This is a genomic window from Aggregatilinea sp., from assembly GCF_036822615.1.
In the GTDB taxonomy this organism is placed as follows: Bacteria; Chloroflexota; Anaerolineae; order Aggregatilineales; family Aggregatilineaceae; genus Aggregatilinea.
This window is the reverse complement of the sequence record NZ_DAISHJ010000011.1, coordinates 4,888-62,558: the sequence shown is the minus strand read 5'-3', so window position 1 is coordinate 62,558 and position 57,671 is coordinate 4,888. Positions and strand designations below refer to the sequence as shown.

Annotated in this window: 46 protein-coding genes (1 of these 46 running past the window's edge); 30 read left to right on the top strand and 16 right to left on the bottom strand. The window is 62.2% G+C overall.

The features are described 5' to 3' along the window. On the bottom strand, positions 1–389 hold the 5' portion of the coding sequence (locus V7116_RS05940) for an NB-ARC domain-containing protein (protein WP_324390973.1). Its footprint begins 1,942 nt before the window's first position; the window shows 389 of its 2,331 coding nt (coding positions 1–389); it begins with the start codon at positions 387–389; its stop codon lies off the left edge, out of view. A gap of 368 nt (positions 390–757) precedes the next feature. Here V7116_RS05940 and V7116_RS05935 point away from each other — a divergent pair, with 368 nt between their 5' ends. The 6 genes from V7116_RS05935 (at position 758) to V7116_RS05910 (ending at position 9,226) form a co-directional block, all read left to right on the top strand. Then, positions 758–2,440, top strand: a complete 1,683-nt coding sequence (locus tag V7116_RS05935; protein ID WP_324390972.1) for a peptide ABC transporter substrate-binding protein — start codon at positions 758–760, stop codon at positions 2,438–2,440. Between the two features lie 76 nt (positions 2,441–2,516). Beyond that, positions 2,517–3,530 (top strand): ABC transporter permease, encoded by a 1,014-nt coding sequence (locus V7116_RS05930; protein WP_324390971.1) that lies wholly within the window; start codon positions 2,517–2,519, stop codon positions 3,528–3,530. A gap of 23 nt (positions 3,531–3,553) precedes the next feature. Beyond that, the gene (locus V7116_RS05925) at positions 3,554–4,609 is read left to right on the top strand and encodes an ABC transporter permease (RefSeq protein ID WP_324390970.1); all 1,056 of its coding nucleotides are present in this window, start codon (positions 3,554–3,556) and stop codon (positions 4,607–4,609) included. Between the two features lie 45 nt (positions 4,610–4,654). Continuing rightward, complete coding sequence (locus V7116_RS05920; protein ID WP_324390969.1) at positions 4,655–5,560, top strand: glycyl-radical enzyme activating protein; 906 nt, start codon at positions 4,655–4,657, stop codon at positions 5,558–5,560. Positions 5,561–5,570: 10 nt separating this feature from the next. Then, a complete protein-coding gene (gene hypD / locus V7116_RS05915; protein WP_324390968.1) occupies positions 5,571–7,931 on the top strand; it encodes a trans-4-hydroxy-L-proline dehydratase in 2,361 nt (786 codons plus the stop codon). 8 nt (positions 7,932–7,939) lie between these two features. Beyond that, positions 7,940–9,226: an aminopeptidase P N-terminal domain-containing protein gene (locus V7116_RS05910; protein WP_324390967.1), complete on the top strand. Its 1,287-nt coding sequence runs from the start codon at positions 7,940–7,942 to the stop codon at positions 9,224–9,226. A gap of 16 nt (positions 9,227–9,242) precedes the next feature. On the opposite strand, the gene V7116_RS05905 is transcribed toward V7116_RS05910, so the two are convergent. From V7116_RS05905 to V7116_RS05880, 6 genes are all read right to left on the bottom strand, one after another. Continuing rightward, positions 9,243–10,052: an arylamine N-acetyltransferase family protein gene (locus tag V7116_RS05905; protein ID WP_324390966.1), complete on the bottom strand. Its 810-nt coding sequence runs from the start codon at positions 10,050–10,052 to the stop codon at positions 9,243–9,245. A gap of 43 nt (positions 10,053–10,095) precedes the next feature. After that, on the bottom strand, positions 10,096–11,940 hold the full coding sequence (locus tag V7116_RS05900) for an ABC transporter ATP-binding protein (RefSeq protein WP_324390965.1): 1,845 nt from the start codon (positions 11,938–11,940) through the stop codon (positions 10,096–10,098). Beyond that, complete coding sequence (locus V7116_RS05895; protein ID WP_324390964.1) at positions 11,927–13,687, bottom strand: ABC transporter ATP-binding protein; 1,761 nt, start codon at positions 13,685–13,687, stop codon at positions 11,927–11,929. The genes V7116_RS05900 and V7116_RS05895 overlap by 14 nt, the downstream gene beginning before the upstream one ends. A gap of 254 nt (positions 13,688–13,941) precedes the next feature. Further along, positions 13,942–14,853 (bottom strand): universal stress protein, encoded by a 912-nt coding sequence (locus V7116_RS05890; protein ID WP_324390963.1) that lies wholly within the window; start codon positions 14,851–14,853, stop codon positions 13,942–13,944. A 4-nt stretch (positions 14,854–14,857) separates the two neighbouring features. After that, the gene (locus V7116_RS05885; protein ID WP_324390962.1) at positions 14,858–16,159 is read right to left on the bottom strand and encodes an Nramp family divalent metal transporter; all 1,302 of its coding nucleotides are present in this window, start codon (positions 16,157–16,159) and stop codon (positions 14,858–14,860) included. A 182-nt stretch (positions 16,160–16,341) separates the two neighbouring features. Further along, a complete protein-coding gene (locus V7116_RS05880; RefSeq protein WP_324390961.1) occupies positions 16,342–18,162 on the bottom strand; it encodes a DUF7933 domain-containing protein in 1,821 nt (606 codons plus the stop codon). A gap of 476 nt (positions 18,163–18,638) precedes the next feature. On the opposite strand from V7116_RS05880, the gene V7116_RS05875 reads away from it, so the two are divergent. From V7116_RS05875 to V7116_RS05810, 14 genes are all read left to right on the top strand, one after another. Further along, positions 18,639–19,994 (top strand): MFS transporter, encoded by a 1,356-nt coding sequence (locus V7116_RS05875; RefSeq protein WP_324390960.1) that lies wholly within the window; start codon positions 18,639–18,641, stop codon positions 19,992–19,994. Positions 19,995–20,077: 83 nt separating this feature from the next. After that, entirely contained in the window at positions 20,078–21,115 is a 1,038-nt protein-coding gene (locus tag V7116_RS05870; RefSeq protein ID WP_324390959.1) for a GNAT family N-acetyltransferase, read from the top strand. A 15-nt stretch (positions 21,116–21,130) separates the two neighbouring features. Beyond that, positions 21,131–22,513, top strand: coding sequence for a glycosyltransferase family 87 protein (locus tag V7116_RS05865; RefSeq protein WP_324390958.1), 1,383 nt, complete (start codon positions 21,131–21,133; stop codon positions 22,511–22,513). A 258-nt stretch (positions 22,514–22,771) separates the two neighbouring features. Further along, positions 22,772–23,710: a hypothetical protein gene (locus V7116_RS05860; protein WP_324390957.1), complete on the top strand. Its 939-nt coding sequence runs from the start codon at positions 22,772–22,774 to the stop codon at positions 23,708–23,710. Between the two features lie 7 nt (positions 23,711–23,717). Beyond that, positions 23,718–25,193 (top strand): prenyltransferase/squalene oxidase repeat-containing protein, encoded by a 1,476-nt coding sequence (locus V7116_RS05855; RefSeq protein ID WP_324390956.1) that lies wholly within the window; start codon positions 23,718–23,720, stop codon positions 25,191–25,193. Positions 25,194–25,202: 9 nt separating this feature from the next. Beyond that, positions 25,203–26,897, top strand: coding sequence for a sensor histidine kinase (locus V7116_RS05850; RefSeq protein WP_324390955.1), 1,695 nt, complete (start codon positions 25,203–25,205; stop codon positions 26,895–26,897). Between the two features lies 1 nt (position 26,898). Continuing rightward, positions 26,899–27,297, top strand: coding sequence for a response regulator (locus V7116_RS05845; protein WP_324390954.1), 399 nt, complete (start codon positions 26,899–26,901; stop codon positions 27,295–27,297). Positions 27,298–27,492: 195 nt separating this feature from the next. Further along, positions 27,493–28,710 (top strand): MFS transporter, encoded by a 1,218-nt coding sequence (locus V7116_RS05840; protein ID WP_324390953.1) that lies wholly within the window; start codon positions 27,493–27,495, stop codon positions 28,708–28,710. A gap of 7 nt (positions 28,711–28,717) precedes the next feature. Beyond that, complete coding sequence (locus V7116_RS05835) at positions 28,718–30,181, top strand: M20/M25/M40 family metallo-hydrolase (protein WP_324390952.1); 1,464 nt, start codon at positions 28,718–28,720, stop codon at positions 30,179–30,181. A gap of 214 nt (positions 30,182–30,395) precedes the next feature. Beyond that, positions 30,396–31,463, top strand: coding sequence for a 4Fe-4S dicluster domain-containing protein (locus V7116_RS05830; RefSeq protein ID WP_324390951.1), 1,068 nt, complete (start codon positions 30,396–30,398; stop codon positions 31,461–31,463). A 9-nt stretch (positions 31,464–31,472) separates the two neighbouring features. Continuing rightward, positions 31,473–32,351, top strand: coding sequence for an FAD/NAD(P)-binding protein (locus V7116_RS05825; protein WP_324390950.1), 879 nt, complete (start codon positions 31,473–31,475; stop codon positions 32,349–32,351). Next, positions 32,351–33,202, top strand: coding sequence for a hypothetical protein (locus tag V7116_RS05820; protein ID WP_324390949.1), 852 nt, complete (start codon positions 32,351–32,353; stop codon positions 33,200–33,202). The genes V7116_RS05825 and V7116_RS05820 overlap by 1 nt, the downstream gene beginning before the upstream one ends. 3 nt (positions 33,203–33,205) lie before the next feature. Next, complete coding sequence (locus V7116_RS05815; protein WP_324390948.1) at positions 33,206–34,516, top strand: Ni/Fe hydrogenase subunit alpha; 1,311 nt, start codon at positions 33,206–33,208, stop codon at positions 34,514–34,516. Between the two features lie 69 nt (positions 34,517–34,585). Then, positions 34,586–35,065, top strand: a complete 480-nt coding sequence (locus V7116_RS05810) for a hydrogenase maturation protease (protein WP_324390947.1) — start codon at positions 34,586–34,588, stop codon at positions 35,063–35,065. 70 nt (positions 35,066–35,135) lie between these two features. On the opposite strand, the gene V7116_RS05805 is transcribed toward V7116_RS05810, so the two are convergent. From V7116_RS05805 to V7116_RS05795, 3 genes are all read right to left on the bottom strand, one after another. Further along, a complete protein-coding gene (locus V7116_RS05805; RefSeq protein ID WP_324390946.1) occupies positions 35,136–37,853 on the bottom strand; it encodes an ABC transporter substrate-binding protein in 2,718 nt (905 codons plus the stop codon). Positions 37,854–37,941: 88 nt separating this feature from the next. After that, positions 37,942–39,663 (bottom strand): sensor histidine kinase, encoded by a 1,722-nt coding sequence (locus V7116_RS05800; RefSeq protein WP_324390945.1) that lies wholly within the window; start codon positions 39,661–39,663, stop codon positions 37,942–37,944. A gap of 133 nt (positions 39,664–39,796) precedes the next feature. Beyond that, positions 39,797–40,510, bottom strand: a complete 714-nt coding sequence (locus V7116_RS05795; RefSeq protein WP_324390944.1) for a response regulator transcription factor — start codon at positions 40,508–40,510, stop codon at positions 39,797–39,799. A gap of 312 nt (positions 40,511–40,822) precedes the next feature. On the opposite strand from V7116_RS05795, the gene V7116_RS05790 reads away from it, so the two are divergent. The 3 genes from V7116_RS05790 to V7116_RS05780 are packed head-to-tail and all read left to right on the top strand — an operon-like array spanning position 40,823 to position 42,476. Beyond that, positions 40,823–41,092 (top strand): DUF2277 domain-containing protein, encoded by a 270-nt coding sequence (locus V7116_RS05790; RefSeq protein ID WP_324390943.1) that lies wholly within the window; start codon positions 40,823–40,825, stop codon positions 41,090–41,092. A 44-nt stretch (positions 41,093–41,136) separates the two neighbouring features. Further along, positions 41,137–41,853: a helix-turn-helix transcriptional regulator gene (locus V7116_RS05785; RefSeq protein WP_324390942.1), complete on the top strand. Its 717-nt coding sequence runs from the start codon at positions 41,137–41,139 to the stop codon at positions 41,851–41,853. Positions 41,854–41,900: 47 nt separating this feature from the next. Further along, a complete protein-coding gene (locus V7116_RS05780) occupies positions 41,901–42,476 on the top strand; it encodes a dihydrofolate reductase family protein (RefSeq protein ID WP_324390941.1) in 576 nt (191 codons plus the stop codon). 105 nt (positions 42,477–42,581) lie between these two features. Here V7116_RS05780 and V7116_RS05775 read toward each other — a convergent pair whose 3' ends face one another. After that, positions 42,582–44,423 (bottom strand): ABC transporter ATP-binding protein, encoded by a 1,842-nt coding sequence (locus V7116_RS05775; RefSeq protein ID WP_324390940.1) that lies wholly within the window; start codon positions 44,421–44,423, stop codon positions 42,582–42,584. A gap of 298 nt (positions 44,424–44,721) precedes the next feature. On the opposite strand from V7116_RS05775, the gene V7116_RS05770 reads away from it, so the two are divergent. Further along, positions 44,722–45,396: a response regulator transcription factor gene (locus tag V7116_RS05770; protein ID WP_324390939.1), complete on the top strand. Its 675-nt coding sequence runs from the start codon at positions 44,722–44,724 to the stop codon at positions 45,394–45,396. Then, on the top strand, positions 45,393–46,466 hold the full coding sequence (locus tag V7116_RS05765) for a sensor histidine kinase (protein ID WP_324390938.1): 1,074 nt from the start codon (positions 45,393–45,395) through the stop codon (positions 46,464–46,466). Before V7116_RS05770 ends, V7116_RS05765 begins: the two co-directional genes overlap by 4 nt. Positions 46,467–46,493: 27 nt before the next feature. Here the strand turns inward: V7116_RS05765 and V7116_RS05760 are convergent, their stop codons facing one another. Together V7116_RS05760 and V7116_RS05755 are read right to left on the bottom strand one after the other, a co-directional pair. Further along, positions 46,494–48,629, bottom strand: a complete 2,136-nt coding sequence (locus tag V7116_RS05760) for a sensor histidine kinase (protein ID WP_324390937.1) — start codon at positions 48,627–48,629, stop codon at positions 46,494–46,496. Continuing rightward, the gene (locus V7116_RS05755) at positions 48,605–49,348 is read right to left on the bottom strand and encodes a response regulator transcription factor (protein ID WP_324390936.1); all 744 of its coding nucleotides are present in this window, start codon (positions 49,346–49,348) and stop codon (positions 48,605–48,607) included. Before V7116_RS05755 ends, V7116_RS05760 begins: the two co-directional genes overlap by 25 nt. Before the next feature lie 146 nt (positions 49,349–49,494). On the opposite strand from V7116_RS05755, the gene V7116_RS05750 reads away from it, so the two are divergent. Together V7116_RS05750 and V7116_RS05745 are read left to right on the top strand one after the other, a co-directional pair. After that, a complete protein-coding gene (locus V7116_RS05750) occupies positions 49,495–51,135 on the top strand; it encodes a DUF4153 domain-containing protein (protein WP_324390935.1) in 1,641 nt (546 codons plus the stop codon). After that, a complete protein-coding gene (locus tag V7116_RS05745) occupies positions 51,132–51,524 on the top strand; it encodes a hypothetical protein (RefSeq protein WP_324390934.1) in 393 nt (130 codons plus the stop codon). The genes V7116_RS05750 and V7116_RS05745 overlap by 4 nt, the downstream gene beginning before the upstream one ends. On the opposite strand, the gene V7116_RS05740 is transcribed toward V7116_RS05745, so the two are convergent. The 3 genes from V7116_RS05740 to V7116_RS05730 form a co-directional block, all read right to left on the bottom strand. Then, positions 51,519–53,084: a serine hydrolase domain-containing protein gene (locus V7116_RS05740; RefSeq protein ID WP_324390933.1), complete on the bottom strand. Its 1,566-nt coding sequence runs from the start codon at positions 53,082–53,084 to the stop codon at positions 51,519–51,521. The two genes, V7116_RS05745 and V7116_RS05740, sit on opposite strands and share 6 nt — an antisense overlap. 61 nt (positions 53,085–53,145) lie before the next feature. Beyond that, on the bottom strand, positions 53,146–54,627 hold the full coding sequence (locus V7116_RS05735; protein WP_324390932.1) for a sensor histidine kinase: 1,482 nt from the start codon (positions 54,625–54,627) through the stop codon (positions 53,146–53,148). A gap of 10 nt (positions 54,628–54,637) precedes the next feature. Then, positions 54,638–55,327, bottom strand: a complete 690-nt coding sequence (locus V7116_RS05730) for a response regulator transcription factor (RefSeq protein ID WP_324390931.1) — start codon at positions 55,325–55,327, stop codon at positions 54,638–54,640. Between the two features lie 219 nt (positions 55,328–55,546). On the opposite strand from V7116_RS05730, the gene V7116_RS05725 reads away from it, so the two are divergent. From V7116_RS05725 to V7116_RS05715, 3 genes are all read left to right on the top strand, one after another. After that, positions 55,547–56,068, top strand: coding sequence for a DUF4405 domain-containing protein (locus V7116_RS05725; RefSeq protein ID WP_324390930.1), 522 nt, complete (start codon positions 55,547–55,549; stop codon positions 56,066–56,068). A gap of 18 nt (positions 56,069–56,086) precedes the next feature. Next, entirely contained in the window at positions 56,087–56,506 is a 420-nt protein-coding gene (locus V7116_RS05720; protein WP_324390929.1) for a hypothetical protein, read from the top strand. A 445-nt stretch (positions 56,507–56,951) separates the two neighbouring features. Further along, on the top strand, positions 56,952–57,671 hold a 720-nt coding region (locus V7116_RS05715), incomplete at its 3' end, for a cache domain-containing protein (protein ID WP_324390928.1).

Sequence of the window (57,671 nt, the reverse complement as noted above, 5' to 3'; positions counted from 1 at the left end):
GCCTTGAGGTCTTCCAGCTCGGTTTCGCGCCCGATCAGCTTACGATGCTGGCGGCGCGGCAGGTTGTGCGTCACGGACGACTTGCTGGCCGCGCCGGGACACAGTTCTTCGATCAGGTCCGGCGTGATCGAATGGGTGACCGGTTTGAGGAAGCGCGTCACCCAGTTGTAATCCATGCGCCCGCGCGTGACACACGCCGACGCGAGCAGGCGGATCGTGCGCGCATCCGTAGGCAGCGACGCGCCCTTGCGCCACTTATAGATGGTCCATACGCTGGTGCCGATTTCGTGCCCAAGTTCTTGCTGTAAAACTGTCAGGTCTTTTTTCTCTAAAGCAGCAATACTTTTGAGTCCCTGAGTCAGTAAATCCCCAAATTCGTTTGCACTCATGTGAGGCCCCGTGTTCACCCATCTCGCGGCTGGTCTGGTTGGTTCCAAGCGGATGTGTAGGCGGTCGTCTTTTTAGCATATCATGCGTCGATGCACGCTACAGCACTGCGCGCGGCAAGTCTCCAAAAACTTGGAGACTCTTGCCAAGCACCATGCGGGGAAATCCAAGTATACTGGCTTTAAGTTATCTCTGGCAGGCGGCGCTCCGGCCTGCCTTCAGCCTGTTTTGAGCTAAAGCCCCGACACCCATGCACTCATAGAAGTCACCAACGGCGGCGAGCACCAACACATCAAAAAACGGAACACCAGCACTAGACTGCAATCTCCTGACCTTTTGGTTCAGATGCGCTTAGTGAAAGGATATCCTTGTGAAAACCGTACGCCGCCTTACCGTGCTCGTGTTGGTCATGGTGCTCGTCTTGCCAACCTTCGCAGGTGTTACCTCTGCGCAAGGCGACGGCAAATCGCTCGTCACGGCCTATGGGGTGGGCGATCCCCACAGCATCGATCCGCAGTTGGGGATCGATCAGCGCGACATGACCCTGATCACCCAGCTTTTCCCAGGCTTGACCTGGCAAAATGAAGAATCCCGCGATGTCGAGCTGGCGATGGCGTCCAGCTACGACGTGTCGGAAGATGGAAAGACGTATACCTTCCACCTGCTGGAGCAGGTCCCGTGGGTGCGCTATAACGCCGACAGCGGCGAAGTCGAAGCCCTGACGGACGACAGCGGCGCGCCGCGCTATGTGACGGCGGCTGACTTCGTCTTCGGTTGGACGCGCGCGCTTGACCCCGTAACGGCAGCCCCCGGCGCGTACATGATGGCTCCTTATATCACGGGTGCAGCCGAATTTAACGCAGGTGAAGGCAGCGCTGACGCGCTCGGCCTCAAGGCAGTGGACGACTATACGTTCGAGGTCACCGCACCGGAAGCGGTCGGATACGTGCTGGGCATCTACGGCCTGGGCACGGCGCGCCCCGTCCCGGCGTGGGCGATTGAGGAAAGCGGCGACGTCTGGACCGAGCCGGAAAACATCGCCACCTATGGCCCGTTCGCGCTCAAGGAATGGTCGCACGACGAGAGCATCACCTTCGTGAAGAATCCGTTCTGGCCGGGGTCCGAAGGCATCGGGCAGGCGAACGTGGACGAACTCACCATCCGTTTCATGGACGAATCGGTGCAGCTTCGTGAATTCGAGGCGGGTGGCATGGACGTGATTTACGCGCCCGCGACCGACCTGGACCGCATTCGCGCCGATTCGACGCTGAGCAGCGAACTATCGATCGTGCCCGACCTGTGCTCGCAGGCGTGGGGCTTCAACACCGAAAAACCGCCGTTCGACAACGTGCACATTCGCCGTGCGTTCAGCTACGCGGTGGACCGCCAGAGCCTGATCGACTTCGTGACCAAGGGCGGCGAGATCCCTGCGCGCTGGTTCACCCCGCCCAGCATTTCGCTGGCCCCAACTCTGGAAGATAACCCTGACCTGGGCATCGCGTTCGATCCCGAGATGGCCCAGCAGGAGCTGGCGCTCGGTCTGGCGGACCTGGGCCTGGAGTCGGCGGACGATCTGCCCGCGATCACGGTGGTGTTCGGCAACACCGAACTGCTCAGCGCCACGGCGCAGGCCCTTCAGGTGATGTGGGAAGAAGCGTTGGGCATTCGCGTCGAACTGTCCGCGCTCGATACGACCACCTACTGGTCCACGTTGGAAGAAGATGCGGGCCAGATCTACCGTGCAGGCTGGTGCCCGGACTACAACGACGCCAATAACTACCTGCGCGATGTGATGCGCTCCGACTCACTCTACAATTACGGCCACTGGAACAGCCCGGAATTCGACCAGATTGTGGACGAAGCCCGGCTGCTGACCGACCCGGAACAGCGCCGCGAGCTGTATGCGCAGGCCGAGCAGTTGATGGTGGTGGACGAAGCCGCGCTTATGCCGCTGTACTGGCCGATCACGGCGATGCTGACCCAGCCCGATGTGACCCGCACCTACGCGACGACGCACATCGAAGCGTACTGGAAGTGGGATCTCAACCAGTAGTCCGACCCTCACACGCGGTCTTTCAGACAGGGGGCGTTCCGCGGAACGCCCCCGTTAAAAGTTTACGGGAGAGGCGATGAGCGAGTTTATCACCCGGCGCGTGCTGTGGATGGTCTTCGTATTGTTTGTCGTGACGGTGATCACCTTTATTCTCATGCACGCCGTACCGGGCGGACCCTTTAGTACTGAAAAAGCGCTTCCCGAAAGCACCATCGAGCAGTTGAATGAAAAGTACAACCTCGACGATCCGCTGGTGATGCAGTACGTCGAGTATATGAAGGACATCCTGATCCCGGTGGTCATGACCGGGCAGCAGCAGAAGTCGCTCGATCACGAATACCTGATCAATATCAGCCTGCCGTTTGACGACAATGCCACGCTGCGATGGGTGAACTTCGGGCCGTCGTACAAGTCCGTCAGCCGCCCGGTGAACGACATCTTCCGGGAGAATCTGCCAATCTCCGCCCAGCTTGGCGTGTTGGGGGTGCTGATCGCGGCGTGCATCGGTATCCCGCTGGGCGTCATCGCCGGTCTCAAGCGCAATACGGTGTACGACTACGCCGGGATGGGCATCGCGGTGCTGGGCGTTTCCGTCCCCGTGATCATTATGGCCCCGGTGCTGCAATATGTATTCGGCGTGCTGCTGGGCTGGCTGCCGGTGACGGGGTGGGGCGAGCCGAAGCAGATGATTCTGCCCACCTTCGCCCTCGGATTCAGCCAGTCGGCGGTGTTGGCGCGCCTGACGCGGGCCAGTATGCTGCAGGTGATGCACGAGGATTACATCCGCACGGCGCGCGCGAAGGGTCTCAGAGAGCGGCGTGTTGTGGTGGTCCACGTGCTGAAAAACAGCATGATCCCCGTGATCACGGTCATCGGGCCGATGCTGGCTTACCTCATGGCCGGGACGTTTGTCGTCGAGACGATTTTTGCGATTCCCGGCATGGGCAAGTTCTTCGTCACCAGCATCACGGGCCGTGACTATCCCGTCATCATGGGCACGATTTTGGTGATGGCGATCTTCCTGGTGCTCGCCAACGTGATCGTTGACGTCGTGTACGCCTGGATCGATCCCCGCATCCGTTTCACATGAGCCACCACACCGGAGACCAAGCTATGGCAACAACTCAGGTTCAAGGCCAGCCGATGGAACCCGTGGCGGCACCCGATAACGTCGTCCAACTGCGCGACTGTGAGCAGGGACGCAGCCTGACGGCGGATGCGCTGCGCCGGTTGGTGCGCAACCGTGCCGCTGTGCTGGGCGCGATCATCATCGTGCTCAACGTCTTTGTGGCGATCTTCGCGCCGTTCTTTGCGCCCAAAGGCTATGATGAGGCCTCCTTCCGCGACAACAACGCGGTACACTCGTGGATGACGCACGTCTTCCCGAACATGAAGCCCGTTTCCGAGGGTGGCTACGTGACGGTCAACGACGACTATTTGCTCGGCGCGGATGCGCTGGGGCGCGACCTGCTCAGCCGGATCATTTACGGGGCGCGGGTATCGCTGGCCGTGGCGTTTATCGGCCCCGCGATCTCGCTGAGCCTGGGCCTGCTGGTCGGCGTGACCGCCGGGTACATGGGCGGCAAGGTCGATAACCTGTTGATGCGGCTCGTGGACATCATGTATGCGTTCCCGACGTACCTGCTGATCATCCTGCTGATGGCGTTTTTCCGGTTCGCCAAACCCGAGTCGGGCACTTTCGCCGGGGCGTTGAGCGATCTCGACGCGGCGCTGGGCGGCATGTTTTTCATCTTCATCGGGATCGGCCTGACGTCGTGGATGGGCACGGCGCGCCTGTCGCGCGGGCTGGTGCTGTGCGTGCGTGAAATGACCTACGTGGAGGCGGCGCGGGCGACCGGCGCGCGCACCGGCTGGATCATCGTGCATCACATTCTGCCCAACATCATCGGGCCGCTGGTGGTCACGGAAACGCTGAACATTCCCAGCTATATCTCCTACGAAGCGTTTTTGAGCTTCATCGGCCTGGGCGTGAATCCCCCCAGACCGAGCTGGGGAGGTATGATTTCCGAGGGGGCGCAGAAGATCCAGACGTATCCCTTCCAGGCGATTTTCCCGGCCCTGGCGCTGTTTATGGTGATGTTTGCCTTTAACTTCCTGGGCGACGGGCTGCGCGACGCGGTCGATCCGCGCCTGCGCGGAGTGGAATAGGAGCCGTATTCGACACGGCCATAGATCGAGAGAGTCAAACCAGGCGTGAGCAGCGGCATCGTTTTCGACATCCAGAAATTTTCGCTTCACGATGGACCCGGTATTCGCACGACGGTTTTTCTAAAGGGCTGCGGGCTACGCTGTTGGTGGTGCCATAACCCCGAAAGCCAGCGTCCCCGGCCCGAACTTCTGCTGCGCGCCGAAGCGTGCATCCGCTGCGGGGCGTGCGTGGTGGAATGCCCGCAGAGCGCGATTACGTGGAACGGCACGGACTTCGTGACCGACCGCGAGATCTGCGCGCGCTGCGGAACATGCACGGCGGCCTGTGTGGCCGACGCCCGCGAGATGGTTGGGCGCGAGATGACGGTCGAGCAGGTTATGGACGACGTACTGCGCGACGTGTTGTTTTATGACCAGTCGGGCGGCGGTGTGACGTTTTCCGGCGGGGAGCCGCTGCTGCAAGACGAGTTCCTGCTGGATTTGCTGCGCGCGTGCAAGGCCCACGACCTGCACACGGTCGTGGATACGTGCGGCTATGCCAGCGCCGAAACGCTCGACCGCGTGCGGCCCTACGTGGACCTGTTCCTCTACGACCTGAAGTCGATGGACGAGCGCCGCCACCGCGAGGTAACTGGTGCGTCCAATGCGCTGGTGCTTGAAAATCTGAAGCGGCTGGCCGAGCACGGGCACGCGGTCGTGCTGCGCGTCCCGATCATCCCCCACGTCAACGACGACGAAGACAACCTACGCCAGCTTGGCACGCTGGCGCGCAGCCTGCCGAACGTCCGGCAGGTTAATATTCTCCCCTATCATAAGCTGGGCGCGGAGAAGTACGACCGCCTGAGCCGGTCGAACCCCATGCCCGAAACGCAAGAACCATCTGCGGACCAGATGGCAGCGATCAAACAATTCCTGGAAACATTCGGTCTCAACGTGACCATAGGAGGATAACCGGATGGCAATGAGCAGCCGAGTTGCCAAGCTGCGGCAGCAAAGCCTGGACGCGGTGCCGACCCTGTCGCCGGAGCGCGCCGAGCTGATGACGTGCTTTTACGAGGAACACACCGGGCGGATGTCCGCCCCGGTCGAGCGGGCGCTGTCGTTCGAATATCTGCTGGCGCATCGCGCACTGTGCATCAACGACGGCGAGCTGATCGTGGGCGAAAAAGGCCCTGCGCCGAAAGCTACGCCGACATATCCCGAACTGTGCTGCCATTCGCTCAAGGACCTGGAAATCCTCGACAGCCGCGAGAAGATCTCGTTCAAGGTCAGCCCCAGTACCTACAAGCTGTACGAGGAACGGTTCATCTCGTTCTGGCAGGGCAAGACCATGCGCGAGCGCATCTTGGGAGAGATGACGCCCGACTGGCTTGACGCTTACAACGCGGGCATCTTCACCGAGTTCATGGAGCAGCGCTCGCCCGGCCATACCGTGCTGGACGACAAAATTTACCACAAGGGCATGCTGGATTTCATCGCGGATATCGACGCCCGCCTGGAATCGCTCGACTTTCTGAACGACGCGGAAGCGTACCACAAGCAGGAGGAGCTTCGCGGAATGCGGATCGCTGCCGGGGCGGTGATCCACTTCGCGGAACGGTACGCGGAACTGGCCCGGCAGATGGCCGCCGCCGCGCCCGACGAGCAGCGCCGCGCGGAACTGGAACGCATCGCAGCGGTATGCGAGCACGTTCCGGCGCACGCCCCGCGCGACTTCTGGGAGGCGCTGCAATACTACTGGTTTGTGCACCTGGGCGTGACAATCGAGCTGAATCCGTGGGACGCGTTCAATCCCGGCAAGCTCGACCAGCACCTGTATCCGTTCTACCGGCAGGGCCTGGAAGACGGCACGCTCACCCGCGAGCAGGCCGAAGAACTGCTGCAGTGTTTCTGGATCAAGTTCAACAACCAGCCCGCGCCGCCGAAGGTGGGCGTGACGGCGGAAGAGAGCAACACCTATACCGATTTCGCGCAGATCAACGTGGGAGGCGTCAGGCCGGACGGCTCCGACGCGGTGAACGACGTCACGTTCTTGATCCTGGACGTGATCGAGGAGATGCGCCTGCTTCAGCCCAGTTCGTCGATCCAGGTGAGCAAAAAGAACCCGGATCGTTTCATCAAGCGGGCGGCGCGCATCATCCGCACCGGGTTCGGCCAGCCGTCGATCTTCAACACCGATGTGGTGGTGCAGGAATTGATCCGCCAGGGCAAGTCGCTGGTGGACGCGCGCTGCGGCGGCACGAGCGGGTGCGTCGAAACCGGCGCATTTGGCAAGGAAAACTATAACCTGTCGGGCTACTTCAACCTGCCCAAAGTGCTCGAAATCACGCTGAACAACGGCATCGATCCGCGCACCGGCAAACAGATCGGGTTGGAGACGGGCGATCCGCGCGCGTTCGCCACGTTCGAGGATCTGTTCGCTGCGTTCGAGCGCCAGTTGAATCACTTCATCGACATTAAGATTCGCGGCAATAACGTGATCGAGCGGTTGTATGCCGAGTTCCTGCCCGCGCCATTCCTGTCCCTGCTGATCGATGACTGCATCGCGCGCGGTAAGGACTATCACGACGGCGGCGCGCGCTACAACGTCACGTACATTCAGGGCGTCGGGCTGGGCACGATCACCGACGCGCTGACGGCGCTCAAGTATCACGTCTTCGACCAGCAAACGCTGACCATGGACGGCATGTTGTCGCTGCTGGCGGACGACTTCGCCGGGCACGAACGCGAACGGCTGACACTGCTCAACAAGACGCCGCGCTATGGCAACGACGACGACTATGCGGACGGCCTGATGGTCCGCACTTTCGACGCCTATTTCAACGCCATCGACGGGCGGCCCAACACGAAGGGCGGCACGTACCACATCGACCTGCTGCCTACCACCTGCCACATCTACTTTGGCTCGGTGTTGGGCGCCACGCCGGACGGTCGCCGCGCGTTTACGCCCGTCTCGGAGGGCATTTCCCCGGTGCAGGGCGCGGACCGCAACGGCCCGACCGCCGTGCTGAAATCCGCCGCCAAGATGGATCACACGCGCACGGGCGGCACGCTGCTCAACCAGAAGTTCACGCCGAGCCTGCTGGCCGACGACGCAGGCCTGGAGGGGTTGGTGCAAGTGGTGCGTACGTACTTCCGGCTGGACGGGCACCATATCCAATTCAACGTGGTGGACGCGGACACGCTGCGCGCGGCGCAGGCCCAGCCCGAGCAGTACCGCGACCTGATCGTGCGCGTGGCGGGATACAGCGATTACTTCTGCGACCTCGGTCAGGCGCTGCAAGATGAAATCATTGCACGCACCGAGCATCAGCGGTTCTAGGAGAGATGATGGCAAGTCAAGAGGAATGGACGGCGCGTTATATCGCCCGGCGGCGGGCGCTGCTGGATCGGATTGGCTCCGGCCTGATCCTGATCGATTCGTCGGGGCTGTCGCCCGATCCGTCGTTGTACGACCGGAACCTGCGCTACCTGACCGGGCTGGCCGATCGTAACGCTTACCTGCTGCTGGCTCCGCAGGGCATCATGGTCGAGCGGCTGGAGACGCGCACCGGGCCGGAACTGATGCGCGGGCGGCGCGTGCACGAGATCCTGTTCGTGGCGGAACCCGGCGCGCGTGAAGCCTTTATGGATGGCGTCAGCGTGTCGCTCGACGCGATCCGCGAGCAGACCGGCGTGGACCGCGTGTACGACCTGGGGCAGCTGGAGCCGATGCTGGCGGTCGTGCTGATGGACCAGGATACGCTGTGGCTGAACTCGCCCTACGCGCCGCGCCTGAACGAGCCGCTCACGTCCTATCTCAGCCTGATCGAGCGCATCCGGCAGCGTTTTTACTGGGTGCAGCTCAAGAATATCGCGTCCCAGATCCACCAGATGCGCTTCGTGAAAGACGCGCTCGAAGTCGAGTGTCTGCGCAGGGCGTTCGAGATCCACACCGAGGTTTTCGAGTCGATCATGCGCGCGCTCAAGCCCGGCACCACGGAGGCGCTGGGACAGGCGATCTTCGATTACGAGGTGTGCGTCAGAGGCGAGCCGGTCACATCGATGGGCAGCGAACATTACGCCAGCAGCGTGATCGTAGGCAGCGGCCCGAATGCGGCCATCCCGCACTACATGGCGAACCAGCGCGTGATCCAGGACGGCGATCTGGTGCTGATCGATTCCGGCGTGAGCTACAACGGCTACTCATCCGACATCACGCGGACGTTCCCGGCCAACGGGCGTTTCACGCCGCGCCAGCGCGCCCTGTACGCGGTTGTGCTGGAAGCCCTCTACGCGGCGATCGACACGATGAAACCCGGCTCGACCATGCTGGAAGCGCATCAGGCCGTGTATGACACGCTCAAGCGCTATGACCTCGCGCAGTACAGCTATGGCAACTGCGGCCACCCGGTTGGCCTGAGCATCCACGATCCGAACGGGCGCTACGCGGACGACCGCGAGCAGCCCTTCGAGCCGGGGGTCGTGGTGGTGATCGAGCCGTTCATCCTGCTGCCCGACGAGGGAATCGGCATTCGCATCGAGGACGGCGTGCTGATCACCGACTCGGGACACGAGATCCTGGCCGGACCTGCGCGCGAAATCGACGCGGTCGAGGCGCTGTGCCGCCGAGACTGATGGCGGCGCGGCTTCCTTACGACTGCTGCTGCAAAAACTCCTGGTGCTTCTGCCACACGATCTGCCATAGCACGGCGAGGTCGTTGTCCGGCAGGTGCAGATCGAACTGATCGCTCAGGACGCGGCGGTACGTCGTTTCATCTTCGATCGTCTCATCCTGCGCGCCCGCTTCGGTGATGGTGCGCAGGATGGCTCCCCGCAGCGTGATCATGCCCGCCGCCGTGAAGCGGTGGCATACCACCACGCGCACGAAACCCGATTCCGGCGACGTTTGCAGTTCGTGGCTTTTGGCGGCGAAGTCGTCCAGCGCGTGTGGTTCCAGCGTAAAGTCATAGCCGGGTCCGCCGTAAACGTGGTTGGTGAAGTGCCAGCGCTCCCCGCCGTTCGCCAGCCCATACGTCAGATACGCCTGCCGGTACTGACCGGGGCGGAGCGGCAGCGGCTCCACGAACCCGTTTCCAAAACCGACGTCCACGAGATAGGGCTGGTCGAGCCGCACCAGCAGGATCAGGTGGTTGTTCTTGGCGCGATCTCCGATGGCTTCCCGGTTGACCGCGCTCGACAGCAGCGTGACGTCGAATCCCAGTTCGCCCAGCGCCCACGCGAACAGCCCGTTCATCTCGTAGCACCAGCCGCCTCGGTGCCGGGTCACGATCTTGTCGAACACGGCGCTTTGATCCAGCACCAGCGATCGGTCCAGGTGGATGTCCAGGTTTTCGTATGCGATCGCCGTCAGATGTGCCCGCTGCAACGCGAACAATGTCTGCGGAGTTGGCTGGCGCTCACCCCGGTAGCCGATGCGTTCCAGGTAGGCGTTGATGTCCACGGCAGTTCCCTTCCTTTATCGGGTGATGGGCGGCTGTCAGCCCTCACGAACTCAACAGGATCTTGTCTGTCGCTTTGAACTGGCTCATGTACAGGCGGTAGTAGAACCCGGCCTGTTCCAGCAGGTCGTGATGCGAGCCGCGCTCGACGATCTCGCCGTCGCGGACGACGAGGATCATGTCCGCGTCGCGGATGGTGCTGAGGCGGTGCGCGATCACGAAACTGGTCCGCCCGTGCATCAGCCGCAGCATGGCTTCCTGGATCTGTACCTCGGTGCGCGTGTCGATGCTGCTCGTCGCTTCGTCCAGGATTAGGATGCCGGGATTCGCCAGGATCGCGCGCGCAATGGCGAGCAGTTGGCGCTGGCCCTGGCTCAGATTTCCGGCGCGTTCGGACAGCACGGTCGCGTAGCCGTGGGGCAGGCGGCGGATGAAGTGATCGGCGTTTGCCATGCGTGCGGCGGCGATCACCTCGTCGTCCGTCGCATCCAGCCGCCCGTAGCGGATGTTGTCCATCACCGGTTCCGAGAACAGGTACGTGTCTTGCAGCACGATGCCCAACTGGCGGCGCAGATCGGACGTTTTTAGGTCGCGGATGTCGACTCCGTCGATCTTGATGCGGCCCTCGTCCACGTCGTAGAAGCGCGACATCACGTTGATGAGCGTCGTTTTTCCGGCGCCGGTCGGTCCGACCAGCGCGATTGTCTGGCCCGGTTCCGCGCGCAGGCTGACGTGTTTCAGGATGGCGATGTCGGGATTGTAGCCGAACGTCACATCTTCGAATTCGACCCGCCCGCGCACCGTTTCGAGCGGGACCGCGCCCGGCTCGTCGGCCAGCTCGGGCGTTTCGTCCAGGATCTCGAAGACGCGCTCCGCCCCGGCCAGCGCCGACTGGATCGTACTGAACAGGTTCGAGACTTCGTTGATGGGGCGGCGAAGCTGCTGGGCATAGGTCAGGAAGCTGGCGATGATGCCGACCGTCGCGTGTCCTTCGATGGCCATCCAACCGCCCGCGCTCGCCACGATCACGAAGCCGAGGTTGTTGATCAGGTTGCCGCCGGGACCGAGCAGACCCGCGTAGGTCTGCGCGCGGATTGAGGCGGCCTGAAGCCGCCGGTTGGCCGACTCGAACTGGTCGATGACTTCCTGCTCGCGGCCATAGGCGCGCACGACCCTGCCGCCGCTGATCGTTTCCTCTACGATGCCGTCCAGGTCGCCCAGCGCGCTCTGCTGGTCGCGGAATCCCTGGCGGCTGTTTTTGGCGACGTAACGCGTCAGCGCCGTGATGCCGGGTAGGATGATCATGCTGAGCAGCGCCAGCGGCACGTTGATCGCCAGCATCAGCGCGACCACGCCGATCAGGGTGAGCAGGCTGGTCAGGAAGCTGATCACGTTTTCGCTGAGCACCGTGTTCACGTTTTCGACGTCGTTGGTCAACCGGCTCATCAGCTCGCCGTGCGGGCGCTGGTCGAAGTAGCGCAGCGACAGGGTTTGCAGCTTGGCGAAGACGTCCTGCCGCAGTTCGCGCACGGTGTGCTGTGCCACGCGCACCATCAGCACGGATTGGACCCACGTCGCCACGGAGAGGCCCAAAAACGCCGCCACCATGATCAGCACGATGCGCGCCAGCCCGCCCCGGTCCCCTTTGAGGATGTAATCGTCGATGGCGACGCCCATCAGGTACGGCCCCAACAGGTTCAGCCCGGTCGAGATCACGACCATCAGGATCACGGCCACCAGGGTCCAGCGCTGCCGCTGGAGGTAATGCCACAGGCGGGTCAGCGTGCCCTGCGTATCTTTTGCGCCGGTGACTGGCCCGCCGTGCCGCACCATCTGGCCGAGTTTGATCTCGGGCTGGGAGCGCTGCTGAGAGGTGTTAGGCGTTGACATGCGTAACCTCGTCGGATGTGACTGTGCCGCCGCCAAGCTGCGACTCGTAAATCTCGCGGTAAACCTCGCTGCTCGCCATCAAATCGTGGTGCGTGCCTTCCGCAACGATGCGGCCATCGTCCAACACCAGGATCTTATCGGCGGTCAGCACGGTACTGATGCGCTGGGCGACGATGAAGCTCGTCCGGCCCCGCATGATCTCGGCCAGCGCCGCCTGGATTTTGCTTTCGGTTTCCACGTCTACGGCGCTGGTGCTGTCGTCCAGGATCAGGATCGTAGGCTTTCGGATCAGCGCTCGTGCAATCGACAGGCGCTGCTTTTGCCCACCGGAGAGGTTCACCCCGCGCTGTCCTAACTGCGTGTCGTACCCTTCCGGCAGGGCGGAGATGAAGTCGTGCGCCTGGGCCGCCTGCGCCGCCGCGATCACGTCTTGCTCGCTGGCATCGAGCCGCCCCTGGCGAATGTTGTCGCGGATGGTGCCCGAAAACAGCACGGCTTCCTGCAGCGCGACGCCGATGTGGGCGCGCAGCTCGGCCTGGGGCACGTCGCGCACGTCTACGCCGTCAATGGTGATGGCCCCCGAATTCACGTCATAGAAGCGCGGGATCAGGTTCGTCAGGCTCGATTTGCCGGATCCCGTCGCGCCCAGCAGGGCGACGGTCTGGCCCGGTTCCGCGACGAAACTGACGTCCTGCAAGATCGGCTCACCGCCGTTGTAGCCAAACGAGACGTGCTCGAACGTGACCCGGCCCTGCGGGGTGAATCCGGCCTGCGCCTCCGGGCGATCCTGAACTTCCGGCTCGCTGGTCAGCACGCCGACCACACGCTTTCCAGACGCCTGCGCCCGCGAAATGCGCATCATGAGCATGCTGACCATCATCAGCGACATAAGCGTCTGGCGCAGGTAGTTCACGAACGCGATGATTTCGCCCGTCGTCATGCTGCCCTGAATGGTCTGGATGCCGCCGAGCCAGATCACGCTGACCACACCGGCATTGATCGCCAGGACCATGAACGGCGCGGTGACCACGCTGAGCTGCATGGCCTGGATCGAGGTGCCCATCAGCGCGTCGTTCGCGCCCCGGAAGCGCTCGTTTTCGTGCTCGCCGCGCACGAACGCTTTGACGACGCGCGCGCCGGATAGATTCTCCTGAATGACCGTGTTGACGCGATCTAGCCGTTCTTGCAGGCGCGTATAGAGCGGGAACGCCCGCCGGATGACGACCACCAGCATCAGGATCAGCAGCGCCATCAGGACGATCAGCAGCAGGGCGAGGCGCGGGCTGGTGATGATCGCCATGATCAGGCTGCCCACGACCAGCAGCGGCGCGCGGACCAGGATGCGCAGGCCCATCAAGACCATTTCCTGCACCTGATTTACGTCGTTGGTCAGCCGCGTGACCAGTTCCGCCGTGCCGAGCTTGTCCAGGTTGCCGAACGAGAGCGTCTGGACTTTGCGATAGGCGGCGATGCGCAAATCCGCGCCGAAGTTCATCGCCGCGCGCACGGCAAACACCGTGCAGCCGATGCCGCCCACCGCGCCGATCGACGTGACGAGGATCATCAGCAGTCCGGTGCGCAGCACCAGGGTGAGATCGCCCTGAGCGATGCCTTGATCGACGATGGTTTGGAGCAGGCGGGGCAGCATCAGGTCGCACACGACTTCCACGACCATCAGCAGCGGCGCGATCACTGCCAGATTCCGGTAGGGCTTGATGTAAATTCCGAGAGGCTTAAATGATTCCATAGGACACTCTGCGTGTAGGACGATGGCTCAATTCGACAGACGATCGCGGAAATGCGCATCGGTCAGTCGAACCAAATTATCCCGCATTTCGCTCAGAAAACAGCGCGAAAAGCCGCGCATTTGGCGCAGGATGCAAAACAGCGGCGGCGCGAGGAAAAACCCGGCTTCCTGAGGTTATACGGCGGGTAAGCCGGGATGTGGCGTAAAAAAGGAGATGCCCTGCTGATTTCGGTGGGGCAAGGTGTCTTTAGCTTCTACGCTGTTGTGCCGCGCGCACAGATCAGCAGGATCGGCGTGCGCGTTTGCCGGGCCAGCTTCGGCGTGATGCTGCCGGCCCAGAACGCTTCGAGGCCCGCTTTGCCATGTGTACCCAGGACGATGACGTCCGCGCCGAACGTTTTGGCCGTGCGTGCGATCACCGCCGAGGGTTCGCCGCGCGCCGTGCTGATGCTCGCGTGCCGCCCGTCGTGCTTGAGCCGGGTTTCGTGCGCCCGCAGATAGTCCTCCGCGCCCTGCTGCTTCAGGTTGAGCATGGCCGCGGCTGCAGAGGGCAGCATACGCGCTGTGGACGCCATCTCCCCGGTGAGCGTGCTCGTTTTGTGAACCGCCGTCACCAACCGGATTTCCGCCGAGCACGCCTGCGCCAGTTCGCTGACGATGGGCAGGCTTGCCTCGTGATCGGGATCGCCGTCCAGCGGCACGAGGATCTTGTGGCACACGAACGGCGGAAACTCGCCCGACTCGGGCGGCTGGATCACCAGCACCGGGCAGGAACATGCGGCGATCACGTGCTGCGCAATGCTGCCGAACAGCCACGAATGCATGCCCATCCGCCCGTGTGTGCACATGATGATCAGGTCCGAATCGGTTTCTTGAACGTGATCGACGATGCTGCGCGCCACGTTGCTTACTTCCGTGGTGTGCACGTGGCGCTCCACGGTCAATGAGAGGGGCAGCATTCGTTCGGCCACGTCAGCTAGATAGGTGCACGCTTCGTCGTTGCTCGTCAGGTGGCGATCGCCGTGGACTTCGCTCGGCGCGTTTTGCTCGATGATGTGGATGAGGGTGATGTCTGCGCCCAGGATCTGTCCCAACATCGCGGCGGCGGGCAGCGCTGCTTCGGCCAGATGCGAGCCGTCGAGTGGAACGAGCAGATGCTTAAACATGGCGCTACCCTCCCCAAAATGTCTGGTAGAGCAAATAGAGATTCAGGAAAATGATGAGGCCCGCGACGAATATCGCCAGCGCGGTCGTGGTGCGCTTGTTCACGAGCACGCCCATAATATCACGCCGCCGGGTGAACATGACCAGCGGCACGACGGCGAACGGCAGGCCAAAACTCAGCACGACCTGGCTGATGACGAGCGTGCGCGTTGGATCGAGGCCCATTGCGATCACGACCAGCGAGGGCAGCATGGTGACCAGCCGCCGGAGCCACGGCGCGACGTGACGGTGGATGTAGCCCTGCATGATCACCTGCCCGGCCATCGTGCCGACCGATGCGGAGGACAGCCCCGACGCCAACAGCGAGATCGCAAAGACCGCGCTCGCCGCCGATCCTAGCAGCGGCTCCAGCGTCGTGTGCGCCTGCTCGATCGTGCCGACGTCGCTCATGCTGCGCGTGTGGAAGGTGGATGCAGCCATGATGAGCATGGCGGCGTTGATCATGCTCGCCAGCCCCATCGCCACCAGCACGTCGATGATCTCGAAGCGGAACAGGCGGCGAAGCTGCACCGGATCTTTGACGACGATCCGGCCCTGGGTCAGCGCGGAATGCAGAATGATCGCGTGGGGCATCACGGTCGCGCCCAGGATGCCGGTCGCCAGCAGAATGCTTTCCGTGCCTGCGAACTGCGGCACGACCGCGTGATGAAACACCTGGCCCCAATCGGGCCTGTCGAGGATCGTCTCGATCACGTAGCTGATGGCCACCGTGCCCACGAGCACGCTGATCACGGCTTCCAGCGGGCGGAACCCGTGCCGCTCCAGACCCAGGATCAGAAATGTGGCGACGGCGGTCATCAGGCCCGCGATCCACAGCGGAATGCCGAACAGCAAGTTGAAGCCCAACGTCGCGCCCAGGAATTCCGCGAGGTCGGTCGCCATCGCCACCACTTCCATCAGCACCCACATCGTGTACACGACGGGGCGGGGGAAGTGCGCCCGGCATAATTCGGCCAGATTCATGTTCGACGCGATGCCGAGTTTGGCCGAGAGCATCTGGAGCAGCATCGCCATCAGGTTGCTGGCGACGATCACCCACAGCAGTATGTAACCGAACTGCGCGCCGCCCTGAATGTTGGTGGCGAAGTTGCCCGGATCGACATACGCCACGCTGGCGATGAATGCAGGCCCCAGGAAGGGGAGGAGGCGCGCCACACGCCCTTTTTGGCTGCGGCCCTCCAGAATTTCAGCGGCGGCTTCGACCGTTCCGACGTCGCCCCGTTTGATATCGCTTACAGACTCTTTCATGCGGTGTCCGATCCGGTGGTTATGATGCGTCTTTCCGGATCGATCATACACCGATGCGCCGCCGACTGGCGTCCGAGTTTCGCAAGAGCGAGGGAGTGGGTCACACGGGGCAGGCAGGTTCGCGGAAACGAAAACGGGGCACCCGTCTGGATGCCCCGCGTGATTCTGCTTGCCGGAGGAACCTAGGGGACGAGCACGACCGTGCCCGCGGCAGGGATCAGACCGCAGGTGTAGCCCAGTTCCGGCGTGGCACTCAACTGGCTGAGCTGGCGCGGCGCGGTGGTCGCGTTCAGGTAGAACAACCGCCCGCTGCCGCTGAGGCACACTTTCACGGATGCCGTGAAGGCCGGAACCGACGTGTTGCCTGCCATCCCGAATACATCAACCGCCTGGATCACGCCCATCTGGATCACAGCCGGATCGCCCACTTCGGCGGGGCCGTTGACGTACGCGCTGTTTTCGGCGAGTACGCGGCAGAAGACGCCGCCGTTCGGCACCGTGCCGGACGGCACATCCGCACGAATGATCGGGTTGGTCGAGCCATCGAGATCCTGGCACAGCGGCGCCTGGGCGCGCGCGTTGTCCTCGGCGCTGTGGTCAGGGTATGTCGTGCTGCTGCTGCCGCTGGAAGTGGTCGGAGCCGCAAGGCTTACCGTGAGCGTCGCAGTATCGGTGCTGTCGTTGGCGGGCAGGCTGCTGCTCGCGCTGGCGAACTGGTTTACATATGTGCCGATCGTCGCGCCCGACACACGCGCGGTGACCGTGCAGCTCGTGCTGTGCGCCACAGCGCCGCCGCTCAGCGACAGGACGCTGCCCGCATCGACCAGTGCTCCACCGCAGTTTCCGGTGGCCGAGCCTGCCGTCAGGGTCAGGCCCGCCGGAAGTGTGTCGCTGAACGTCACAGCGGCGGCGTCACTCGTCGCGCTCAAATTCGAGAGCGTGATCGTGAGGGTGGCTTCCTGTCCCGGCGTGACGGTTGACGGGGTGAACGTCTTGGTGAACATCAGCGTGCCCGATGGCGGTACGTACACCTCGAACGCCCCGATATCACAGTTGGCTCCGGTTGGCTGGGGACGCGAGGTGCCGCGCTGATCGTTGGGCACGGTGCAGGAGGCGGCTGGAATCTGGTCCAGGGCGGCGCTGGTGGCCGTCAAGGCGTGCGTCGGTGTGACGCCGCCGTTATCCCCGAGGGGCGATACGCCCGGCGCGGTATTGACCAGATCCGTTGCCAGGGGTATCAGCATCCCACAGCCATCACCGACGAGGTTATACCCGCCGGAGGTCAGAGTGCCCGTTGCGCCGGTAGCCGGATAGCCCGCGGCCAGACAGTTGACCTCGTTTGAAGTGGCCGGTCCGTAATTATCCGACAGGATCGAGCCGGTGATCGTCGCGCTGCCGCCGTTACCGACTGCGATGCCACCGCTTTCGCGCCCGTAATAGGCGAGATCAGAGAAGTTATTGGTGATGGTGACGTACTGGAAGGATGACGCGCCGGTGATGAACGCGCCGCCGCCGAAGTTTTGCGAGCTGTTTCCTGAAAGCGTGCTGTTGATAACCGTGGTCGTGCTGCCCGGCGCGCCGTAAATGCCGCCGCCGCCCGGTCCGGCGGCGACGTTGTTGATGACCGAGCTGTAGCGCAGCGTCAGGATGCCGCTGTTGTTGATCCCGCCGCCGAACATGGCCGAGCCGTTGCGGATGGTGAGATTTTCAAGTGTGACGGTGGATCCCGCCGCAATGGTTATGACGCCGCTGGCGCCATTTCCATCGATGACGATCCCACCGCTGGTTGGCCCGGAAATGACGAGGTTTTTATTGACGGTCAGCGTCCCGCTTGTGAGCGTGATGGTGCCCGAAACGCTGAAGTCAATGATGTCGCCTGGGGCCGCATCGAGGATTGCCTGCCGGAGCGAGCCGGCCCCGGTATCGTTCGTATTGGTGACCGTGATGGTCGCCGCCTCAGCCCGTGGAAGCTGGGGCGAAAAAGTGAAAACTAGTCCCATCATGAGGCAGATGGATAGAAAAAGTGATAATTTGCGGTACTGCATAACTCCCCCCCCGGAACTACGCGGAACATTGATGTTTAGCAGTTGCGTGCTGAGACGGACTCGTTGCCCGGTGAGCGGAGCGGTTTGGGTACGCCTCGGAGGCGGACTGCGATGCTAATAGTAGCACAGTAAGTATAACATTACAAAGCGCTGATCGAGCGGATTGCGGGCGTGACCAGAACGCTGAGAGAAAACTCAAAATCGTCCACTGCGCGTTACATGTTTTGCTCAATATAATTCCCCGCAGCTTCCACTGTTATCTAGTTAAGTTATGTATGGTTTGAAGTGCTACATCTTTTTGTTTTTACTATTTTCATATATCAGTATGGTTATAACTTGCAATTTGAGGCCAAGTTGGGTTATCCTGGCGTTAGTCAAGTGTGACGCGGTCAGGTTTGGTTGAGGCTCCGGTGCGGCAGGATTCGGCACGCGATATGCGCGTTTTTTTCGCGGTGTGGTTTGGGCAGTTGATTTCGATCATCGGCTCCAACCTCACGTCTTTTGCGCTTGGCGTGTGGGTCTACGAACGGCACGAATCCGCGACCGAGTACGCGCTTATTTTTCTGTTCACGTCCATCGCGCAGGTGTTGGTGTCGCCCTTTGCGGGGGCGCTGGTCGATCGCTGGGATCGCCGCCTCGTAATGCTCATTAGCGACTGCGGCGCGGGAGCGAGTTCGCTCGCGGTGGCGATCTTGCTGGCAGGCGGTCACCTCGCGGTTTGGGAAGTCTATGCCGCCGTGTTCGTCAGTGCGGCCTGTGGGGCCTTCCAGTGGCCCGCCTATACTGCGGCGACGGTGCTGCTGGTCCCGCAGAAACATTACACCCGCGCCAGTGGCATGATGGACATCGGCTATGGGATCTCGACTCTGGTCGCGCCCGCGCTCGCCGGGGCGATTATGCTGGCGGCTGGCGTGCAGGTCGTGCTCATGATCGACTTCGCTACCTTCATCTTTTCGGTCGTGACGCTGTCGCTGGTGCGGTTTCCACATCCGGCCCAAACAGATGAGGCGCAGCAGCATCGCGGATCGCTGTGGAGCGAAATGCGCTACGGGTGGTCATACGTCGCTTCCCGGCGCGGGCTGCTGGCGCTGCTTGGCTTCTTCGCCATCGTCAACTTCTTGACCGGCATTATGACGGTGTTGAGCGTGCCGCTGATCCTGTCCTTTACGTCCGAGGGGCGGCTTGGCACGATGATGTCGATTGGCGCGGTGGGGGGCTTGCTGGGCAGCCTCGCCGTCAGCGTTTGGGGCGGGCCGCGGCGGCGCATTGTTGGCGTGCTGCTGTTCGGCGGGCTGGTTGGATTGGGCAGCATTTTGATCGGCCTGCGCGCGTCGGTGTGGTTCGTCACGGCGGCGATGGGGCTGGCATTTTTCTGCTATCCGATCGTCAGCGCGTGCAGCCAGTCGATCTGGATGAGCAAGGTCGCGCCCGATGTCCAGGGGCGGGTGGCGTCGGTGCGCTCGGTCGTCGTCTTTCTGTCAATGGCGCTGGCGTCACCGATTGGCGGCCCGGCGGCAGATTACGTTTTCGAGCCGCTGCTGGCGCCCGGCGGCGCACTGGCGTCCAGTGTGGGCCGCGTGATCGGCGTCGGACCGGGGCGCGGCACGGCGCTGATCTTCATCCTGATGGGCGTCCTGATGATCGTGACTGTCATCGGCGCTTGGACGTATCCGCACCTGCGCCGGATCGACGCCGAACTGCCGGATTTCCAGGGAGTTAACAATACTCTAACAAATGCTTCCGGCGCGCTGGCGGTTAATGGAGAATTTAGTGACATTTTGAGCGCTTGAATCTATTTACAAATAAGAAAGAGTTGTTTTATAGTTAGATGGGAATTTGTTTTTAATTTTGAACAATGCCGGGCGGGGGCAGAATGATGTTCGACATCCAGGTGCTGCACAGCATCACGGAGATCGATGCGGTGAAATGGGACCGTTTTAACCGGTCCTGCCCCTTTGCCAGCCATCAATGGTACCGTTTTGGCGAGGCTGCGCAGCCCGAAGACCAGCCTTTCTACATCTTACTATCGAAACAGGGTGAGCTTGTCGCGCGGGCGGTTTTCTGGCTGGTGCGCCAGGAGCCGCTGCCCATCGCCTGGATGCCCGCACGGCGCGGCTTGCAGGCCGTGTTCCGTCGCTGGCCTCTGCTGATCTGCCGTACGGCGCTGGCGCACGCGCCGGGCCTGCTGCTGCCACGGGATGAGTCTCGGCAGGAAGCGCTGGCAACCTTCGCGCGCGTCGCGGATGACATCGCCCGCGAGCACGGCGCGTCCGCGATCCTTTTCGACTATCTTTCCGCTGGTGCGTCGGTGTCATCCAACTGGCCCGAAGGGTACGCGTTGATGGACCTTGGCGAGCCGGGTACGCGCCTGATGCTGGATGCGCCCGATTTTGACGCATATGTGAGTGGGTTGGGGAAGTCGGCCCGCAAGGATTATCACCGCCACACGAACCGCGCCGCCGATCTCGGCATCACCATCGCCTACCACGACTCGGCTGTGCAGGCTGAAGCGGCGCTCGCGCTGATCCGCGACGTCGAACAGCATCATCACGCCTCGCCCTATCCGAACGCTCGTCATCTGCTCAAACATATGGGCATGGTGGGCGGCACATGGATCACCGCCACCATCGGCGAGCGCCTTGTGGGCTGCGGCCTGCTGGTTGGCGACGGCTCAACGCAGTTTTTGACGCTGCTGGGCCTGGATTACTCCGTGAACTTTACCTACTTCCAGCTTTTTTATGCCGCGATCCGGCGTGCGATCGAGCTGGGTGTGTCCGACCTGCGCGGCGGCAGCGGCGCATACGACTTCAAAAAACGTCTGGGGTTCGAGATTGAGCCGAACGACCAGATCGCGCTCAAAGCCACCAATCCGGTACTGAGCCGGGTTGCGCGGTGTTTTGCCGGAGCCTGATAGGGAGACGCTGGCGTGAAGAAATTGATTGGGACGACCAGTTTGCCGGAGATGTGGGCGCGATCCAGGACGTTTCGCCGGGTTCTCGTCGCCACGCTGATCTTCGCGGTGCTGCGGCTGCTGATGCAGTTCTTTTTGCTGGCCGGAACCGTGTACGAGGGGGAAACCGAGGACGGGTTTTTCCCGCCCGATCTCCAGGTTTACATCGATGCGGCGGATCATTTCAGAGCAGGTGAGGATCTTTACCTGAAGGGATCTCTGGCGCACCTGGAAAGCCATTACACCTATGCGCCATCGTTCGCCGTGCTGGCGGTCCCGCTGCTGTGGCTGCCGCCTGCCGTGGTGGCCTGGGGCGACACCCTGTTCCACCTCTTCGCGTACATCGTGCTCTATTTCTGGTGGAATCGCATCTTCCGCAAGCTGGAACTTCACCGCGCACGGGAAGGGCTTGCGTGGCTTCTGCCGGTGTGGCTCATATTCTCGGCCTTCTGGGGCGACCTGAACTACCTCAATATCTACGTGCCGATGGCGCTGTTGGGCACGCTGTTGATCGAAGCAATTCTGGACGAGAACCTGGGCTGGTCTGTCCTGTGGCTGTCGATTGTCCTGCAAATCAAGCCGCAGTGGGCATTCGCGGCGGCGGTGCCGCTGCTGTTGGGCCATTATCGTTTCTTCTGGAAGCTGGCCGCCTCGACCCTGGCCGCGTTCGTCGCAATCGATGGCGTGACGATGCTGGTGATGGGGCCGGCATACGGCTGGCAGCAGCACATCGACTATGTACGCTTGCTGGAACGCCTCAGCCGCGACTTTCCCTGGCGCGAGTTCAGTTCCGGCTTTCTGGGCTACAACCATTCCATCACTCAGACCGTGATCTATCTGGCTGGCAACTCTGCCGCGAGCCTGCGCCTTGCAGGCGTCATCAAGCTGGCAATCCTGCTGCCCCTGGTCGCGGTCGCGCTGCGCGCACTGCGCCATCCCCGGCGCGGCGACTCCCCGATCGAAGCGCAGCAGCTTGGTCTGGAATGGGCCTTTGCGCTCTACATGGGCGCGTTCATCTGGCTCGACATGGTGTGGGAACTCACGCTGGGCATTGCTGTTTTTACCTACCTGATCGTGACGGTGGAAGGCTCACGGATAAAGACCTGGTTGTGGGCGGTGTTCATGGTATACGCCCTGGCCGATCTCTGGCAGATGGTGAGCTATCTGGCGTTGGGTGACGCGGCGCTGATTCAGGACGCATACGTGGTGACGGACCCCAACATGTACATTCCGGTTGTGATGATCGTCATCCTCAGTTTTTACGCGCTGCTGGTATCTCGTTTGTGGGCGGCCACTGCGCCCGCGATCGAGGAATCTACGGCGCGACAGGCAGTCGAAACGGTTGGCGCGTCGCGTTAGCGCGGTGTATGGCTTCTTCAGCTTTCCGTCCCAATTGGGCGCGGTTGATGCGTTGAAGTGAAAAATCGAGCGGGGCCGTCCGGAAACAGACACACTCCCCTGTGGCGAGTTTCCGGGCGCGGTCGAGAGTGTTCCAGGCAGCAGTGAACCGTTGTGCGGGTCACGCGTAGACGAGAGTGACCGTGTTCCCTGCTACCCTCCGCCCGGTGACAGAGCACAGAACGTACTTATCTATCGTCGTATTGGACTGACTACATCATGGACGCCACAACCTTCTTTAGCTTATCCGACGCGCAAGTCGCCGGGCTGGTCCGCGCACAAGGGCCCAAGGTGTGCGTGTTTCCCATTAACGGGACGCGCCGCTGGTTTCTGCTGGAGTATCCTCCACAGCCCGACGATGACGACCCGCTGGCCGCCTATGTGGATGCGGTCGAGGTGGGGCACATCGACGTGTATCGCCTGATGTTCGACCACGGCATCGATACGCTGCTGACGCCCTGCTTCGGTCCCGATCTGCTTGAGCGCGGCGACGACTACATCGAAATGGCGGTTGAAGGGCTGGCGCGGCTGGCGACGCACCCGCGCTTTTTGACCTTCTACGAGGAGTACGGCGTTCGCGTCCGGTTTTATGGCGATTACCGCAAATACTTCGCCGGGACGCCCTACGCCTACGTGTGCGACCTGTTCGATCAGCTCACCGAACAGACCCGTGCGAACGACCGGGCGCGGTTGTTCTTCGGATTGTTTGCGAACGATGCCGCGGAGACGGTCGCGGAGCTGGCGATCGACTACTACCGCGAGCATGGCAGCGCGCCGGATAAGGACACTATCGTCCGCCTGTACTATGGCGAGGAGGTCGCGCCGGTCGATTTTTTCATCGGCTTCGACCGGTTCAGCGCTTTTGATATGCCGTTGATTGCGACCGGCAACGAAGACCTTTATTTCACGGTCGCACCCTCTCTTTATCTCTCGGCTGAGTCTCTGCGGCGTATTCTCTACGATCATCTCTACACCCGGCGCGATGCCGAGCCGGATTACGCCGCTCTACAACCCGCCGATTGGGCCGTTATGAAAGCCTTTTATCACGCTAACCGGAATGCGATTCTGGGGATAGGAGCCAAGCAGGATCATGGTGGTTACTGGTACCCGCTTCCAGAAGTCAAGCTACCCGACTTTTCTTCTGAATCCAATGGATAACATGGGTGTGGACTTCCGTCAGAATATCAAAGATCTTCTGAAAGAAGTTGGACCGGGACGCATTCTGAACACGGCTTACGACACAGCGTGGATCGCGCGGCTCCGGGATCTGGATGAAGGCATGGGCGACCGCGCGTTGGAATGGCTGCGCGAAAATCAGCTTCCCGACGGCAGTTGGGGCGCGGCGCATCCGCGTTATTACCACGACCGCCTGATCTGTACGCTGTCGGCCATGATGGCGCTGGCGAGCTATGGTAAGCCGGAGGATCGCCCACGGTGGCAGCGCGCGCAGCTGGCGCTGGAAACGATCACTAAGGGGCTGCCCGCCGACCTGTCGGGCGAGACGATCGGGTTCGAGATGATCGCGCCAACGCTGGTCACCGAGGCCAAGTCGATGGGGCTGGACGGGGTTCACTGGAACGGAACGCTGACCCAGCTCGAGCGGTCGCGCGCGGCCAAGATTGCGTCGCTGCCGGGTGGCATGATCAGCCGCCAGGTGACCGTGGCGTTTTCGGCGGAGATGGCGGGACCGGATGGCTTGCGGCTGCTGGACGTGGATCACTTGCAGGAGGCCAACGGGTCCATCGGGCACAGCCCGTCCGCGACGGCGTACTATGCGCTGTACGTGCGACCGGAAGATCCGCTGGCAATGCAGTACCTGCGCGATACGGTTACCGGAGAAGGCGGCGCGCCGGACGTTGCCCCGTTCGACGTGTTCGAACAGGCCTGGACGTTATGGAACATTTCCCTGATCAACGGCATCGATCAGGAAACCCTGGAACTGTGCCAGCCGCATCTCAACTTTTTGCAGAATGCCTGGAAGCCAGGGGTCGGAACCGGGTTTGGCGCAGGCTACTCGCCCAAGGATGGCGACGACAGCAGCCTCGTATTCGACGTGCTGCGGCGTTACGGCTGCGACGTCGATCTTGAAGCGATCCTGCGCTACGAGCAGGGCGATCACTATCGCTGCTACGAGCTGGAAGCCAACCCGTCCATCAGCGCCAATATTCACGTCCTCGGCGCGCTGCGACAGGCCGGGCTGCCTGCCGATCACCCCTCGGTGCAGACGGCGTTCCAGTTCCTGAAGCGCATCCAGACCATCGGGCTGTTCTGGTTCGATAAGTGGCATTCCTCGCCGTACTACCCGACTTCGCACATGATCATCTCCGCCGCCGGATGGCTGGAAGATGAAATTGTGGATAACGCGGTGCGCTGGGTTCTGGAAACCCAGAACCGCGACGGATCGTGGGGATTCTATACGCCCACAGCCGAAGAAACGGCGTACTGCTTGCAGGCGCTGGTGATGTGGAAACGCAGCGGCCACACGATCCCCGATGGCGTGATCGAGCAGGGGGCGGCGTGGCTGCTGGAACACAGCACTGCGCCGAATCCGCCGCTGTGGATTGGTAAATGCTTGTACTGTCCGGTCCTGGTCGTGCGCTCCGCGATTCTGAGCGCGCTGATCCTGGCAGCAGAAGATTGAGATGGTGCAATGGAAGTCCTGAACAGGCTGATCGACGTTCGCTCGACGGACCCCGAAGACGCACGGCGTAGAAAGCTGCTTAACCTGCTGCTGATGGGCGTGGCGGGGATCACACTCGTGGCGCTGCTGGTGACGACTCTGGCTGTGGTCTTTATGCCGGGGGCGATGGATGATGCGGAAGGCGTCACGCTGATCTATGGCGGCAGCCTTGCAATGCTGCTCAGCCTCGTGGTGATCTATCTCATCAACCGGTCGGGAATGGGAGCGGTGGCAAGCTCTGTGTTCCTGGTCGCGCTGACTGTGATTTTTGCTTTCAGCGACAGCGCGTCCCAGGTGGCCGAGGGGCGCAGCCTGTTCCTGTTTACCATCCCGATCATTATGGCGAGCGTGCTGCTCCAACCGTTTGCCAGCTTCATTCTGGCGACGTTGTGCAGCGCCGTAATCTCGACCATTTCAATGACCCTCCTCGATGCCGTACCGACCATCCCGGCGATCCTGGGCTTCTACATCGTTGCCCTGGTGTCGTGGATGTCCGCGCGCAGCCTTGAGCGCGCGCTGAGCGATCTGCACGTGATCAACCGCGAGCTTGACCAACGCGTGATCGACCGCACGCACGATCTCGCGGAAGCGCTGTCGCGGGTACAAACTGAGTCCAACAAGAATCAGGCGATTCTCGAAAGTATCGCGGATGGCGTGATCGTCTTCGACCAGTCGGGAAAAGCCATCGTCGCCAACCCGTCGATCGCCATGCTGATCGATCGCACCCAGGACGAGATCACCGGCTGCGACATCGAGGCCCTGATGGGCAACGAGGTCAGCCCTGAGAATCGTGAGATGCTGAGCGGCGTGGTTCGTGGCAAGGGCATGGGCGACTACGGCACGAAGTTTGAATGGGGCAGCAAGACGTTCTCGTTGAGTTTCGCCACCGTGCAGGGCAGTGCCAGCGAGTCGATCGGGACCGTGGTGGTCTTCCGCGACTTCACGCGCGAGGCAGAGCTGGACCGGATGAAGGACGCCTTTATGTCGATGGCCTCGCACGAGCTGCGCACCCCGCTGAACGCGATCCTGGGCTACAGCGACATGCTCAAGGAGGGCGTATACGGCGCGATGAGCGCCGAGCAGTCGTCTACCCTGGACCGCATCATTGCCAATACGCGCCGGATGCTTAATCTGGTCAATAACCTGCTCGACCAGGCGCAGATGCAGGCCGGGAAACTGACCATGCACATGAGCAGCTTCTCGGTTGGCAGCCTGGTGGACGAATTGCAATCGATCATGTTCATCCTGGCCGAGCAAAAAGGGCTGCAACTGGACTGCTCGATTGCCGAGGATGTGCCCCCACAGGTCGTAAGCGATCCGCAGCGTTTGCAGCAGGTGCTCGTGAACCTGATGGGCAACGCGATCAAGTTCACGGATCAAGGCTCGGTGAGCCTGAACATCAAGTGTCCCGATCAGGAGCATTGGGCGCTGGAAGTGGTCGATACCGGGCCGGGCATTTCTGAGGACGCACAAACGTATATTTTTGAACCTTTCCGCCAGGTGGATGATTCGCAGGCGCGGCGGCACGGCGGATCTGGCCTGGGTCTGTCGATCGTCAAACAGATTGTGTCGCTGCTGAACGGGCAGATCAGCCTGTCCAGCCGGGTCGGGCAGGGGAGTCGCTTTTTAGTTACCTTACCGCTGACGGGAACCGAGGAGAGTTAAGATGAACAAGCAGGCGATGGTGATCGAGGATGACTACGACGCATCAGTGATTTTTGCGAAGGCGCTGGAAGTGCTGGGCCTGGAAGTACAGGTGTCTCACGATGGCGCCGAGGCGCTGGAACTGCTGGCCGACGTCGTGCCGGACGTGATCGTGCTCGACCTGCACCTGCCGAACGTCGTGGGAACGCAGATTTTGCAGCAGATCCGCGACGACGAGCGACTGATGGATACGCGCGTAATCGTGGCGACCGCCGACCCGCGCATGGCCGACTCGATCAAACCCCAGGCGGACCTCGTGCTGCTCAAGCCGACGACGTTCAGCCAGGTGCGCGATCTGGCCTCGAAACTGCTTTCGGTGCCCCGCTCGCAGAGCAAGCGGCAGGAAGCCTTCGACCGGTAATCTGCTGTCACGCCGGACCGGCTATGCGTATCTGCTTTGCCGGTCCGGTTTTTTGATCTCCTCTGATGCCTCATCTCGTTTTTTTGCCTACTACGCTCTGTTTACTCTCGTAATTTGTCGAATTGCCCATGAGATGCGACCTGTTTCGTGTTAGATTGGAGCTATTCCATCCGGCGCTGCCAACAGGGGATAATCGTGTTAAAGCAAACGTACACCATCCGGCGTTACAGCATGTTTGGTCTGTTGTACTTTACGCAGGGCACGATCTTCAGCTACTTCACGGCACTGAATGCGCTTTATCTGCTCGACAACGGCTTGACGATGTCGGACGTGGGCATCTTTTCGTTCATCGCCATGATCCCGTTCATGCTCAAAGTATTTTTGGGCATGGCGAGCGATCGCTACAGCCTCTTTGGGTGGGGGCATCGCCGCCCGTATATGCTGCTGGGGCTGGGGATTCAATTCGTCTGCCTGCTCATCGCGCCGCTGCTGGACCCATCGAGCGAGTTCGCGGCGTTGGTGGCGCTGGCCTTCGTGCTTCAGGCGGGCATGGCGCTGTACGACACCTGTACGGACGGGCTGGCGCTCGACACGACCGAAGAAGCAGAGCAGGGCACCGTGCAGGGCGTGATGGTAGGGGGGCGCGCGGTGGGCGTGGTGATCGCGGCGGCGATGGTAGGCCTGCTGGCGGATCATCTGGGCTGGCATTCGGTGTTCTGGGCGCTGGCAGCGCTGACGTTGCTGCCGGTGCCGCTGGTGCTCATGGCCCGCGAGCCTGCGCATACCCGCGAGCGCGAATTCGATTGGAGCGCTTTCCGCGCGTTCAAACAGCGCAGCGTGCTGGCGCTGGCGGGGCTGGGCTTTGTGCTGTTTTTGGTGATCACGGGCGCGAACCAGCTTGTAAACCCGTTCTTGGAAGATACGTTTAACATCGAGCTGAGCGATGCCGGGTTCACGACGACGTTGTGGGGCCTCGGGATGGTGTTTGGCAGCGTGCTCGCCAGCACGTTGGAGCGGCGGGTCGGCAAACGCGGCGCAGTATGGGCCGGGATGGCGATTTCGTCGCTGGCCGTGGCGGGACTGGCGCTGATCACCGTGCGCGCCGTCGCGTGGCCGCTGGTGGCGTTGTTTGGCGTTGCATACGGCACGTACATGACCGTTTATTTCTCACTCTCGATGAACTTCACCGATTTGCGCATCGCCGCGACCATGTTCGCCATTTTGATGGCCTTCACCAACGTTGCGGACGGCGCGGGTATGGCGATCAGCGGCGTGCTGTCCGACACAATCGGTTTCCGCGTCACGTTCGTGATCCTGGCCGCGCTCAATTTGCTGGCGATTCCACTGATCCCGATCATTTTCGGGCGGCGCGGATCGTCCGACGTCGTGGTATCCGAACCTGCCGTAGGATGAGTGGGCAATGCTCGCTGTGATAATTGTGCTCGTGGCGCTGGTGGCGATCCTGGTTGGCGTGGTCGCCTGGCGCACCTATACATTTCCGCTGCCTGTGACGCCGATCGCTCCGGTCGAGCTGGATCCGGTCGAGGCGGCGTCTGTCGCCGCGCACCTGTCGGCGGTGATCCAGTGCGAAACGGTCTCGGTGACTGGACCCGCCCCGGACGCGTACGCTGCTTTTGCGGCGTTGCACCGCTACCTCGAAGATACGTATCCTCGCGTTCATACCGCCCTGACGCGGCATACGATCAACGAGTGGAGTCTGGTGTACGAGTGGCGCGGAACGGCAGCGGACGCGGCCCCGATCGTGTTCATGGCGCATCAGGACGTCGTGCCGATCGAACCGTCGTCGCTGGGGCAGTGGACGCATCCTCCGTTCTCCGGCGCGGTCGCGGAAGGATACGTCTGGGGGCGCGGCACGCTCGACATCAAAACGCAGTTGGTCGGGCTGCTGGAATCGGCGGAGCGGCTGCTGGAACAGGGCTTCCAGCCGGAACGCACGCTGTATTTTGCCTTCGGCCACGACGAGGAAATTCAGGGCAAGCAGGGCGCGTGTGCCATCGTGAAGTGGTTCGAGGCGCAGGAGATACGCCCGGCGGTGGTGCTGGACGAAGGCAGCGTCGTCGTGGAAGACGTGTTGCCCGGCGTGCAAAGCCCGATCGCCGTGGTCGGTGTGGCGGAAAAGCGCCATACGATTCTGCGCCTGTCTGTCGAAGGCGAGCCGGGACACGCCTCTATGCCGCCCCAGGAGACGACAATCGCGCTGCTGGCCCAGGCGATTGCGCGTGTCGCGTCGCACCCGCTGCCCGCCACGCTGACCTACGTCACGCTATTGTTCCGTTACCTGGGGCGGACTGCGCCGCTGGCCCAGCGCGCTGTGTTCGCTAATCTCTGGCTGATGGGGCCGGTGGTGCGGCGGATGCTGGCCGCGTCGCCGCAGACGAACGCGCTCATCCGCACCACGACCACGCCCACGATCATCGCCGGAGGCCGCACGGAAAATGTGCTGCCGCACGCCGCCAGTGCGACGTTCGACTGCCGCCTGATGCCCGGCGACACGCCCGACTCTGTTTCGGCGGTGCTGCGCGATATCATTGCCGACGATCGCGTGCAGATAACGATCATTGCCGAGGGCGAGCCGACCGCCTCGCGGCTGTCACCGTGGGATACGGCGGCGTTTGAGACGCTCAGCGCGACGATTCGGCAGGTCTTTGGCGCGCTGCCGGTGATCCCCTATCTGACTGCCGGAGCCAGTGACGCGCGCCACTACACGGCGATCTGCGACAAGGTGTATCGCTTTACGCCGATGCATTTGCACGCCTCCGATCTCGACCGCATTCACGGCATTAACGAGCGCGTCAGCGTGGAGAACCTGGGCCGGATGGTGCAGTTCTACACGCAGTTGATGCGTTCCTGGGGCGCATCATAACCGTCGATCGATCCTCGTTGTTGCTCACCCTCTTGTACGAATCTGCTAATAAAAAACAATGTTGTGGCGGCCACCTTGTTTGTGAAGTGATGTCCGTCACAGCATTTACGGTCAAGCACCACTAGTAAACCGCACCTATCCTGCTATCGTAGAAACTAGCCGATTGTTCAAAATTTCTCAATCTCAATTATTGACCGTTTAACTGGAGTGGCCTATGAGTCTTTACGTGCTCGCGAAGGAGAAGCTTTCAGCTTTTGTCGAGGCGCTGCAGCCCGATTTTCGGGTTGTGGGGCCGGTGCAAACGCAGAATGGGTACGCGTTTGACGACATCAAAGAAGCTGAGCAACTCCGCTTGAGTTATCCCACCACCATTCTCCCGCCGAAGAAATACTTTCTGCCCCAACGTGAAACGCTGTTCAAGTTCCATACGGATACCGACGAGCAGGGCTCACGCCGAATACAGATGGAACCGGTCTTTCAGGGTGTGCGACCAACCGTGATCTTTGGCGTTCACACCTGCGATATGAACGGCATCCTGCTGTACGATCGTATGTTTTCCAACGGGTACAGAGACGAGCACTACATGGCGCGGCGCGAACAAATTTATATCGTTGGCGTCGAGTGCCTGTACCCGTGCGATGATGCGTCGTTCTGCAAGGATATGGGCACGCTGACCGCGCCGCCCGTATATGACCTGCATATCACCGAAGTAGATGGGCATTATCTCGTGGATACGGGCAGCGAAAAGGGCGAGCAGCTTTTGCTCAGCTATGCCCAGGTCAAGATGGCGACGACCGAAGAGATCCGGCAGTTGGGCCAGTCGCTGTCGTCCAAGTGGCCGCGCTTCCGCCACCGCCTGAAGATGGGCAAGGATCAGCTTCCCTCGCTCCTGACGATCAACTATGGCGCGAACACCTGGGACGAGCTGGGCGCAAAGTGCCTCGCGTGCGGATCGTGCACGAACGTCTGCCCCACGTGTTTCTGCTTCGACGTGCAGGATGAAGTGGAGATCACGATGGAGGACGGCGAGCGCTTCCGCACCTGGGACTCGTGCCAGCTTTACGAGTTCGCGCTGGTGGCGGGCGGGCACAACTTCCGCGACAGCAAGGCGTCGCGCATCCGTCACCGCTTCATGCGTAAGGCCAAGTACAACCAGCAGGTGCATGGGTTAATCGGCTGCACCGGCTGCGGGCGCTGCGAGCGTGCGTGTCTGGCGCACATCTCGATTCCCGCCACGCTGAACGCGCTGTACGAAGAAACTCAGATCGACGCGGGCCGGTAGGAGGGCGAGATGGCAGAAGTACTCGATGATGTGATGGTCTCCGATGTGCTTGAGTTCGAAGCGCCCGCGCCGTCCATTTACCTGCCCACGGTCGCCAAGATCGTTAAGGTGCGCACCGAAACCGAGATGGAGAAGGTCTTTTCCGTCCGGCTGCCCGGTGGCCGCCCGTTGGGGCACGCGCCGGGACAGTTCGTGATGGTGTCGCTGCCGGGCATTGGCGAAGCGCCGATCAGCGTGATGTCGTCGCCCAGCCGCACGCATGAGACGTTCGATCTGTGCATCCGCCGCGTGGGCAACCTGACCAACAGCCTGCATAAGCTGCTGCCGGGGGACGATATCGGCATTCGCGGCCCGTTTGCGCGCGGCTTCCCGATGAACGTGTTCAAGAAGAAGGATGTGCTGGTGGCGGCGGGTGGTTTGGGCCTCGCCCCGGCGCGCTCCTTCATCGACGAGATCCTCGATAACCGCGACGACTACGGGCGGCTGATCGTGCTCTACGGCGCACGCAACCCGTCCGAGATCCTGTTCCGCGACGAACTGCGTAAGTGGCGCATGCGGGACGACATCGATCTGCTGGTCACGGTGGACCGGCCCGACGAAAGCTGGGTAGGACACATCGGCGTGATCACGCGCCTGTTCCCGCGCGTGGAGATCGATCCGCTGAAGACGATGGCAGTCACCATCGGCCCGCCGATCATGTACCGTTTTGTGACGGTCGAGCTGCTCGGCAAGGGCTTAAGCCCCGATCAGATCTGGATGAGCTTCGAGCGCCGGATGAAGTGCGGGGTGGGGAAGTGCGGCCACTGTCAGGTGAATTATCGTTATAGCTGCCAGGACGGCCCCTCTTGGACCTATGCAGAGGCGTTGGCCTTTGAGGAGGCACTGTAATGTCTGGAAAACCAAAGGTCGCTTTTTTTGACTTTACAAGCTGTGAAGGCTGCCAGCTTACGGTCGTGGATGCGCTGCAAACGCATCTCGGCCTGCTCGACCTGATCGAGATCGTGGAATTCCGCGAGGCGATGTCCGAACGCAGCGACGAGTACCAGATCGCGTTTGTCGAAGGCTCGTGCACGCGCGCCAGCGACGAAGAACGCCTGCGCAAGATCCGCAAGCAGGCGGGTGTGGTGGTCGCTTTGGGCGCCTGCGCGCACCTGGGCGGCGTGAACGCGATGAAAAACCGCTGGCCGGTCGAAGAGGTGCAAACCTACGTCTACGGCGAGAACGGCAAGGAGTACTACGAGAGCTACGAGGCGCGCCCCCTCTCGGCGGTGATCGATGTGGACGTGGCGATTCCCGGCTGCCCGATCGATCGCCTGGAGTTCGTGCACATCGTGCAGCAGCTTCTCCAGGGCTGCAAGCCCAAGCTGCCCGACTATTCGCTGTGCGTGGAATGCAAGCTGTCGGAAAACGCGTGCCTGAACAAGCTCGGCAAGCCGTGCCTCGGCCCGATCACGCGAGCGGGCTGCCATGCGCTGTGCACCACTTATGGCGATGGCTGCGAAGGCTGCCGTGGATTTGCCCCGGAAGCGAATCTCGATTACATGCGCCAGATCCTTGAGGAGCAGCAGCTCCCCGCCGAAGCGATCGACGCCAAGTTCACCATGTTTAATGCTTACGCTCTGCAAGAAATGGGCGGCGACGCCCCGCTGAGCGGAAACGGCACCAACGGCAGCAGTCGCCGCCGCAGCCGGAAGCAAAACTGGCCTCGTTCGACGTTTGCCTCGCCTGAGGAGGTCTAACCCATGCCTGAGACGATCAACGTAAACATCCATCACCTGACCCGCGTCGAAGGCCACGGCAACATCGTCGTGGATGTCCGCGACGGCCAGTTGGAACGGTGTGACCTGGAAATCGTGGAAACACCGCGCTTCTTCGAAGCGATGCTGCGCGGGCGGCCCTACCAACAGGCGTCGCACATCACCAGCCGCATCTGCGGGATCTGCGCGGTAGGCCACGCGACGGCGAGCCTGCGCGCGACCGAGCATGCGCTGGGCGTCGAGCCGAGCGAGCAGACGGTGCGCCTGCGCAAGCTGGCCTTCCACGGCGAAATGCTCGACAGCCATATCCTGCACGCCTACATGCTGATCGCGCCGGACTTTTTGGGCGTAGGCAGCGTGATCCCGCTGGCCGCCAGCGCCCCGGACGTGGTGAAACGCGCGCTGCGCATGAAGCAGCTTTCCGGCGATCTGTGCAAGGTGATCGTCGGGCGGCACACGCACCCGATTGCGATGACGGTCGGGGGATTCACGCACTTCCCCAGCCGCAGCGAGCTTGAACAGCTCCGCGAGCGGTTCGCGGCGGCGCTGGTCGACGTGGACGCAACGGTCGAATTGTTTGGCACGCTGCCCTGGCCGAGCTTCGAGCGCGAGACGGAGTTCATCGCGCTGGTCCAGCCGGACGAGTACGGCTTCATCGACGGCATGATCGCCAGCTCCGACGGCGGCACGCTGCCGGTGGACGACTACCGGCAGGTGACCAACGAACGGCTAAATCCGCATTCGAGCGCCAAGCACTGCGCCTTCCACCGCGACAGTTATATGGTGGGATCGCTGGCCCGTTATAACCTGAAACACGAGCAGCTTCATCCGCGCGCCAAGGCCGCTGCCGAGCACCTGGGCCTGAGCGCACCCTGCTACCGCCCATATCTCAACAGCGCGGCGCAGGTGGTCGAGATCGTGCACTGTGTGGACGATGCGATCATGTTGCTCGATCAACTGCTGGCGACCGGCGTGCAGCCGGAAGATCCCACGCCCGTCACGCTCCAGCCCGGCGCGCGCGGCGTCGGAAGCTGCGACGTGCCGCGCGGCATCCTGTTCCACGAATACCAGATCGGTGAAAAGGGCCTGATCGAAGAGGCCAACTGCATCATCCCGACCGGGCAAAATCTGGGCAATATCGAGTTGGATATGCGCGCCCTGGTTCCGACGCTGCTTGAGGAGCCGCAGGAGCAGATCGCGCACAAGCTCGAAATGCTGGTGCGGGCCTATGACCCGTGCATCTCGTGCTCGACTCACTTCCTGAACGTTGAGTTTGTCGGCAATACGGCTGACTAGGGTAAGGGGAAACAGGGAGGCGGCCTGCGGGCTGCCTCCCGCCCTCGTCCCCGCAATCCCGATTCTGCGATGACCTCCACTGATTCCCACGCACACACGTTGATTTTGGGCGTCGGCAGTCCATTGATGGGCGACGATGCGGCAGGCGTTCTCGCCGTGCAGGCGATCCAGGCGCGCGCCGATCTGCCGCCCGGCGTGGACGTGTTCGACGGCGGCACGGACGGCTTCGGGCTGATTCCCGTGATCGAAGCCTATTCGCGCGTGATCGTCGTGGATGCGGCCCAACTCGATCTGCCGCCCGGATCGTTCCAGCGCTTCACCTGGGGCGACGTGCGCCTTGCCGCGCAAACGCACACGCTCTCGCTGCACCAGGGCGGACTGCCGGATGCGCTGCTGCTGGCGGAGGTATTGGGCAGCCTGCCCGCCGAGCTGGTGTTTTACGGCATCCAACCGGAGCAGGTCGCGTGGGATGCGCCGCTCAGCGAGGCGGTCGCGCAGGCGCTGCCCGCGCTGGTCGAGGCGATCCTGCGCGAGGCGCGGACGGGCTGACGCACGAAAACGCCGCACAAGCCGGTGATGCAACCCTGTGCGGCGCTCGACTTTTTCCCGTTACTTGCGATTACCCAATCTGAAACGTGTCCGCCGTGGACGGATCGACCTGTACGGCGCAGGTGGTGAACTGCTGGTAGTAGCTGCCGAAGTCGTCGCTGGTCGGATCATAGGGCGGGATGGCCGCGGCGCACTGCTGGTAATCCCGAGTGAACTGCTCCGCTGCGGCCAGCTCCGTTTGCAGGTCGACACCCTCCGTCACGTAGCGGTCAAAGGCGCGGTTCAGCCAGAACGAAAGCAGAGTGGTGCCCATCGCGCTGGGATCGAAGTTGAAGCCGTTCGGGAAGATCACCGTGTTGGGCTGGCTGAGCAGCGCGTCCATCGTCTGGTAGAACGCGACCGTATCCTGACCCTGCACAGCGGCAACGTCGGGGTCGTTGATGACGGACCGGCGCGCGGGCATGCTGGTCATGAGGTCAGCATGCTGCGACAGCTCGCTGATGAAACGGTAGCAGGCGTCCGTTGCCTGGGTGTTCGCGCTGATGTAGGCCGCGCCGACGTCATAGGACATCGCCGTATAGGCCGATCCCTGCGGGAACGTGGCGAGCGGATCGACTTGTGGCTGCGCCACCGGTCCCTCATCCTCGTCACCGCCAGCAGCTGAGCTGCTGGAAATCGCCATGACCGTCACTCCGCCGCCCGCGCCGCTGATGTCGCTCAGGGCCACGGTGTAAAGCGGCGTGTTGTTCTCCCCGCCGATCGAGATCGCCATCGTCGCGCCGCTGCTCGCCAGCTTGGAGTAAGCGATATAGCCGTTTTTGGCGAGGTCGAGCACGCGCTGGATAGCCGCAACCGTGTTCGGATCGGTGAAGTTGATCGTCACGGGATTGGTGCGGAAGTCCAGCGGCAGCCCGCCATAGGCGGCGATCAACATCAGCAGGTGCGTGTTGCCGAACGTGCGCGGCACGAACGGCTCGCTGTCGCCGGACATCGTTTTGAGCGCTTCCAGCGCGTACTCGAAGTCCTCGGTTGACCAGCCGTTGACCGGATCGACTGCGCCCGCTTGCTCGAACAGGGTGGAATTGAAGCGCAGCGCCATCGGTTGTATGGTAATGGGCATGCCCCAGGTCTGGTCGTCGCGCTGGAGCTGCTGCATCACCCCGTTGACCATGTCAGCCGGATCGTAAGTGGGATCAGCCGCCATCAGCGGGTCCAGGCTGCGCAGCAGGCCCAGGTCGCCGGTCTGTGCGACGCTGCTGGATGCCAGGAAGCAGTCGTACTCGTTCACCATGTCATCCAGTGCTCCGGGAACGTCCGCGTCAAGCTGGACCAGCCCCACTTCGGGATCGCGCGCGGCGAAGTCGGCGGCGAAGGCGTCCCACTGTTCCTGGTTGGGCAGCGGCATCATCATGGACGAGATCCCAAACCGGAGCGCGATTTCGCCGGGGGCAAGTTCTACCGCTGGCTGTGGAGGTTGTACGGTGATGTGCGTCGAAGCGCCTCGTTCCGCTGAGGCTTGCAGGCGCGCCAGCGCTTTTTCCTCTATCGCCATCAGCGCTTGCGAGGCGTCCACGTCATTTTGAAGCATGTAGTCGATCGCCTGGTTGAGATATTCCGAGAAGCGCGTTTCGCTGGCCGGATACGCCTGATCCAGCGCGACGGGCAGCAGTGCCGCTATGTCGGAAGACTGCGCGCCGCCGCTCCAGACTTCGTTTGCGTTTTCACCCTGAGGGGCAAGACTGCGCCGGGCCGGCGTTGCGCCCGCGAAGCTGTTGGCGAGCTGTGAATGGGCGGTCAGGGTCTTCGCCAGCTCGTAAGCCAGCTCCGGGAACTGGGTGCCGCTGCTGACCGCGAAACCGTTGGTATCCAGCCCCGCGTGTCCGCCGGGCAGAAGGACCGGGGTGAGCGGCTCGGCGGCATCGGGCGACGCGAAGCTGAAGGCGCTGCGCCCAATTTGCAGTGGTGGTGGGACGATTTCGGTGCTCACCGCGCCGCTGGTCTGCGGCGGGTCGAACAGGCCGTCGGCTTTCATGTCTTTGATGAGGGTCAGATAGTGTTCCAGCTCGGGGCTGTTGAAGTTTGGCACGCCCGGCGTCACGCTGTCATCCACGACGCCCTGGCCTAACAGCGAAAGCAGCAGCAGGTTTGTCGCGTTTGCCATATCCATGTAACCACGCGCGGCGACCTTTCCGTCCGCGTCGAGCGGCGTCAATGCGCGGATCGCGTTCTCGACGTCTTCGAACGTGCGCCATGTATCGGGGTAGGGCAGCCCGGCGGCGTCAAACGCGGCCTTGTCGTAAAACAGCAGGATCGGGTCCGCCGCGATGGGCAGCGCCCAGAAACCGCCTTCCCACTGGAACGCCTGCCATACAGCATTGTAGAAATCCGCGCTGTTCAGGTCAGGATCGCCGTTCACCAGCGGCATCAGGTCGAGGAAGTAGTGTGCGCGGGTGATTTCGGGCGACAGATCGCCCGAACTGACCGCCAGCACGTCCGCCGAGCTGGCGTAGTCTTCGCGCTCGTCCAGCACGTCCTCGATGTCGCCCTGACCCGCGCCGCTGCCCATGCTGATCATCATCATCGAGCTTCCGTCCGTCACCAGATCGACGCGGACGCCGGGGTGGTCGGCCTCGAACTGCTCGACGGCGGCTTTGACCGCTTCTTCCAGGTAGCCGGGGACGGCAAGCTGCAGCACCGTCTCCTGTTCCTGGGCGTGCAGCGGCCCAATTCCAGCCGCCAGCACGGTGATCAGCAGGACGACGGTCAGTAGTATTCTGGATGGTCTCATCAACGCAATCTCCTTGGCGCCACAATTGGCACGATACATATCGTCCCTAACTGTGCCGTTGGCAGATTGCGGCGTGGTTCCGGGGTGGTTAAGCTTCCGTAACCAGTATTTGGGAGGCGGGCGCCAGCGGCAGCCGGACCGTGATCGTGGTCCCCGCGCCGCTGCTTTCCGCCACGATCGAGCCGTGGTGCGCCTTGACGATCGCTTTCGTAATCGCCAGCCCCAGACCGCTGCCGGGGAAGTGCGCGGCATTGTGGCCCCGGCGGAAGCGCTCGAACAACTGCGGCAGATCGTCGGCAGGGATGCCGATGCCGGTATCCTGCACCACCAGCACCACATCCTGATCGACCGGGTGCAGGCTCAGCGACACTTTGCCTCCGGCGGGGGTGAACTTGATCGCGTTGTCCATCAGGTTCGAAATTACGCTTCCCAGTTGATCGGCCCAACCAGACACGGGCGGAACGTTATCCGGTAGGGACAGCTCGTAGTCCAGGTTGGCCTGCTCGGCCCGCGAAGCATACAGTTCACTGGTGGTGCGGATCAGGCGGTTCAGGTCCACCAGCGTCAGCGTGTCGCTGCCCGATCGCGCTTCGATGCGCGACAGGGCCAACAGCCCGTCCGTCAGCTTTTCTAGCCGGATCACCTGTTCGTGCGCGCGGCGAATGGCGGTGGATGGGGTTTCGCTCCTGGCTACTTCGAGACTGGTGCGCAGCGCAGTGAGCGGCGTGTGAAGCTCGTGCGCGGCGTCCGCGACGAACCGCTGCAGTGTGACGACGATTTCCTGAATCTGGTCGGCCATCGCGTTGAACGACAGGGCCAGCGTGCCCAGTTCGTCCGGTCGCGCGACGTTTGCGCGCAGTGACAGGTCTCCGGCCATCATGCCGGTTGTGACGTCGGTCAGCGCCAGCAGCGGCTTGCTGATCTGGCGGCTGACGAGCCAGCCCACCGCTGCTGCCAGCAGTACTGCGATGCCGCCCGCCAGCAGCCACCCAAGCGCCACGCTCCTGACGATTTCGCTGCCATAGGCCGGGCCGTCCGATAGGATGATGGTGCCGATCTGGTTATTGCTGGCGTCAAAAATGGGACTCGTGATCTGCTGGCCGGAGCGCGGCACGGCTTTCCCTTCGACGGCGCGCATACTGCTCGTGCTGCCAAACGAAAACCCGTAGAACGTGCTCGACAGCGGCAGCGTGGACACGGCATTCATTCCAATTTGCGGGCGAGACGGTTCGGATGCGGATATCTCGACGGCTTCCCCACCGCCAAGCGCGGTAATCGTGCCGGATGCGGTTTGCATGGACGGAATAAAAGCGGTTGCCGCCAGTATGTCCGGCTGGCCCTCGAACTGGACCTGCCACGCGGTAGGGCGCGAGACGATCATCTGGTCCTGCCCTTCGGCATTTGCGGGGGCGTCGTCAGGTAGGGGGGCAAGGCGGATTGTCTCAACGCGCAGGTTATCGAGCGTCAGGTCGCTGGCGGCGTACACGAATGAGATGACGTACGGGGTTTCGGGAGCGCCCGTATCGACGATCTGCTGGCCGCTGGAATCCACCACACGCACGCGCACTTTAGAAATAAACGCGAGGTTCTCAAGCTGGGGCTGGAGCGCGTTGATAGGCACGTCTTCGGCGGTCGCGTCGGTCAGCAGCGTTTCGAAGCTTTCTGCATTGCTGACGAGATACTCGCGCTCTTTGTCGCTGTAATAGCCGCGCAAAATGCCCAGCAGTACCGCGCCCAGCGCCAGCGCCGCTAAACAGGCAATTGCCGCGTAACTGAGGGTCAGCCGCCACCGGATCGATTGAATTTGCATTGTCGTGCCTCGCGTTGGTTTTTGCCCGACCATGCCGCTTTTGGGTCACAGCCGGGTTTCAAACGGGTTAAGGTTTCGTAACCGGGCAACACCGGATCGGCCCTGGGTGGGGGAAGCAGTTCTGCGGACCGCGCTATCCGGCGAAACGGTATCCGATGCCCGGCACGGTCAGAATGATGGCCGGTTCCTCGGGATTGTGCTCGACTTTTTCGCGCAGGCGGCGCACGTGCACGTTGATGGTGCGCTCGCTTTCCACGTCGGCGCTGTAGCCCCATACCGCGTCGAGGATCTGCCGCCGGGTGAGCGCCTGGCCCTTATTCTGTGCGAGGAAGGTCAGCAGCCGGAACTCGATGGGCGTCAGGTTCAGCAGTTCGCTGCCGCGCCATACCTGTCCGCTGGCCCGATCGAGCACGAGATCGGCGGCATAGAGAATATCGCCGCTGTTCGTCGTGGACAGTTCCCCATAGGCGCGGCGCAGCAGCGCCCGCAAACGCGACAGAAGCTCGCGCAGGCTGTAGGGTTTGGTCATATAGTCATCCGCGCCCATTTCCAGCCCCAGGATTTTGTCGATCTCGTCGCGCTGCACGGTCAGCATCAGGATCGGCTGGCGCAGCTTGAGGTGGCGCATCTCGCGGCAGAAATCCACTCCGGACCCGTCCGGCAGGCGCACGTCGAGCACGATCAGGTGCGGATTGTGCTCGCGCGCGAAGTTCACGCCTTCCTGGCCGGATGGCTTCCAGGTGACCGCATAGCCTTCACGCTCCAGCCCGTCTTGCAGGCTTTGAGCGACGGCGTCGTCATCTTCGATCAGCAGAATGTGAAATTTGCTCTGGTTGGTCGTCGTCATGAGTCCCTCGGTGATTAGGGTCGCTGCGCGCTGCGACCCGCTCTCCACGCTGCGCCGCAGCCCGCGCAGCGCTCGTGATCTTCCCTCAAATTGCGCGCGCAGTCCAGCAGTTCCGCCCCAACAGGCCGGATTGGCCCATTGGTACGGCTGGTAGGAGCCCAATGAATCGATTATAATAGATACAAATGTTCTATTATTCTAATCGAATACGACTCATCCCGGCACAGGCGCACATGGGCTTTCGGGTCCAGGCCAACACATCGTTCTCATTCGCCGTTCTCATCCGGCCTTACGGGCAGCGAGGAGCAGCTCATGTGTCGAAATATCAAGCCCCTGTATAACTTCGATCCCCCGGTGACCGACGCCGACGTTCGCGCCGCGGCGCTGCAATACGTGCGCAAGGTGAGCGGCTTTCAGAAGCCGTCCAAAACGAACGAAGCGGCGTTCCGGGCCGCGATCGACGAGATTACCGCCGCGACGAGCCGCCTGCTGGACTCCCTTGAAACGAACGCCCCCGCGAAAAACCGCGAAGCGGAAGCTGCTAAGGCGCGCCTGCGTTCGGCGCAGCGGTTCGCGCAGTAAGCGGCGTACCCCGATCGCGACCTGAATAGCCTGGAGGCGACGATATGGATTTGACCTGCGAAGAGCGTGTCTCGGATTCGCCGTTTATCGAACGTGTCTGGCGCAGCCGCAGCGAGCAGGCGGGTTCGTTCGTTTCGATGGCGAACACTCGCTGCGAGATGGTCGTCACGCGCTGGCGCAACACGGTCATGATGACCATGCGTGGCCCGGAAACGAGGGCGACGCCTGCTTTTGGCGTGCCGGATGCGGAATTTCTGGGCATCACGTTTTCGCTGGGGACGTTCATGCCGCTGCTGCCCGCGAAAAAGATCAGGGATCGCTGCGACGCGAACCTGCCGCTGGCAACCAGCCGGACCTTCTGGTTGCAGGGCCGGGCGTGGCAGTTCCCTGATTTCGACAACGCCGAGACGTTTATCGACTGGTTGGTGCGTGACGGTCTGCTGGTGCGTGATACGCTCGTGCGCTCGGTGCTGAACGGCGAGTTGGTGCGTTCGCTCACCCCGCGCACGCTGCAGCGCCGCTTTTTACAGGCGACGGGATTGACGCACGGCGCGGTCCGCCAGATCGAGCGTGCGCGTTACGCGACGCTGCTGCTGAAGCAGGGTGTATCGATCCTGGATGTCGTGGAGCAGGCCGGGTATGCGGATCAACCGCACCTCACGCGCTCGCTGAAGCATCTGATCGGCCAGACTCCCGCGCAGATCCTCTCCGCCAACCGGACTGAACCGCTGTCGTTTTTGTTCAAGACAGCACCCTTCTAAACCCTGTATGATGAGGGTGTTCGGTTGAAGCACAAGAGGAGCTTTCAATGCGCAAAATCATTGCTTCCACGTTCGTTACACTGGATGGTGTCATGGAAGCGCCCGGCAGCGGTGATCCCACGCTGCCTGAGTATCGCGGTTGGTCCGAGCCGTTCATGACGCCGGAAATGGGGCAGCTCATCCTCGAGCAGATGGATGCCAGCGACGCCATGTTGTTGGGCCGCAAGACCTACCAGAACTTTGCCGCCTTCTGGCCGAATATGCCCGACGACGATCCCTTTGCCCACCGCATGAACACCCAGACCAAGTACGTGGTCTCGACCACGCTGGACAAGGTCGAGTGGCAGAATTCGCACCTGATCAAAGGCGATCTGGTCGAGGAGATCACGAAGCTGAAGCGGCAGCCGGGGCGCAACATCGCCATCACGGGCAGCGGCACATTGATCCAGTCCCTGCTGCGGCACAACCTTATCGACGAGTACCAGCTTGCCCTATGTCCAGTGGTGCTCGGCGTGGGCGAGCGGCTTTTCGACGGCGAATTGGACGGCAAGCGCGTGCTGAAGCTGGCCGATACGCGCACGTTCAGCACGGGCATGGTCATGCTCACGTATCGCTGCGAGTGAGGCGCGACCCGCTCGACGTAGACGACAACAAACGAGGCTGGCCGCTCCGGTGTGGAGCGGCCAGCCTCGTTGTATGTCCTGCTGTTTCGGCGCGATTGACGCCGGTTATCGGGCCGCGATCTCGTCGAGCAGAGACAGGTCTTCTTCGGACTTGCGGAACTGCATCGTGTACAGGCGCGCGTACAATCCGTTCAGCCGCATGAGTTCGTCGTGTGTGCCCAGTTCGAGGATGCGGCCCTGGTCCAGTACGGCGATTCGGTGCGCGACCTTGATCGTGCTCAGGCGGTGCGCGACGATGACGGTGGTCCGGTTTTGCATCAGCCGGTCGAGCGCTTCCTGCACCATGCCTTCCGATTCGTTGTCCAGCGAGCTGGTCGCTTCGTCCAGCAGCAGGATAGACGGATCCTTGAGGATCGCCCGCGCGATAGCGATGCGCTGGCGCTGGCCGCCGCTCAGGTTCATGCCGCGCTCACCGACGACCGTATCGTACTGGTTGGGGAAGCTCATGATGAAGTCGTGCGCGTTCGCGGCCCGCGCCGCCTCGATCATCTCCGCGTCGGAGGCGTCCAGCCGCCCGTACAGGATATTGTCGCGGATCGTTCCGCCGAACAGGATCGTCTCCTGGGGCACGATGCCGATGTGCTCGCGCAGGCTGGCCTGCGTCACGTCGCGGACGCTGTGCCCGTCGATGCGGATGTCGCCGCTGGACGGGTCATAAAAGCGCGGGATCAGGTTGAGGATGGTGGTTTTGCCCGCCCCGCTGGGGCCGACCAGCGCCAGGATCTCGCCCGTGCGGATGTCTAGCGAGACGCCATCCAGCACCGGCGCGTCGTCATTGTAGGTGAAGGAGACATTCTTCATCTCGATGTGGCCGCGTACCGGGGGCAGGGTGATGGCATCGGGCGCATCCTCCACGGTAGGAGCGGTGTCCATGATCTCGAAGACACGCCGCACGCCGCCCAGTGCCGCGCTGAGCTGGGCATATAGTCCGCCCAGCCCGGCCAGGCTCCCGGCAATTGTGATGCCGTACATCAGGAAGCCGGTGATCATGGCCGCCGTCAGACGCCCGGCGATGACTTCGCGCGCGCCGTACCACATGATCGCCGCGATGGAGCCGAAGCCCAAAAACATCATGACCGAGCCGAACAGCGAGTTATACACGGCGATGCGCAGCGACGCCCGGAATGTTTTTTCCATCGCGGTGTTATAGCGCTGCGTTTCGTAGCCTTCGCGCCCGAAGCTCTTAACGACGCGGATGCCCTGCAAGCCTTCTTCTGCGACCACGGTCGATGCGGCCAGTTGGTCCTGAATGTGCGTGCTGCTTTTTTGGATGCGCCGACCAAACGTGAATGCGACGAGGATTAGCACCGGGATCAGCGCCACGATGAACAGCGTGAAACGCGCGTTCAGGCTGAGCACGATCACGATCGAGCCGACGAGCGTCAGGATCTGGCTCAGGAACGAGGTGATGGTCGTCGTCAGCATCGACCGCATCTGCGTGACGTCGCTTGACAGCCGCGATACGAGATCACCCACGCGGCGCGCGGCATAGAAGTCGAGCGACAGTTCTTGCAGATGCGTATAGAGCGAGGTGCGCAAGTCGAACACGATCCGCTCGCCGATATACGACAGCAGGTAAGACTGCACGAAGCTGAACGCGGCCTGAAGCAGAAACAGGCCGAGCAGCACGGCGGTGAGCGTGTTGACTGCGCCGTAATTCTTCGCGTCGATCACCGTATCCAGCAGGCGGACGATCACCGCCGGAAACGCCAATCCGAACCCGGTCGAGAGGACCAGGGCGACAATCGCCAGACTCATCCGACCCGTATACGGCTTCAGATAGCCAAGCAGGCGCCGCCAGTTGACGGACTTCCACGATACGCCCTGGGTGTCCTCGGCATTAACTTCCCTGGCGGCGCGCCCGCGCTGATTCCTGCGTTCTGCCATGTGTGAACTTCCTTCCCGGTAAACCCTGGAAATGCCAGCTTCCTAAGCTCCGTGCAAACGATACAGGGACTACATAAACTCAATTTAAACAGGGGGATGTGCTGAAAAACTATAATGTGACTCTAACGCTTCCTGCCGTTATCTACGCGCAAATGCGCATCCGGTCGCGCTGTGCCTCGTAGGTGCGGCGGTGGCTCGGCGCTGTTTATATTCAATTTACCGAAGCGATGTACGCTATGAAGCAGATGCTCTGTGTGGGCATTCGGGTTGGTGCGTAGGTGGTAGAAGGAACGATTGAATGAGCAGAATCATGATTGTGGACGACGATCCCCACATCCGCGAACTCGCGCGGGTCTTTTTGCAGGACGAGGGATTCGATGTCTATGAAGCGCAAGACGGTGTCGAAGCCCTGGCCCGGTTGGAGACGATCAGGATGGACATGGTGATCCTCGACATCATGATGCCCAACATGGACGGCTGGGAGCTGTGCCGCCGCCTGCGCGAAGCGTATGACATTCCGCTGTTGATGCTCACGGCGAAGGGCGAGACGAGCCAGAAGATCAAGGGTTTCGATCTGGGCACGGATGACTACCTCGTCAAGCCGTTCGAGCCGCTGGAACTGGTGGCGCGCACCAAGGCGCTGCTGAAACGCTACCGGATCGCTACTTCGCAGACGGTCCAACTGGGCGAGCTGACGATGGATCACAAAACGTTCGAGGTGATCGATAACGGCGAGCGTGTGACGCTGCCCTTGAAGGAGTTCGAGCTGTTGTTCAAGCTCGCCAGCTACCCGGGCCAGACCTTTTCGCGCGATCAACTGATCGAGGATATCTGGGGTTACAGCTACGAGGGCAACGAGCGCACGCTGGACGTGCACATCAACCGGCTGCGCGACCGCTTCCCCGAGGCGCAGCATTCCTTCCGCATCCGCACGATTCGCGGCCTGGGCTACCGCATGGAGGTCGTGCCGTGACGCGACGCGAGCGGGCGAGCGGGTTTTTGTGGTTTCTGGTGATGCTCGCGGTTCTGGCGGTGAATTTTGCCGTGGCTTACCTGCTGACCGGGGTGATTTACGATATCGTAGGCTGGTCACCGCCGCCGGTCGTCGTTCAGGTGTTGAACTCGATTGGTGGTCTCGTGCTCACCGCCCTGACGATTCGGGCGGTGACGCTGATGTTCCACAACCGGATCTTTGACGGCGAACGCAGGGTGTATGCCCCCATCATCGAAGCCCTGGAGCGCATGGCAAAGGGCGATTTTAGCGTTCGGGTGGATGGTCCAACCGGTGACCGGAGGCAATCGCACGGGCTGTTTGGCGACCTGATCGAGACGGTCAACCGGACCGCGCGCGAGCTGGACCAGATGGAGACGCTGCGGCAGGAGTTCATTTCTAACGTGTCGCACGAGATCCAGTCGCCGCTGACGTCGATTCGCGGGTTTGCGCAGGCGCTGCAAAACGACCGGCTCAGCGCCGAGGCACGCCAGCACTACCTGGGAATTATCGAAACGGAAAGCGTACGCCTCTCACGGCTGACCGAGAATCTGCTCAAGCTGTCAACCCTGGAATCCGAACAGGTGAAGTTTGAGCCAAAAGCGTACCGCCTGGATAAGCAAATCAGGAATCTCATCCTGGCCTGCGAGCCGCAGTGGACGGCCAAAGCCCTGGATATGGACGTCGCGCTCGATCCGGTCGAGATCGTCGCGGACGAAGATCTGCTCGGCCAGGTGTGGATCAACCTGATTCACAACGGGATCAAGTTCACGCCGGAGCAGGGGCGGATCTGCATCGAGCTTCACCGGCCCGGCGAGTCGATCGAGTTCAGCATCAGCGACACCGGTCCCGGCATTTCCGCCGACGACCAGACGCGCATCTTCGAGCGGTTCTTTAAGTCCGACAAGTCTCGAACGCGCTCCGATAACGGCGGGAGCGGCCTGGGGTTGTCCATCGCGCAGAAGATCGTGGCGATGCATCATGGCGCGATCGCCGTGTCGAGTACGCTCGGCGCGGGCGCGACCTTTACGGTGACGCTGCCCACAGCTTAGCGCCAGCATGTCGCGCCGTCTCGTTGGCTAGGAAGGCAGCGAGATGGTGATGCGCGTGCCGCTGCCGTCCTGCGGATCGATGCGCAGCTCGCCTCCGACGATCGCCAGCAGTGTGCCGTGCAGCACCAGCCCGCCGCCGCTGCCGCCGGAAGGTTCCACACTGGCCTGCGGGCGGTGCGCCAGCCCCACGCCGTCATCGCGGACGGTGATCGTCAGCGTTTCGTCGCAGCGGATCTCCACCGCGAGATGCAGCGCCCGGTCCGGTTCACCGCCGCGCCCGTGAACCGCCGCGTTGCGCACGACCTCGCGCACGGCATTGAGCACCACTTCCTGATACAGCGGATCGAGTTCGACCGGGGAAGGCTCGACGTGCCAGGACACGGAATCGAATGCGCCCTTGAATTCCGTATCGATCAGGCTGCGCAGCGCGTACACGATGCTACCGCTCGAGCCTGCCGGACCCTGCATCCCGGCCAGAGTGTGAATCAGGTCGGAGATGCGGTGGTGAACGTCGGTGAGCGACTGGATCGCCTCCGCAACAGCCGGATCGGTGCGGGCATGGGGATGCAGTCGCAGCGCGATCAGGTGTAGTTCCGGCAGAATGTCGTCGTGCAGCGTGCGCCGCGTGCTCAGGTCCATGACCTTCGTTTCGGTGAGCTTCCGGCGCTGGATTTCCTTTAGTCGTCGCGCGATCTGTTCCCCAGCCAGCGTATCGATGATGCGCTCGGCGCTGGCCCGCGCGATCTCGATTTCCTCCTGCGTGTATAGCCCGCCGTCCTGCTTTGGTCCCAGCAGCAGCGCGCCCACCGGGCCGCGTTCGGTCCACAGCGGGATGGCCCATTCCAGCCCGGCGTGCTGCGCGGGATCGAGCGGCAGGACGACCGCGTGCGCGTCTTCGAACAGTTCAGGCGGTATGGCGATTGGCTCCGGCTCCGCCTCGTCGGGGTACACCAGCGGCTGGCCGATCAGCGGCGCGAGCGCGCCCGTCGGGATGAGGTGCACATGCGCCGCGCCGAGCATATCCGCACACACGACTCTGAACAGCGTGCGCGCGCCCGAATCGGGGCTGTCGTCCGCGCTCAAAAAGCCGTTTACGAGCCGCTGGCTGGTGACGAACGGGCGCAGCCGCTCCATGAACTGATCCCGCTCGACGAACGAGCGCCAGCCAAACAGCGCGTAGAACACAACCATCAGCAGGGTTGCCAGCAGCGTGCTGTAGATCGGGCGCGGCTGGTAGATCACGGTCCAGCTTGCCAGCACCGCGTAGCCGCCTGCCAGCAGCACGATGCTGCGCCAGTGGCGGGATAGGCCGCGCCGGGGCAGGGTCTTGCCGGTGAAGATCTCGTACGACACGATTGCCTGCCCCAACAGCAGCAGCACCCCGCCGATGAGGACCGACATGATGAGGTCGAACGAGGCGATCTCGTGCTCCCAGCCGAAGTAGATCCCGCCGAACACGCGGTAGCCGTTGAGCGCCCACATGAAAAAGCCGGTGATCAGCACGCCGACCAGCAGCAGTACGAGCGACGCGCCCAGCAGCCAGGGGCGGGCGCGCCTGCGCGCGAGGTCACCCATCATGCGCGCGGAGGGTTCGGGGCGCAGCAGCGCGTCGATAGGCAGCGTCGTCGCCAGGAACGCGAACGGGGGATAGAGCATGAACAGCAGCGGCACGCCGCCCAGCTTGGGCACAGCGGTCGTGTCCCGGTACGCGATCTGCGTGTAGGTGGGCAGGGCATGTGCCAGCAGGATGAACAGCAGCAGTCCCAACGCCAGCGCGCTGGTGACGATCAGGCCGGGTAGGTGGCGGCGGCGCAGAGGGGATGCCGGTGAGTCCCAGAATCCCGCATACCACAGCAGCGTCACGTGCCAGATGTAGGGCGCGAGGACCACCGGGAACCACCCGATCCGCCACCAGAAATCCAGCTCCCGGCTGACGGTGGTAGTCATGTTGTGGCCCAGCATCACGGTATGGCTGATGAAAAATAGCGCGCCCAACAACAGCCCGCCGTCCAGCAGCCACAATCCCCACGTGCGGCGCTCCGTGTTGAGCAGCACGATCAGGCTGAGCCACAGCAGCAGGATCGTGTTGAACAGCGAGGCGCTCATCAGCGCCCAGTCCAGTCCGAAATCGCCCGTGATCACGGCTGGCCCCAGGCGACCCACTCGCCGCGCTCGTTGCGCACGCGCGCCTGTCCGTTCGCGTCCCACTGGATGAGGCATCCTGTTTGTGCGATGAGCGCCGCGCGCGTCCGCGCCACTTTTTCGTCCGCTGCCGTTTCGACCAATCCCCACGCGGCATAGATCTGGCCGTTAGTGCGGCTGATGGTGCGTTTGTCGCGGAAGCCCAGCCGCTCCGCGATCTGCTCGTTGGTCAGGCCCTGGGCCAGCATTCGTGCGACGACCTGCTCGTTCGGCTCCAGCAGCGTCATGGGATGGTGCTCGTCCTGGTGGCGCACTTCCTGTACGCGCGCGGCGATGTCGGGATCGACGAAACTGCGCCCGCTGACGGCGTCTTTCAGCAGCGGCACGATCATGTCGGGCAGCAGGTAGTTCGATTTCCGCACGTAGGCGTAATGCGTCAGGATGCCAGAGTGACGAAAAGCCCTGTAAAACGCGTCGTCGTCCGCGATGGAATAAAACACGACGGGCAGGCGGGGAAACTCGCGCCGGATGGCGACCGCCGCTTCGATGCCGTTCATCGCGCCCGCCAGCGCCACGTCCATCAGCATGGCCTCAATTTCCTGCTCCGCAAGGCAGTAATCGAGCGCCTGTTCGCCCGACGGAAACGCCGCCGCGATGGTGATTTCCCCGGTGCCTTCCAGTCCCAGTTTCAGCGCGTCTTGCAGCCTGAGATTGTCTTCGACCAACAGCAGTTGCAGCATCGATTGCCCTCCATGCCCGCACAGTAGCAGCGAACGTGTGCCGCGTCAAGCACTCAAGTGCGTCCGCATCGCCACTTGAGAGGTCGAGTTTCCGCCGGGGTCGCAGTAGAGTGGTTCAAAACATCATACCCGAAAGGATTGCTATGATGCAGGCTGAAACATCACCCCTGCCGCTCCCTGAACTGGATGACTTTCTCGACTCGTCCGATGCTCGCGTGATCGCTGAGGATCGGGCGCGGCAGACGCGCGCCGCTCTGCTCGCCATCACCAGTCTGGCTTTGGGGCTGAGCGGCAACATCCTGTTCCATACCAGCACCATCGGCATCAACGTATTTTTGTTCGCGGTCCTGTGCCTGATGGCGGTTGGGGGCGCGCTGTTTTATTTCCGCCGTCCCATCGTCTGGTATCACGTCGTGTTTGCCGTTCCGGCGGCGCTGTTCGCGCTGCTGCTGGCGGTTCGCCTCGCGCCGGAACTGAGGTTGTTCAACATCCTGGCGCTGTTCGGCTGCGTGGTGATTCTGCTCTACTTCAACGGCACGCCCCGGTTTTTGGGCGGGTGGTGGTTCGCGCCCATCGGGTACGGGATAGAACTGGTCATGGCCGCGTGGTTCTTCGGTTTGCAAGCCGTCGTGCCGGAGACACTGCGTTGGGCCGGGCGCGCCGAACTGGATACCCGGCATCTTGGCACGGCGAAATCGGTGCTGCGCGGCCTCGTGTTCGCGCTGCCGGTAATTATCGTCTTTGCGCTGCTGCTCAGCTCCGCCGACGCGGTTTTTGGCCGCCTGACCGGGGATGTTCTGCACTTCCTGCTCCCGGCAAGTGCAGAGGGCATCATCGAACAGACCGTGCTGACGGCAGGCTTCGCGGTGATCGGCCTCACGCTGCTCTGGACCGCGATCGAGCCTCACACACAGACCACCGTGCCCATGAGCGACTCCAAACGCGGTAAGGCGTCTGTGCTGCGGCTCAACATCATCGAGGCGAGCATGGTGTTGGGCAGCGTCAATGCGCTGTTCGTGGCCTTCGTGGCAATCCAGGCGCGTTACCTGTTCGGCGGGCAGGCCAATATCACAGCGCAGGGCTACACCTATGCCGATTATGCGCGGCGCGGGTTCTACGAGCTGTTGGTCGTGTCGTGCATGACGATCGCGCTGCTGGTTGCGGTGGAGCACCTGACGTATCGCAAGCGCGAGGAGGAGCGGCTGTTCCGCGGACTGGTCACGCTGATGGTCTTGCTGACGGTCGTGATCCTTGTCGCGGCGTTCCGGCGGCTGACGCTCTACGAAGATGCCTACGGCTTCACACGCATTCGTGTCATGAGCAGCACATTCATCATCTGGCTGGCGGTTGTGCTGGCTGCGCTGTGGATCGCCATCGTGCGCCATCGCCCGGAAATCCTTCTGGCGGGCGGGGTGATCGCCGGACTGGGATTCGGCCTCAGCCTGAACGTCATAAACATGGATGCGTTCATCGCGCGTCACAACATCGAGCGGTATGACAACACCGGTAAGCTTGACGTGGATTACCTGCTGACCCTGTCGGACGATGCAATTCCCACCATCGTTCCGTTATTGGATCGGGAAGACCTTGGCTCTGAGCAGTACGGGCTTTTATACGGACTGGCCTCGCGGCTGGTCGTGCTTGACTACAGTCGCGCGCAGCGCGGCCCGTTTGGGTATCACGTGGGCGAGGAACGCGCGTGGCAGGCGCTGGACGCTTACCGCGCCCGGTTGGAACCGTATATGGGGCGCAACGCGTCGGACGGCTATGGATGGAGTGGCTCGTGAACCGCAGATTGATCACCACGTTGGGACTGGCGTTTTTGGTTGGATTCGCGGGCCTGCTGGCGACGGGCTGGTCGCCGTGGTTTCTGAGGCCGCTGCGGTGGCTGGGTGAATATCAGGCGTTTCACATCGTTGCGCACTTCTCGATCTTCGCGTGCCTGATTCTATCGTCGCGTGGGGCGCGGTTCTGGCGGCTGGCGCTGGGAGGTGGGGCGCTGATCGAGCTGGCGCAGATCACGGTCGGCGGCTTCGCGCTGACTCGCCCATTGGCGCAGGACTGTCTGTTTGATCTGGCGATCGATCTGGTAGGTGCGGCGTCGGCCTGGGGGTACCTCGCGTATCGCCGCCGCTCGGATGTCATGGGGCAGGGGCGCGTGCTGCGCCCGCTATGACGGCGCTTTTTGCCCGATGGCCGATCCGTCCCGGTACAGCGTGATCGTGCCGCTGGCGTCCGTCTCAAAGGTATACGTGACGATCAGGCCGTCCCGCATGCGGTTGGGGGTGATGAAACCGGTCGCGCTGTAGGGGACCAGTTCTGTCCCTTGCCCCAAATACAGCTTGCCGTCGCGCGTCTCGACCTGGATCGTGCCGCCTGCGCCGCTGTATGTACCTTGCAGCGGTGCCCATGCGGCGGGGTCGGCCTGATAAGTGCGCGCCGCGTCGAGCTTGCTCTGGCGGTCGGCGGGATCAAACGCGGCCTCCTCGTTCAGCGCGGCGGCGACGTCGCGGCCTGCGTCCGTGCCGGTTATTTGCTCCAGCAGTCCCATGCTGGCCGCTAATGCGAACAGGCTGCCCGTGCCCAGCCCGGCGTTCGACAGCACGGCGACGCCCGCGTTTTGTGCCGGGAGCAGCATCACCACGGCGTAAAACCCGTCGATAGAGCCGTTGTGCCAGATGGCCGTCTGCCCGTTGAAGTCGGCGGGGAACCATCCGAGCGTATAGCCGTTGGTCTGAAATCCCGTCGGGCCGATGGGCGGCTGCGGCGGGTAGGCGGCCTGCTGCGTGTGCATCTCGTCCAGCAGCGCCGCCGAGAGGACCGACTGCCCGTTGAACGTGCCGTCGCCCAACTGGAACTGCACGTAATTGCCCATCGCGCGGGCGCTGAGGTTGAGCGCCCCGGCAGACGCGACCCCCGCGAGGCTGACGAACGGCGCGGGCTGCATACCTTCCACAATGTTGAGGCTGTGCGGTACGGCGTGATCCGGCGCCTGCTGCATGGCCTCGATGTCGAACGTCTCGCCGCTGATGTCCAGAGGCCCCAGAACGTTGTCCCTCATATAGTCCGGCCACGTTTGCCCGGTGACCTGCTCGATCAACGCCCCGGCGATGGCGTAGTTGTAGTTGTCGTAAATGTGGACCGTGCCCGGCGCGGCGGCCAGGGTGAGCGTGGCGGCGTAGTCAACGGCGGCGCTCAGCGTCGTGATCTGGCCCGAATACCACGGCCCATCATCGCCGCCGGGCAGTCCGCTGGTTTGCGCCAGGATCTGCCGCACAGTGACCGTTTGCGTTGCGCTGGGATCGGAAAGCTGGAAGTCGGGCAGGTACGTGATCACGGGCGCGTCGAGCGAGACGAGTCCCTGATCGACCAGCCGCATGACGCCCAGCGCCGTAAACGACTTGGTGATCGATCCGATGGCGAACAGCGTGTCCGGCGTGATCGGTTCGCCGGTTGCGGTCGAGCGCACGCCGTAGCCCTGCACGTAGCGCACCTCGCGGTTCTGAACCAGCGCCACACCCGCGCCGGGAATGTCGTACTCGTCCATCAATTCCGCGATGAACGCATCCGCCTCCGGGTAAGGGGACGCCGCTGCGGACGTTGGGGCGGCGTTCGTCGGACCTGCTGCGGGTGTCGCCGTGATGACGACCGGCTGATCGGACTGGCCCAACGTGCAGCCCGCCGCGAGACCCGCAATCACAGTCAGCGCCACCATGCGCTGTGTCCAACGATACATGCCCTGCTTCCCCTTCGCTGTCCCGCGCGGATACTGTGTCGATTGTCGCACGAACAGCGGATCATGCCAGCGGCCACCGCACCGCGATCGTTGTGCCCTGGCCGATACCGGGACTGGCTGCTTCGATGGTCCCGCTGTAGGTCTCGACGATCGATTGGGCCAGCGCCAGCCCCAGCCCGGTGCCTGGGATCGAACGCGAACGTGCGCGGTCGGCGCGGTAAAAGCGTTCGAAGACGTGCCCGATCTGCTCCGGCGAGATGCCCTGTCCGGTGTCGGTGACGCTGAGCACGACGGCCGCATCGTCGCGCCAGACGCGCCACGTCACGCTGCCGCCCGCTGGAGTGTACTTGATCGCGTTGTCCAGAATATTGCGGAACAGCACGGTCAGGTGCGTCAGGCTGGCATTGACCACGAGCGGCTCGTCACCCTCTACGTTCAATTCCAGCGAGATGCTGTGATTTTTGGCCTGCTGGCTCATCGCTTGAATGAGGCTGTGGGCGAAACGCGCCAGATCGATTTCTTCCTGCCCGATCTCCGCACGTTGGGCGTCGAAGCGCGAGAGCAGCACCAGATCATCGACCAACGCACTCAGGCGGACCAGCTCGTCGTCCAGCTCGCCGACATACTGCTGCACCGTCGCGGCATCCAGCTCCTTGTCGAAGCGCAGCGCTTCCGTCCGCAGGCGCATGGTCGTGAGCGGGGTGCGCAGTTCGTGCGAGGTGTTGCTGGCGAAGGCACGCTGCTCCTCGATCATGGCCTGCACGCGCGTCGCCATCTGGTTGAATGCCAGCGCCACCGCGCCCAACTCGTCCTGCCGCTGGTCGGTGATGCGGTGCGACAGCTCGCCTTGAGAGAGGCGCAGGGCCGAATCGCGCAGATTTTCGAGCGGGCGGATCAACGATCGCGCCAGCCAGATGCTTGCCAGCAGCGCCAATGTGGTGATGACCGCCAGCCCGAAGATCAGCGTTTCCCAACGCTGGCGGATGGCTTGGTTGAGCACGCTGGCCGGTTCGCTGAGCTGAATATAGCCGTTGAAGGCGGTCGTTTTGATGGGGGCCGCCGTGTAGAGCGTCGATTCGCCGTCGGCGTTGTCGCGCTGGTCCACGATGATCGTGTTCCGGTTGGCGCTGACGATTTCGGGGAAATCTTTGAGATTGTCGGGCAGCGGCCAGACTGGTTCTTCGCCGTCGGGCCGGGTGTGGTCGCGCCGGTCCGGCGTGTCGTCGCGTTCGGTGTCGATCACCACTGGCGGCTGGGAATCGACCTTATAGAGTTTGATTTCAGTATCCGCGCGTGGGTTGAGGCTTTGCAGAATTTCGTCCAGGTCGTCTTCGTCCGGCGTTTCTCCGACCTGCGACGGTCGCGTGGCTTCTTCAAACCCGCGCGCGACCAGGACGACTTCGTTACTCAGCCGCAGCTCGTAGTCACGGCGCGCCGCGTTCGAAAGCTGCTGCCCGGCCAGCAGCGCAAGCACACCAAATCCCAGGACGATCAGACCGGTGTAGGTTGCCAGGAGGCGGATACGCAGGCTGTGGCGGTTCACAAGTCAATCCTTAGGACGGAGTAAAGCGGTAACCGACCCCGCGCACTGTCTGGATAAGTTCCGGGTTGCCGGGGTCTTCTTCGAGCTTTTCACGCAGCCACCGGATATGCACGTCCAGAGTACGCATGTCGCCCAGCCAGTCCGTCCCCCAAACGCGATCGAAGATCTCCGCGCGCGATACGGCCTGCCCGGCGCGCAGCATCAGCAGCGACAGAAGCTCGAACTCTTTATAGCGCAGCGGCAGCTCGACGCCGTTTTTGGTGACCTGGCGGGTGTCGAGATCCAGCATGATGTCGCGGATACGAACGCTGTTCACCTGCCGGGCCTGCTGGAGATCCATCTCGACGCGGCGCAGCAGCGCCTTAATGCGCGCCATTAGCTCACGCGTGCTGAACGGTTTGGTCAGGTAGTCGTCTGCGCCGAGTTCCAAACCCAGGATACGGTCGATCTCATCGCTAAGCGCCGTGAGCATCAGAATCGGGACGGTGCTGTGCTGGCGTACGGCCTTGCACACTTCCCACCCGTCCATTTCGGGCAGCAAAATATCGAGGATGATCAGGTCCAGCTCTTTCTCCAGCGCAAGCTGTGCGCCTGCTGCGCCGTCTGTCGCCTGGGACACCTGAAAGCCCGCCGATTTTAGTGAACGTACCACTGGCCCCAGAATCAGCGGGTCGTCCTCGATCATCAGGATATGTGTCACGGCTCCTCCTCTTCGACGTATGCAGTGTGTTCACATTGTGTCATCTTGCCGGTAGGCAGGCAACCCGATTTAAGGTGAATTTAAGCATGTTTGAGGTAGGCATAACCTGCGGGGTTCGAAAGTCCATTATAGTGAACAGCATCACAAAGGACGTGCGCCGGTTGTGCGGCAAGAGGTGACCGGCAGTACCTGGGAAGTATGTACAGACGGAGATCGAACATGGCCCGAAGACTGCGATTAAACAATACAAAAACCAAGCTGCTTCTTGATATCTCTTTGGCTGTCGCGTTTATTGTGGCGCTGGAACCGCAATCGACAGGACAGTACTGGCACGAATGGCTTGGTATCGGATTTGGCGTTGCCGTCATCGTCCACATCCTGCTGAGTTGGAAGTGGGTAGTTTCTGTAACGCGCCGCTTCTTTGGCAAAACGTCGGGCCAGGCGCGGATCAACTACCTGTTGAACCTCGTGCTGCTGCTCGCTATGGGAACGGTGGTTGTGAGCGGGCTGATCATTTCGAGGAATCTTCCGATTGCGGAAACGCTGGGGGTATCCTCCCAGACGCAGCATACGTGGGAAGAACTTCACCGTTGGTCGCCGCAGGTTGCGCTGCTGGTGCTGGGGGTTCACCTGGGTCTGCACTGGAAATGGATCGTGGCGACCATCAAACGCTACACCTGGAAGCCGCGCCGCCGGATTGCGCCCCAGAAGGCGCTGCCCGAATTGAGCACGCGCAGCTAGCGCGGGATGGAGCCTCTCATGTCTAAGAATCAGAAATCACTGGTAATGCTGGTAATCGTAATCGCAGTATTGGGATTGAGTGGCTATTGGTTGGACCGCACCGGGTATCTTGAAGTGCCGCGTGTCTTCGACGTGCCTGCCGTGCTGACAGGATCGGACGCGGGCGGCTCTGCGATGGGCGAGCGGCCTGCCGGGGACTTTGGCGGGCAGGATCGGAACGCTGAATTTGAAGGCGCAGGGCAGGGCGAGCGTCCCCAGGGTGGCGGCGGTCATGAGGGCGGCGGTGGTTTGAGTGAGCGTGTATTGTTGAGTATGGCGTCGGATGTATGGTTCCTGGCAGTGACGATCACGGCGGTGGTGATTGTGATGCGCGGAGCGGCGCTGGTGAAGGCACAGCTTCGGCGTGCGCGCCACCCTGCGATGGCTGCCTCCTCTTAACAAGGTGTGCCCGCGACAGCGGGTAGATCACCGACACCTTTGCAAACTCGCGGGCTGCTCCCCAGTGGACCAGCCCGCGAGTCGCGTCTGGTGAGGGCCCCATGAGGGAAGGAAGGGCCACAATTTCCTATTGCAGTCTGTTTGTGTTACTTATTTAATATCATGTTAATATTATAAAACCATCTTGAAGATTTTTGTTCGTAAGTATTGTTAGAGGTAAACGAAAAACTGCTCGAAAGTGCAATGACAGCACTTACAGCTAGTGAGTTTGAACTTTTGTAGAGAAGTATCAGGTGATTTGCGGTTATTATCACTATCACTGTAAACTAAATGAATATGAAGATTACGAGTGTCCTTATTCGCCGCGCTTGAATCCTTAGGGGCCAGTTGAATGGGGCAGCATCTCAGTCGCAGTTTCAGGTTCCGCTTCATAGCACTGATTTTGTTGGCACTGCTGCCTGCCTTGGCGCTCAGCTTTTACTCGGTGACCAAACAGCGCCATGATTCCATCGAACGCGCCCAGCAGGAAGTGACTCGCATTACCCAATTGGCGGCAGATAACTACGACAACCTCGTCACCAGCACGCACCAACTTCTGATCACTCTGGCAAACCAGCCGATCATTCTTTCCGACGATCCGGACGTCTGTACCGGGTTGTTCGACGAACTCCTGGGCCGCTATCCGGTCTATTCGGGCTTCGCCATTATTAAGGTCAACGGCGATGTTCTGTGCCCGCCGTCCGAATCTGGCGAGCTGATCAACGTTTCGGACCGGGAATATTTCCAGCAGGTGATGGAAACCGGCGAATTCACGATCGGTAAATACGTGCAGAGCCGGTTATCGGGCAGGCGAATCGTCGTGCTGACGTATCCGGTGCTGGATGAAAACGAAGATATCATCCGCATCGTCGCTGCCAGCCTGACGGTGAACTGGCTCAGTAACATCGCGCGCGAGGCGGATTTGCCGCAAGATGGCGTTTTGTTCATGGTCCAGAGCGATGGAACCCTGCTCGCGCGCTATCCCGAGCTGGATCCCGAGCGCGCGCAGAACGAAAGCGCTGCGCCGGTCATCCAGACTTTGATCCGCGAGACCGAAGAGGCCAGCACCATGGATACGGTTGGCCTGGATGGGGTGGAGCGCCTGTATTCCTATACGCAGCTGGCT

Bases quoted from the DNA above. Each gene is read 5' to 3' on its own strand.
- V7116_RS05930 (WP_324390971.1), top strand. From the start codon at position 2,517: ATGAGCGAGTTTATCACCCGGCGCGTGCTGTGGATGGTCTTCGTATTG.
- V7116_RS05770 (WP_324390939.1), top strand. From the start codon at position 44,722: ATGAGCAGAATCATGATTGTGGACGACGATCCCCACATCCGCGAACTC.
- V7116_RS05785 (WP_324390942.1), top strand. From the start codon at position 41,137: ATGGATTTGACCTGCGAAGAGCGTGTCTCGGATTCGCCGTTTATCGAA.
- V7116_RS05795 (WP_324390944.1), bottom strand. From the start codon at position 40,510: ATGACGACGACCAACCAGAGCAAATTTCACATTCTGCTGATCGAAGAT.
- V7116_RS05755 (WP_324390936.1), bottom strand. From the start codon at position 49,348: ATGCTGCAACTGCTGTTGGTCGAAGACAATCTCAGGCTGCAAGACGCG.
- V7116_RS05800 (WP_324390945.1), bottom strand. From the start codon at position 39,663: ATGCAAATTCAATCGATCCGGTGGCGGCTGACCCTCAGTTACGCGGCA.
- V7116_RS05750 (WP_324390935.1), top strand. From the start codon at position 49,495: ATGCAGGCTGAAACATCACCCCTGCCGCTCCCTGAACTGGATGACTTT.
- V7116_RS05890 (WP_324390963.1), bottom strand. From the start codon at position 14,853: ATGTTTAAGCATCTGCTCGTTCCACTCGACGGCTCGCATCTGGCCGAA.
- V7116_RS05720 (WP_324390929.1), top strand. From the start codon at position 56,087: ATGTCTAAGAATCAGAAATCACTGGTAATGCTGGTAATCGTAATCGCA.
- V7116_RS05805 (WP_324390946.1), bottom strand. From the start codon at position 37,853: ATGAGACCATCCAGAATACTACTGACCGTCGTCCTGCTGATCACCGTG.
- V7116_RS05835 (WP_324390952.1), top strand. From the start codon at position 28,718: ATGCTCGCTGTGATAATTGTGCTCGTGGCGCTGGTGGCGATCCTGGTT.
- V7116_RS05740 (WP_324390933.1), bottom strand. From the start codon at position 53,084: ATGTATCGTTGGACACAGCGCATGGTGGCGCTGACTGTGATTGCGGGT.
- V7116_RS05780 (WP_324390941.1), top strand. From the start codon at position 41,901: ATGCGCAAAATCATTGCTTCCACGTTCGTTACACTGGATGGTGTCATG.
- V7116_RS05790 (WP_324390943.1), top strand. From the start codon at position 40,823: ATGTGTCGAAATATCAAGCCCCTGTATAACTTCGATCCCCCGGTGACC.
- V7116_RS05820 (WP_324390949.1), top strand. From the start codon at position 32,351: ATGTCTGGAAAACCAAAGGTCGCTTTTTTTGACTTTACAAGCTGTGAA.
- V7116_RS05825 (WP_324390950.1), top strand. From the start codon at position 31,473: ATGGCAGAAGTACTCGATGATGTGATGGTCTCCGATGTGCTTGAGTTC.
- V7116_RS05900 (WP_324390965.1), bottom strand. From the start codon at position 11,940: ATGTCAACGCCTAACACCTCTCAGCAGCGCTCCCAGCCCGAGATCAAA.
- V7116_RS05860 (WP_324390957.1), top strand. From the start codon at position 22,772: ATGGACGCCACAACCTTCTTTAGCTTATCCGACGCGCAAGTCGCCGGG.
- V7116_RS05845 (WP_324390954.1), top strand. From the start codon at position 26,899: ATGAACAAGCAGGCGATGGTGATCGAGGATGACTACGACGCATCAGTG.
- V7116_RS05870 (WP_324390959.1), top strand. From the start codon at position 20,078: ATGATGTTCGACATCCAGGTGCTGCACAGCATCACGGAGATCGATGCG.
- V7116_RS05910 (WP_324390967.1), top strand. From the start codon at position 7,940: ATGGCAAGTCAAGAGGAATGGACGGCGCGTTATATCGCCCGGCGGCGG.
- hypD (WP_324390968.1), top strand. From the start codon at position 5,571: ATGAGCAGCCGAGTTGCCAAGCTGCGGCAGCAAAGCCTGGACGCGGTG.
- V7116_RS05850 (WP_324390955.1), top strand. From the start codon at position 25,203: ATGGAAGTCCTGAACAGGCTGATCGACGTTCGCTCGACGGACCCCGAA.
- V7116_RS05895 (WP_324390964.1), bottom strand. From the start codon at position 13,687: ATGGAATCATTTAAGCCTCTCGGAATTTACATCAAGCCCTACCGGAAT.
- V7116_RS05925 (WP_324390970.1), top strand. From the start codon at position 3,554: ATGGCAACAACTCAGGTTCAAGGCCAGCCGATGGAACCCGTGGCGGCA.
- V7116_RS05775 (WP_324390940.1), bottom strand. From the start codon at position 44,423: ATGGCAGAACGCAGGAATCAGCGCGGGCGCGCCGCCAGGGAAGTTAAT.
- V7116_RS05810 (WP_324390947.1), top strand. From the start codon at position 34,586: ATGACCTCCACTGATTCCCACGCACACACGTTGATTTTGGGCGTCGGC.
- V7116_RS05880 (WP_324390961.1), bottom strand. From the start codon at position 18,162: ATGATGGGACTAGTTTTCACTTTTTCGCCCCAGCTTCCACGGGCTGAG.
- V7116_RS05725 (WP_324390930.1), top strand. From the start codon at position 55,547: ATGGCCCGAAGACTGCGATTAAACAATACAAAAACCAAGCTGCTTCTT.
- V7116_RS05815 (WP_324390948.1), top strand. From the start codon at position 33,206: ATGCCTGAGACGATCAACGTAAACATCCATCACCTGACCCGCGTCGAA.
- V7116_RS05885 (WP_324390962.1), bottom strand. From the start codon at position 16,159: ATGAAAGAGTCTGTAAGCGATATCAAACGGGGCGACGTCGGAACGGTC.
- V7116_RS05875 (WP_324390960.1), top strand. From the start codon at position 18,639: ATGCGCGTTTTTTTCGCGGTGTGGTTTGGGCAGTTGATTTCGATCATC.
- V7116_RS05830 (WP_324390951.1), top strand. From the start codon at position 30,396: ATGAGTCTTTACGTGCTCGCGAAGGAGAAGCTTTCAGCTTTTGTCGAG.